Here is a 56,476-nt window from a genome sequence, read left to right as displayed (position 1 = left end):
CGCCCAGGTATATCCGCAACGGTTGGCGGTTATCCATGGTGCGCGTCGATACAACTGGTCCGAGACCTACGACCGGGTCTGCCGCCTGTCATCTGCGCTCAAGGCCGCGGGCATTGGCCGTGGCGATACGGTGGTATTGATCGCCGCCAACACCCCGGAGATGATCGAGGCGCATTTCGGCGTACCGATGTGTGGCGCGGTCTTGTGCACGGTCAACACCCGGCTCGATCCTGCGGCAATCGCCTACATCCTGATGCATTGCGAAGCCCGGCTCGTGATCAGCGACACCGAATACGCGAGCGCCGTCGGCCAGGCGCTGGCACTTTTGGAGCACCGGCCCAGGGTGATCGACATCGATGACACCGAGGGGCCGGGCGGCGAGCGCCTGGGTGAGCTCGACTACGAGGCGTTCATCGGCGCGGCTTCTACAGACAAGCATTGGCAGGAACCTGTGGACGAGTGGCAGCCGATTGCCCTGAACTACACCTCGGGCACCACAGGGCGTCCCAAAGGGGTGGTCTATCACCATCGAGGGGCTTATCTGGCGGCACTTTCAAATATGCTCGACTGGCAAATGCCGCGGCACTCCATCTTCCTGTGGACCCTGCCCATGTTCCATTGCAATGGCTGGGGCTTCGTCTGGACCATCGCGGTCAACGCCGGCACTCACGTGTGTCTTCGCCGCTGTGAACCGCAACGCGTGCTGTCGATGATTCGACAACACGGTGTTACCCATTACTGCGGCGCGCCGGTGGTGCACGCCATGCTGGCCCATGCGCCAAAGGAGTGGAAAGCCGGGATCGGCCACCGTGTTCATGGCCTGATCGGTGGCGCTCCGCCCCAACTGCCGGTGATCGCGGCGTTGCATCGAATGGGCATCGATCTTTTGCAGATATACGGTCTGACAGAGGTCTACGGTCCCGCTGTGGTATGTGCCGAGCACCAGGAATGGAGCGAGCTTTCCACCGACTTGCTGACCGAACGCAAAGGTCGACAAGGCGTGCGTTATACGGCTCAGGAAGATATGGCGGTCCTGGACCCCGAGGACTTCACGCCGGTACCGCGCGATGGCCGCAGCATTGGCGAAGTGATGTTCCGCGGCAACATGACGATGATGGGCTACCTGAAGGATCCGCAGGCCACCGCCGAGGCCTTTATGGGTGGCTGGTTTCATTCCGGCGATCTTGCCGTGGTGCATGAGGACGGCTACATCCAGATCAGAGACAGGGCTAAGGACATCATCATTTCAGGTGGTGAGAACATTAGTTCGGTCGAGGTCGAGGAAGTGCTTTACCGCCATCCAGCTGTCCGTACCGCGGCGGTGGTGGCCATGCCCCATGCCAAGTGGGGCGAGACCCCCTGTGCCTTTGTCGAGACGAGCCCTGACGCGAGCATCGGCGAAGCGGAACTCATCGCCCATTGCCGCTCCTGCCTGGCCCATTACAAGGTGCCGACGCGGGTCATCGTGGGGGATTTGAGCAAGACGGCAACTGGCAAGGTGCGCAAAGTCGAACTGCGTGAACATGCCTTGCGGCTGGCTTCGAAAGATGCGGCCACCCCGATCGATTGAAGGACGTTCGAGATTGAAATTCCGGTTTCCGTAGGCCTGGTCGGGCTTGCGCGATGTTGTGCAAAAAAAATTCAACTGGATGCCTCATCCAGGTCGAGTGACGTTGCAGCCGCGGACAGTGTCGGCGGCGATCACGACGGCCCGGTGTTTTCGGTATCCCTGCCTTTTGAGCGAGGAGACACCCATGAAAATTCTCGGCCATAACTACACTGGCGGTACACGTCGCGGTGAAAGCGGCGTCTATCTGCACAGCTACGATGCGACCTCTGGCGAGCGGTTACCCTATGACTTCGTCCAGGCGAGCCCCGCCGAAGTCGATGCGGCTGCCCTGGCCGCCGCTTCGGCTTATCCCACCTTTCGTGCACTGCCGGCTGTCAAGCGTGCGGCGTTTCTCGACGCTATTGCCGACGAACTGGATGCACTGGGTGATGACTTCGTTTCCCTGGTAACCCGCGAAACCGCGCTGCCTGCCGGCCGTATCCAGGGTGAGCGTGGCCGTACCAGCGGCCAGATGCGGCTGTTTGCAAACGTGTTGCGCCGTGGCGATTTCTACGGTGCCCGTATCGACCTGGCGCAACCCGATCGCAAGCCGCTGCCGCGTGTCGATCTGCGTCAGTGCAAGATGGGCGTTGGCCCGGTGGCTGTATTCGGTGCCAGCAACTTCCCGCTGGCATTCTCCACGGCAGGCGGTGATACCGCCGCCGCCCTGGCTGCCGGTTGTCCGGTGGTACTCAAGGCGCACAGTGGCCACATGGCGACCGCCGAATGCGTGGCCGATGCCATCATCCGTGCCGCGGAACGGACCGGCATGCCCAAAGGCGTGTTCAACATGATCTACGGCGCAGGCGTCGGCGAGGCACTGGTTAAACACCCGGCGATCCAGGCCGTTGGTTTCACCGGCTCGCTCAAAGGCGGTCGCGCGCTGTGCGACATGGCTGCGGCGAGGCCGCAGCCGATTCCGGTGTTCGCCGAGATGTCCAGCATCAACCCGGTTCTGGTGCTGCCCGAAGCGCTCAAACAGCGTGGTGCCAGCGTCGCCAACGAGCTGGCCGCTTCGGTGGTCATGGGCTGTGGCCAGTTCTGCACCAACCCCGGCCTGGTGATCGGCATTCGCTCGCCAGAGTTCTCCCGCTTTATTGAAAAACTCGCCGGCTTGATGGGCGATCAGCCAGGGCAAACCATGCTCAATGCCGACACCCTGCGCAGTTACGAGAAGGGGCTGGCGGCACTGCATGCGCACAAGGCCATCAAGCATCTGGGGGGCCAGGCACAGGAAGGTAAGCAAGCCAGGCCGCAGTTGTTCCAGGCCGATGCCAGCCTGCTGCTGGAAGGCGACGAGTTGCTCCAGGAAGAGGTTTTCGGCCCGACCACCGTCCTGGTCGAAGTGGCTGACAAGGCCGAGTTGATCAAGGCGCTGCATGGCCTGCACGGTCAGCTCACCGCGACCCTGATTGCCGAGCCAGACGACCTGGCTGCATTCGCCGAACTGGTGCCGGTGCTGGAGCAGAAAGCCGGCCGGTTACTGCTCAACGGCTACCCGACCGGCGTCGAGGTGTGCGACGCCATGGTGCACGGCGGGCCTTATCCCGCCACCTCGGATGCGCGCGGCACCTCCGTCGGTACGCTGGCCATCGACCGCTTCCTGCGCCCGGTGTGCTACCAGAACTACCCGGACGCGCTACTGCCGCAGGCGTTGAGGAATGCCAACCCGCTGGGCATTCAACGTCTGCTGAACGGTTGCAGTACCACCCAGGCGATATAAGGCCTCATCCGCAGATGCTGATGCCTGTCGGTTCGCCGGGTATCTCGACGTAGTGCCGTTTGGGATCGCCGATTTACCACCTAACAAGAAGAGAGAGCTATGCACGTACTTCGTCCCACCCAAGTTTTTCTGCTGTCAGGCCTTACTGGGGCTTTCGGCGTTTGTTCATCCGCTTCGGCTGCGTTCCTTGCGGACAACAAGGCCAGTCTGGACATGCGCAATTTCTATATGAACCGAGACTTCCGCCAGCCAGCGGCCCCACAAAACAAGGGCGAGGAGTGGGCGCAAGGCTTCCTGTTGCGCTACGAATCCGGCTACACCGAAGGACCGGTGGGCGTCGGGGTCGATGCGCTTGGCCTGCTCGGCATCAAGCTGGATTCGAGCCCGGATCGCGCGGGCGCCACCGGTCTGCTACCGCGTGGCGCCGAGTCGAGGAGGGCACCCGATGACAATAGCGAGCTTGGCCTGACTGCCAAGCTCCGGGTCTCCAAGTCCACCCTCAAAGTGGGGGACCCTGATTTCCAAGCTGCCGGTATTGCAGCCCAACGATACACGGCTGCTGCCGCAGACCTTCCAGGGGGGCTGGCTGAACTCGACGGACCTCGCGAGTCTGACCTTCGACGCCGGTCGCCTCACCCAGGTGAACCAGCGCGACTCGACCAATCGCGAAGACATGACCGTCATGAAAGGCCCCAGGCGCAACATCGTGACCGGGGCGAGGGCCACCACCGACCAGTTCGACTTTCTCGGTGGCAATTTCATGTGGAGCAAGACGCTCAGTACTGGCTACCACTACGCGCAGTTGGACGACCTGTACAAGCAGCATTATCTGACGGTGATGCATGTGTTGCCTATTGCCGAGGGGCAGGCGCTGAAATCCGATCTGCGTTGGGCCCGTTCGACCGATGACGGCAGCAGCAATGTCGACAACCAAATGCTCGGCGCCATGTTCACCTATTCAATGGGTGCGCACGCCTTCGGTCTCAGCTACCAGAAAATGAGCGGCGATACCGGTTTCGCCAACGTTCAGGGCACCGATCCGTACCTGGTCAACCTGCTGCAAATCAACGACTTCGGCAATCAGGACGAGAGCTCCCTGCAAGCCCGTTACGACTTCAACTTCGCCGGCCTCGGCATTCCTGGCCTGACCTTTATGACCCGCTATGTAAAAGGCGACCAGGTCGACCTGGGAGTCGCTTCGGGAACCGGCAAGGAGTGGGAACGTAATACCGACATCGGCTATGTGATCCAGAGTGGCGCGCTGAAAAATGTCGGCATCAAATGGCGCAACGCGACTTATCGCTCGAGCTTTGCCAGTGAAATCGACGAGAATCGCCTGATCGTCAGCTACAGCCTCCCGCTCTGGTAAGGCTGTTGCGTCGATGTCCATGCCGGGCGCCGTTCTGGCAAAAGGGTAGATTCACGAGTCAGGAACTCCCGAGCAGATCTTCGACCGTCCGAAAAAAAGCTGAACGGCAGACTTTTTACGCTCGGTGCTCTGAAGATCAGGCTCTTGCAATGAGAGCGGCGAATCCGCGGTTATCGGCTGATGCCGTAACCGCGGTCGTGGCGTGCCGGATGTGTTTGATGCCTAAAAGCAAAACGTGGAGCGCAGCACCAGTATTTGCGAGTTGTTGCCGCCGGCGCTTTTGATCGCGGAACCGATGTCTTAGAACAAATAGTCGGAGTCAACGAAAACGTTAGCGGTCGGGGTCCAATTGGCGTTGGCCTGATACAGGGTGACCAAGCGTTTTCCGCTGCTGGTGGTTGTTCCGGGGGCTGCGAAAGTCGAGGTAGACGCTCGGTCATTCGCGCGCGATAGTGGCCAGCCAACATTGAGAGATCGCCGGGGTCTAGAAACAGATAGGCGCCGCGATTATTCTTCATTGTGGCCGATAACAACATCGCTTCAAGCGAGCGGAGGAATCTGATGTCCATAGCCCAACGGGTTTTCCACGGCAGGTTTGGCCGGGTCGCCTTGCTGAATATGGATCGTTCGCTGGTTACCCACACCCATTCCGAATGCCATGTGCTGGTCAAGGTGTCCGGCGAAGACACTTATTTCAACGTCAACGGTCGGCGGGTTCCACTCAGCGATCGCACGACGGTGCTGGTCAACGCCTGGGAGCCGCATTTCTACGATCCGCAGCCAGGCGCCGGTGCCACCGTAATCCTGGCGCTTTACATCGAGCCCGCTTGGCTGGCCACTGCTCAGCAGTCGCTGGCACTCAGCGCCCGACCTGATTTTTTTGCCCAGTCGTGCATCGAATTGAAGAGCCGTAATCGCACCTTGGCCGACATCCTGGTCGCCGAAGCCCATGGCTGCGGGATCGTGCCGAAGGAGCGCATGGAATTCATGCTGTTCGACTTCCTGATTGAACTGATCGAGGACTTTTCCAGCTGGCGGCATTTATCGCTACTCGGTGCGCCGAACTCAGCTGAGTTCCGTGACGCGCGCGTGCGTCGTGGCACCGCATGGTTGCTTGAGCACCTCGATGATCCGAACCCGATCGACAACGCCGCGCGGGCTTGTGGTCTGTCGCGGGCGCACTTCTTTGCGCTGTTCAAAAAAGATACCGGCCTGACGCCGACCCTGCTGCTTAACGATGCGCGCATGCGGCGGGCTTTTGCCTGGCTGGAACGTGAGCGCAGTGGAACGTTGGGCCTGTTGTCGGAGAACCTCGGGTTCTCCGAGCAAGGTCATTTCACACGGTTTTTCCGTCAGCACATCGGAGCTTCACCCAGCCAGTATCGGCGCGTAGTGGATTGTTATACGACGGCTTGAACCGAGAGGAGGGCGGGGGGTATTGGGCAATACTCCCGCCGATGAAGTTAGTCTTTCATCTTGAAATTGCCGGTTTTTATAGACGACCAAACTTGTAGAGTCTATTAATTGTCGAGAGCATCATAGATCTCTTTCATGCGTTCTTCGCGCATCAACTCAAGTTCTTCTTTGGTTTCAGCTACCCACTGCAGGATAAAATCCCAGCAATCGCAGTCGTGAGCATCCGCTTCTGTTTCAAAAGCTTCTTTCAGAAATTTAAGGCGATATTCTTCTGGCGAGAGCCTGCAGTTTTAAGCGAGGCTGTAATTCAGCTCGCTGAGTTCAAGCTGAATCCATAGATTGGCGTCCAGGAATTTCTTCAGGGCAAGTTCGGCTCTAAGTTCTTTTGCGATCATGAATGCTCTCTTGTGGCATGCAATAAGTAGCTGGTTGTTCAAGGTCGGCCCAGCGCTAAATTGGACTATGTCAATTTCCTGCCGTCATCCATCCTCGAACGCCATGACTTTCACTCAGCTCTTTCACGACTCGAGCCGCGTCCTGCTTATGTTTATATGGGCCTATGACGACAAAGTTGTTTTCTTTACGCGCTACCGGCAACTCCAGTTGCTGAATGGCTTTTAGTGCGCGATGGCGGCTGGGCGTATTCAATGCAATTTCGATCACCCAAAGGCCGAATGAAGGCGTGGCTGGAGCTGCGTTTTTAGCGTGGAAAATGTAGCCGCCGCACGTCAAGCACGTGCGTTCCAGCGTGATTAGCGAGCCTGGTACGGTGCCAAAGACATGCCATTGCGGATCATCGGTTCTTTTGCGGGCGAAGATTGCCAAGAGCAGGCCGGTAAAGGCAATCAGCCCGCTGAGGATGATTGTCCATATGCGTGCCTGTGCGGGTAAAGAGGACAGCGTAAGTACTGGTGTTTCGTCTGGCTTTTCGTACAAAAACTGTACGGCGTCAGCCTCCGTTGAGTCGGGTGTGCGGGATTCGTTTTTTGCAAGGGGCGTGAGTTCGTCGGGAAGATTTGTACTGATCTCTGTCGCAACTTTATTAGCAATGTCGTCAAATTCGTGCTCGAAGTCTGTCACTTTTTGCTGGATGTATGAATTGTCGACGTTATTTTCACAAGTTGGTCCTGTGGACGTGTAGATCCATAGTAGAGCTGATAATTGCCATAAAACGTTAGTTACCAGTAAGCCCAAGCTAAGCTTTCGCACGGCGCCCTCTCCAAATCAAGTGAATAGTTATTTGTGCCATTTCTTTTTATAAAGAAAGGTTTTATTTCTGATCCTGAGATGGTCTGAGTTCTCGAGCGCGTCAGTGTGCCCGAGCGCCAAAATTAGTTGGCTGCTTTTTGTTGTTTTAAAGAACATCGGGCGTGCACTTTATAGACTACCGATTCACGAAAAAGGCTCAGATAGTCGAAAAAACCATATCAGAATGGGAGAGGTTAATCCTATGAAATACTTGTATTTAAGATAAATATCGTGGCCAAAGTGCCTTGTGGGAAACCGCGAAGGATCTGCATTCGCCACTTATGTGATGAACACTCAAAATTCAAAAGTTATAGAGCCCGGTCGCTATCCATAAAGTCATCGAAGTCGTCGAACATGACCGGAATTGTGTCGGGTCCCAGCCCCTTAAATCAGACGCAAAGACAAATTTCCAGACTTCGGCGCAAAACTCCATCTCCCCAGGCAAAGCGCTCCCTGCGCCTTTCACACACACTTGGCTCTAGCGCTCTCGCGCTGTAAAACAACAAGAGCCACGAAAAATGACCAGATTCCCACCTGCTATCGAAAGGCAGACCTGCCATATCGGCGCCCTCCGGGTACGCTACATGCGACGATCATCCGTTCACCTCATGCTCATGTGCAGATCACCTCGGTGGTTTTTTCCAACGCGCTGCCATGGAGCAGAATGTTCAGAAGAATAAGATGGCGTGCCAATTATCGGGCTAGTTGAAATTGACTAAGTACCGGTCCTTCGTGTGCGTTGCGTTGACCTCTAAGATTTTGCGTTGCTTCTATTACTTTAAAATAACAAAGGGAGCGCTATACAATTGAATAGGAAAAAAATTGCTGCAAGTTCGGTGTTTCTTGGTATCACCCTGAGTGCACAGGCGCATGCTGACTTTCTAAGTGATAGCAAGGCCACCTTGGGGATGAGGAACTTCTACTTCAATAACGACAACCGCGATGGCACTGCCGCCCCTTCCAAAACCGAAGAATGGGCGCAGGGTTTCATGTTGGACTTCAAATCGGGTTATACCGATGGCATGGTTGGCTTTGGTGTCGATGGCCTGGGATTGCTGGGGGTTACCCTGGACAGCGGCAAAGGACGGCATGTCGGCAGCACCATGATGCCTTCTGACAGTGACAACCGTGCCGTCGACGAGTGGAGCCGGGTGGGGCTGACCGGAAAAGTCAAAATGTCGAAAACTGAACTTCGCTACGGCACCTTGATTCCGAAACTCCCAATTCTGGTTGCCAACGATGGGCGCGTACTTCCACAAACCTTCGAGGGCGGTCAAATCACCTCGAGCGAGTTCAAGGGGCTGACCTTGACTGGAGGTCGGATCGAACATGCGACAGGGCGTGGTTCAAGCGATCAGACGGGGTTGGCCGTTGCTGGTGGTACGCGTGAGAGCAATCAGTTTGACTTCGCCGGGGGCGATTGGAGTGTCACCAAGGATCTGACAGCTCAGTACTACTACGCAAACCTCGATAACTACTATACGCAGCATTTTTTTGGATTGATTCACACCCTTGCGCTCTCGGACAATCAGTCCCTTAAAACCGACCTGCGCTACTTCAAAACTGACTCGTCAGGTGCAAATAGCTCCGGTACGTCAGGCTACAGAATTAATGGCTACACCAAAAACGGTGATGGAGAGATCGACAACCGTACCTGGAGTGCCGCGTTGATTTACACGCTGGGTGGCCACGCGATTACTGCGGGGTACCAAAGTGTGTCGGATGGCAGCAACTTCACTCAACTCAATCAGGGCAGCCTGATAGACAAGGGCGCCGGTGGAGCAAGCCTGTATCTGTATACAGACCGCCTGATCCAAACGTTCACCCGCGCAGGCGAGCGCACAGCTTTCGGTCAGTATGCTTACGACTTTGCCGCTCTGGGAGTTCCTGGCCTGAAAGGCTCGGTCATGTACCTCTCCGGCGATAATATTAAAACTACGTCCGGCGACAACCAAAAGGAATGGGAAAGAGACATTAGCCTGGACTACGTCCTTCAGTCCGGAGCGCTTAAAGGTGTCGGGTTCGGCTGGCGTAACGGCAAGTCCAACAGCGAAGCGGCTCGTAACGTAGATCAGAACCGAGTTTTTGTAAGCTATAGCATTCCGCTTCTCTAACGAGTGTCATGAGGACGAATAGCCGCTTTCAGTCCGGCCACGCTGAGGAAGGCACCCGATAACACGGGTGCTTCTGTGCAGGATTATCCGCCCGACGCTCAGGACATTAGGTAGGTGGTGCAGCCGGTTTGATTTATTTTGTCTACGCCCTCTTAGAAGCCTTCCAGCACGATCTTGCCCTTCGCCTTGCCGCTTTCCAGCAGAGCATGGGCTCGACGAAGATTTTCTGCGCTGATGCGCCCGTAGTTTTCGCCAACGGTGGTGCGCAAGTCACCCGCATCAATGCGCCGCGCAATTTCGTTGAGGATGTTGTGCTGCTCTTGCATGTCCTCTGTCTCGTAAAGCGAGCGGGTGTACATCAGCTCCCAGTGCAACGACAGGCTCTTGCGCTTGAGCGGTACGGCGTCAAGCGTGGCCGGGTCATCGATCAGGCCCAGCTTGCCCTGAGGCTTCAGTGATTCGATGATTTGCTCGTAGTGCCGATCGGTCTGGGTCAGGCTAGCGACATGGCTGACTTGTGCGATACCGATGCGCTTGAGCTCCTCGCTGAGTGGCTTGGTATGGTCGATGACATGATGCGCACCAAGCTCGGTGACCCAGGTCTGGGTTTCAGGGCGCGAAGCCGTACCAATGATCGTCAACCCGGTTAGCTGACGCGCCAGCTGAGTCAGGATTGAACCCACCCCGCCTGCAGCGCCGATGATCAGCAGCGTTTCGCCCCGGTCGGTGGTATCGCGTGCAACACCGAGGCGATCAAACAGCAATTCCCAAGCGGTCAAGGAAGTCAGTGGCAATGCCGCAGCCTCGCTGAAATCCAGCGACTGGGGTATTGAGCCGACGATACGCTCGTCCACCAGTTGCAGCTCACTGTTGCTGCCCGGGCGGATCAGCGATCCGGCGTACCAGACCCTGTCACCGGGCTTGAAGAGCGTTACGTCGCTGCCGACCGACTTGACCACGCCGGCAGCGTCCCAACCGAGGATGCGCGGCTGGCTTTCGTCCTCGTGCGGTACGTAGCCCTGCCGCACCTTGGTATCGACAGGATTGACCGATACGGCCTTTACCTCTACGAGCAAGTCGCGCGGCCCCGGCACTGGCTCGGGTATATCGATCTCCACCAAGGCGTCGGGATGTTCAATAGGCAGGCATTTGAAGTGTGCAATGGCTTTCATTCGAAGATCCTCAGGAGATGCGATACATTTTCGTGATGGTGAGCTTTTCAGCAGCGCGTTCGATGAAAGGGAGCGCTGCCTGAAAATGCGGTGTCGCTTCGTGAGCAGTCAGCGCCGCTTCGTCCCGCCACTGCTCGATCATGTGGAAAGTGCGAGCCTGCTCGGCATCACGGTGGAAATCGTACTGGATGCAGTCCGCTTCGCTTCGGCTTGGGCCTTGCAGGCCCTGCAGCGTCTGCTCGAGCTCGACTTCGAAGCCGGCCTTGGCGACCAAGGTGGCAATCAGTGTCAGAGGGGTGGTCATCAAACCTCCTGTCTGTGTGCGATATGAAGAGGGAGCATTGGCTGGCACGGGTGTATCGAAGATGTCCATGCCGGCCATGCGGCCAAAAACCTGAATCCGGGTGAGAGCGCGACAACAATCTTGCCCACTTGGGCATTCGACCAAGTTGATAGCCCTAAGGCCACGCGAGCGCTCTCGCTCCGGCGGGATCACCTGTAGCGTTCAAGCCAATGGGCATAGGGAGCGGGCAAGGTCCAGGCAGCACGCTCTACACCCAGCGCCTGGGCGGCTGAATAGGACCAGTTAGGATTGCCCAGGTGCGCCCGGCCAATCATCGCCAGGTCCAGTTGACCACTTCTCACCGCTTCTTCGGCGACGCTCGGCGTGCCGAAGCCCCATGCCGAGGCCACCGCAATCCCCGTCTCGCGCCGTACCCGCTGGGTAACTTCGCCCATGAAACCGGGGGCCCAAGGAATGTTGGATTCAGGGATGGTGAACCCGATACTGACGCTGAGCAAGTCCAAACCACCGTCCTTGAAACGACGTGTCAGTTCGATAGCCTCTGACAAGGTCTGTTCATCCCGGCCGTCGTATTCGATAACACCCAGGCGAGCGGTCAGCGGCAAGTGCTCTGGCCATACTTCGCGAACCGCCGCCAGTGTTTCCAGCAGAAAGCGGCTACGGTTATCGAAGTTTCCGCCATAGGCGTCGTCACGAAGGTTGGAGTGTTCAGAGAGGAATGACTGGGCCAGATAGCCATGGGCGAAATGCAGCTCTAACCACTCGAAGCCAGCTTCACGTGCACGGCGAGCGGCTGAGACAAAATCCTCGCGCACCCGGGCGATATCCTCCAGCGTCATGGCTTTCGGCTGCTTGGCGAGCTGAGCGCCAAAGGCAACAGCCGACGGGGCGATGGTCTGCCAGCCACGCGCATCATCCTCGCCGATATGATCGTCACCTTCCCAAGGACGGTTCGCACTGGCCTTGCGCCCCGCGTGGGCAATCTGGATACCTGGCACTGCGCCGGCAGCCTTGATCGATTGCACCACCGGCACGAAGGCACGGGCGAGCTCATCATTCCAGATACCAGCGCAGCCAGGCGTGATCCGTCCTTCGGGTGATACGGCAGTCGCCTCGACGACCACCAGTCCTGCGCCGCCACGCGCGAGGGTGGCATAGTGCACAGTGTGCCAATCGTTGATCAGGCCATCATTGGCCGAGTACATGCACATGGGGGGAATCGCGATCCGGTTGCGAAGGGAGACATCCTTGAGCGTGAAAGGTTGGAACAGCGCAGACATTAGGTTTTTCTCCGAGGGATACTATTTCTCTTGTTCGATAATATTCGAACTATTGACATAGAGCAAACCCGTGTATGATTCGCTCATGCGCCCCTTCAAACACCTTCCTCTCAGTGAATTCGTTCTTGAGCGTCTGTTTTACGCCTTGAGCGACCCTGTACGCCTGGAGATTGTCCGGCGCCTCGCCGAGCTGGGAGAGGCCAGCTGTGGCGAGCTGGACGGTGGCCGTGCGAAGTCCACCATGTCCCACCATTTCCGGGTGCTGCGAGATGCCGGACTGGTTCAAACCCAGACCATCGGCACGACCCACATGAACTCGTTGCGTAGGGAAGACTTGAGTCACCGTTTTCCGGGCCTGCTGGAAACGATCCTGTCCCAGTACGACGAAAAAGGAAGATGAGGCTCACGGGTGTTTTTCCACCCAACTCTTTCAGCGCGCGCTCTGCGCAAAAACACGCGGATCTGAGAAGCAGTTGACCAGGTGGTCGTACACCAGCCTCACTCTCGGTGCCACGGGCCCTGATTGCGGGCGATACATGATCAATTCGGAAGGCGGCGGGGCATCGTGTTGCATGAGCTCGACCAGTCGCCCTTCAGACAGATAGGGTTCTGCCAGATAACCGGGCATTTGCCCAAAGGCGATTCCCGCCAGAACAATCTCTCGCTCGGTTTCTGGATCGTCGCAGGTAAATGCCGGGGAGGCAGGCAGGAACGTTTGCCCCTCGGCAAGCACCCACGGCCAGGGGCGGCCGTTTTTGCGATCGATCAGCATCGACAGGGGCAAGCGTTTCAGATCCTCGATGCTGCCAGGGCATTGCACGGTGTCGAGGAGTGACGGCGCCGCGACGATTTTCAGGTCGACATGGGCCACCGTTCTGGCGATATAGCGCCGATCCCGCACAGTTCCAACACGAATACCGATGTCAATCTTGTTGGCCACCGCGTCGGTGAGCTGGTCATCCAGGCTCAGGTCGATGCTCAGGCCGGGATTCTCCCGCATCAGCGGTTTCAGAAACTCAATCAGATACAGCTTGCCAATGGCGTGGGGGGCCGTGATGCCGACGACGCCTTTTGCCTCCTGTTTACTGTTGGCGATAAACAACTGATCCACCCGTTCCAGGGTTTCCCGGGCTTGCAAGGCGAGTTTGGCACCAAAAGCGGTGACGTGAACCTGCCGCGTGCTACGGTGGAACAACAGCTCCCCAAGCGTGCGCTCCAGTTCTTTGATGGCGCGTGTCACGGTCTGCGGAGAGGTGCCGAGGCGGGTGGCTGCATCGCGAAACGTGGTCGATTGCGCCGCCACCGAAAAGATCCGAATCAGCTCCATGCGATTGAGCATTGGCGTCAACTCCCGTTCCAGAAAATGGAATTCTCAAATCCGAACTCTTCCATTTTCTGACGAATAAAACCAGCGCAGACTGCACTCATCAACCCAAACAGGTCTCAACAGGTGCGCTGAACATGAGTAAAAACATCCAGGGTAAAGTGGTCGTTATCACCGGTGCGAGTAGCGGTCTGGGCGAAGCAACGGCGCGTCATCTGGCAGCGCTCGGCGCCCATGTAGTGCTTGGCGCCCGTCGCCAGGATCGTCTGGACGCGATTGTCCGGGAGATCGCCGCAGCAGGCGGCAAGGCGATTGCCCATCCGATCGATGTCACAAACAAAGAGGACTTGTCTGCGCTGGTCGCCAAGGCTGTCGAGGCATTCGGTCGCATCGATGTGATGATTAACAATGCAGGGCTGATGGCGATCTCTCCGATTTCGCAGCTGCGCGTCGAAGAGTGGGATCGCATGATCGACATCAACATCAAGGGCGTGTTGTATGGCATCGCGGCCGCGTTGCCGCTTTTCGAACAACAGGCCAGCGGTCACTTCATCAACATCTCGTCGGTTGCCGGCATCAAGGTGTTCAGCCCCGGTGGATCGGTGTACAGCGGTACCAAATTTGCGGTGCGCGCTATTTCCGATGGCCTGCGTCATGAAGTCGGCGGGAATATTCGCACGACGACCATCGAGCCGGGCGCGGTGGATTCCGAGCTCAAGTTCGGCAGCGGGCACCAGCCGAGCGCCGAGGTCGTTGGCGAGTTTTACAAGAAGGCCATCCCGGCTGATTCGGTTGCACGGGCCATCGCTTACGCGATCGAGCAACCTGCCGATGTCGATATCAACGAGATTGTTCTGCGTCCGACGGCGCAAGACTTCTGATAGTTAACCTGTGCCGTTTGTGCCCTTGCGCAAAGGCACGGGCGCGAGCGACTAAGCTTTAGCACTATTGAATACTTCGAATGTCTGGCCTGGAGCCAAACTTCCACGCAAGCCAACCAATATCGGTGATATCAACCCGTTTGTTTTTACCGTGAAGGCGGGAAGCTTTACCGCCGCGGCGATTACACTGGGCATGGACCCGCATTGTTCGCTTGGAGGACCGGATGGGCGCACGGTTGCTCAATCGCACGACGCGCAAACTGAGCCTGACAAACGAGGGGCAGATTGCGTATGAGCGCTGGCGGCAGATTATCGAGGATCTTGATGAGGTCGAGGTGACCATGGTCCGGGCCGTGGGCGGCCGACCGGTACCTTTAAACTCACGGTCCCGCTGTCCTTTGGTCAGCGCCATGTCCTGCCGATCCTTGATGCCTATCTGAAGCAGTGGCCTGAGCTGCACGTGGAGTTGTGGTTTACCGATCGCTTTGTCGACGCCCTTTTTACCACAGATGTAGCCGACTCCTCATCCTTCCCAGGAGCGTCATCCCGTTTTTCAACGCCTGTTTCAACCAGAAGCACTCACTATCGGTCCGATTTTGCCGCTGGAAACCCATCCCGGCCGAGCGGCCCCGACCATGCGCGGTCATTTCGAGATGGCGCAACGCGTCGAAGCGCTGGACTTTGGTGCGCTCTGGATGCGTGACATTCTTTTCTACGATCCGGATTATGGCGACGTGGCGCAGATGTTCGAACCGCTGGGCCATCCACAGCCAGCCAAGCGCCTATGCCAACAGCCAGCCGATGATGGTCCTCACCGACACGGCCGTGTTCCCAATAATGTGAATATAAGCAGCTCGCATGTTGTGGTCACGGCTATCCACTTCAAGGTTGTTGTGAGCATGCTCCGTGAATTCGACGGTCCGTTCACTAGATGGCAGAGCAACGGCTACTTTTGAACCCATGCGGCTCCGGAATTTCGCTGGTGGTTTCCAGAAAGCCGGCTGTCTGCATAGTTAAACACTTGCCGCGAACCGTCCTGGCGTATCGTCGTAACAGTGACATAGCCGGCCGAGAGAATACCATTCATCCGGAAGTCACTGTTGATAGGGGGGGCGAGCCTGTGAAAAGCTTACCATTGACTGGTCTAATCCCATTCAGTCTGGAATCTTCAGCATGCGAACTGTCGACATCCAGCAGGCAAGAATAAACCTGTCCCAGCGTTGATGAGGCTGTCAAAGGATGTCATTCCTGATTTCCAAGTCCGGCAGGCGGCTCTCCTCATCTGTTGTACGGAGTTGGTAATATCGGGCCGTGTTGGCAACGGGTGCCACCTTAAGTTGTAGGCTGGTTTCTACGGAGAGCGGCGGTGCAGTGGCGGTGAGTCGGGCGAGAACATTTAGGATGTGATCGGCACTCAGGGCGCCAGACAATCCTCGCAAGCGCCAATCGATTTCGCGCGTGCCGCGCTCAGCGCTTCACACAGGGGGACCGAAGGTCCCGACTCAAGCACCAGTTCTACCGCTACCAGCACCGGGTCGAGACCAGCGATGGGCACAGCAGCCAATACCTACGTCATAATTTGATCACCGTTGCTGTGATGTCTCAGGCCCCGCTTGAGAAGCCGCAACGGAGTGGGCAGATCAGCAAACGGCGTGCCATTGCACAGTGCACTGGGTTTGCGTTCGATGAGTGGGATGTAATGCTGCCAGTCAAAACTGACCTGATCTCGATCAAATAGGCACTCGTGGCTGGCAATCATCGTGTCATCGGCGATGACCCTGATCCGGGAGGGATATAGACGGCTGCTGACCCACTGGCCGACTCGCTCACACGGCACCGAATCGCGATTTCGTGCCACGCAGATCAGGCAGGTGCTGGAGACCCTTACGGTGTGCTCGACGTAGCCATCAAAGGTGGTCGGCATCCATTTCGACCCGCTCCAGCTCCAAAACGTCCGCCACCGTCAGCCCGTTGCACTAGGGGTGTAGCAGCTCGCTCCAGAGCGCACGCACGACAGCGTTGGCCCAGCCAGGCATTTAGTTCCTCGAGGGTGTGGAACATGCAGTTTGAGCGTCAATCCAGATGCGCCGTCGACTGCCTTGAACGTTCTTATCGACAAGAGGGTTGGCCGGGATTCGCACCAAATTCGCCAAAATGCAATTAAGCTTATGATTTAAAAGCTAAAACTGAATCTTGTAGTCAATCGGTTTGATCTTCCGATCGAGGTCCAGGGTGTAGTCGCCGAAACGATTGATATGACTCGTCCGATACGGCGACAGCGCCTTGAGCACCGCCTCATCCACTGGGTGTCCCTGCCGCTGCAGATCCTTGAGCACCCTTGACATTTCCTGCGCGTTGTGCAGGATCACCAGATTCGCCACTAGGTGGTTGTACTTGATGACTTTGCGCTGCTCATGCCGCACGTTCTCGGCAATGATGCCCTCTCCGCCGAAGAACAGCCACTTAGTGAAGTTGTTGAACTCTTCGCTCTTGTTGGTGGCTGCGTGGATGTTCCGGCGGAGTTCGATATCGTTGATGTAATTCAGCAGGAACATCGTACGCACCACGCGGCCGAGCTCGCGGAAGGCGATGTACAGCTTGTTTTTCCGGCTGTAGGTCCCCAGTCGGCGCAGGATCATTGAAGGTGTGATCTTGCCGGCTTTGATCGAGATGGCTACTCGAAGCATGTCTGGAACGTGGCGCTCAATCAGCGCCCAGTCGATGGAGGCTCTGAACAGGCTGTTGATATGGCGATAGTGGCTTCCCTTCTCCGGTTTGAAGAAAACGAGCTCCTTGATATTGCGAATTCTCGGCATCAGCTGGATACCGAGCAGATGCGCTAGACCAAACACAGGGGCATTCTGGGCCTGGGTATCACCATGCACGGTGTCCGGCTGAATATCCGAGTCGTTTTTGACCAGGCCATCCAGGATGTAAACCGCCTCGTAGACCCCGCAGGGAATGAAGCGGCTGAACAGGGCGATATACATGTCGGAAACATGGTAGTAGCCGATACCGCCGTAACCACCGTAGCGGATGTGGTACTCGGAAAGCAGATTCTGTTCGTAGACATTCCACTTGGTGCCGTCCGCGGAGGCGGCCTTTCCGCTCCCCCAATATCGCGGCAAGGCAAAGCGGTTGTAGGCGTTGATAGCCGCCACGATGGCCTTGTCAAGCCGCTCTTCGGTGACGTGTTTGAGATTAAGCCAGGCCACTTGTTTGCGACTGAAACCTTTAACCGAACGCGCGGTTTGGGATGCGCCTAGGTTGCAGCCATAGCAGAACAGTGTGGTGATGAAACGCTTACGTGGCTCATCGAGCTTGGCCTCGAAGCCAGAAAGCGGGCCAAACAGGCGGTGCAGGTCAAGCCAACGCTCTGTTTCAGTCAGTACGTCCAAGATGCTTTTGGGTTCGGCGGTTGCCGTGATGGCTTGATCGATGATGGGCAGCTGGGGCGGCGGCTCCCTTCGTTCGGTTCGCCGAATCAGCAGCCCGGATTCAGTCAAATCCACATGCTCGTTATCCGGAAAGTGGTCGTCGACCGTTTGCGCGAGCGCGCTCAACTGGTTGCGCAGGCCTTGGGTGAACGCGGCCGGATTGACGTCCATGCCCACCAGTTCGCCGTAGCGCAGCACTTCCTCCTGATACTCATCCCAGCTCACCAGGTGTTCGCGGTAATCGTCGTATTGATCACTGTGCTCAACGTAGAGGTCGCCGGATTTCAACTCCTGCATAACCTGAGAGAAGATGCAGAGCTCAAAATACTTACGGTGAATCAAGGTCTCACTGCTGGCGGTGTCGCCCTTGGCGAAGATCAGTTTTCGCCACTTTTCGGGCAGCCCCTCCAGCGCCATTTCGGCAAACTCGTCCGCGCCGAGCGTGAGGTATTCGCGGTGGCTGTTGCGATGCCGCTGCAGCCAGTCAACCGCCTGCAACAGCGCGTCGTCCTGCGAGCTGGACTTGAGTGCGAGCACGTCCAGGCACTGAAACAGTAACGATCGCTTGCTGCGGTATGGCTGCAACATGAACGGATAATAGTTGTTGCCGGCGAAGGCCATGTGCTCATCGCACTGGACGATCCAGGAGGCAGGATCGCCCTCAAGGGTTTCGTCGACCTGTGCGAGTCGCTCATCTGACGGCAAAGGCGCTTGTAGGACGGTGAGCACCTCCCGGAATTGACCGATCAGCCGATCCACCTGCTGGACATGGGTCAGGTGGTACTGCTGCAAGCGTTCTTCGGCAATCCGGTGCAGGCTGCGCAGGGTCTTGATGAAGATTTCGGCCACGTCATCCATGGCCTTCTGCAGTTGCGACTGCACCATGAGCACGGCCAAGGTGTAGCGCTTGTTGGCCTTCATCGCCCGCATTTCGGCGATATCGAGCGCTCGCGCTTCCAGTACCATCTGGGTGCGCTTGCTGATCGCGATATTCGTCAGCAAGGGAAGTCCATCGGCCAGCTCGATCAGTCCGTTGATATGCTTGAGAAAGCTTGCAACCTCACGAGCGCCGGGACGCTTCGGTTCGCGCTTGAGGCCATCCCATGCACTGCGCCCCTGGGGCTCCAATAGCTGATCCAGTCGCGCCGTGGCAGAGGCTGGCAATGCATTGGCGACACTCTGATAAATCGACTCGTTGACGCTGGCACGGGCCTGCTGGGCCAGACGGCTGAGCCGTGTAAAACCCGGGAGTTCATAACGGCGGCGAACCAGCTCTTCAATGAGGATGTTGATGATGTCGGGTAGTTCCTGCTTCGAGGTGGCGGCTTGATGAGCGACCTCGTCCTGCCACTGATCGCCCTCGGCATCCAGCACCTGAATGCCCAGATGCACGCGAAGCCGCTGCTGGTGGCGTGGTTTGCTGCCGGATTGGTCGTAACGCTGCAGGGCGACCTTGGCGGGAACTCGCAATCCTGCAAGGCGGCAGATATGTTCAAGGATTGCCGGTGGCGTGGCTGCGAGTGGAAGGAAATAGCCGAGCCGTTGCAGGAGTTTCAGCTGGATCAGGAGGCAGACGCGCGTAGGGGCTTGCCGATACCAGCCAAAGATCAAGACTTTCTCCTGAGGGCCGGGTGTATAAATCGCGCCGAGTTCCTGTGGGCTGAACTCGGTTTTAAGACGCGGATAGGCAGTTTCTTCCGGTCGACTCATGGATCTTGCTGACGCCGTAAGAGCGAGCCTGCCGCGTTTTCTTCGAAGGCGCCGGCCTCCTCGATATAGCCTTGCACGGTGCCGTCATGCCGCCAGCCACCCTGGCGCTTGATCTCGAGAAAGTCAGCACCGGCGCGATGGGCGCTGGTTGCCAGGCCACGGCGCAGGCTGTGGCTGCTCATCTCTGGGGCATGCGACAGACGCGCTTCCTGGGCGCGAGCCGCCAGGATGGCGTTGACGCTACCCACGTTCAGCGGAGCAGCCCCGACTACACCCCAGCGGCTGATGCGGCGGAACAGCGGGCCTTGCTCAATCTGAGCGGTATCCAACCAGCACCGCAAAGCCTTGGCTGGGCAGCAGATGTTGTCGCCGTAGGGGATCGCCTTGTCCAAGCCCTGACCCTCCTGGTCGGTCTTGGAGCGCGGCAGCGTGATCCGTAGACCTTCCCGCTCCCACTGCAGATAGCGAACCTCAAGAGCCACCAGTTCGTTACGGCGGAACGCGCCGAAATAACCCACCTGAAGCAGTGCGCTGTCACGCAATGCAGCTAGTCCTGCCGTCACGCTCAAGTGCGCCACGATGCGCTCCAAATCCTCCAAGAGCAGCGCTTTTGCTTTCTGTCGCGGGCGCCCGTGCACTCGCTCGATACCGCGCAAGGTCTTGCGTACGGTGGCGCTGGCGGTCGGGTCAGCAAAGCCCTGATAGCGGTGCCATTGCCCCAGTGCGGTCAGGCGCAGGGACAAAGTGCGCGGGTTCAACGCTTCCGCGAAGGTCAGCAGGTAACGAATCACCGTGGCTTCATCGCACGGCAGCACGCCGCCCTAGGCCTGAAAGTGGCGAATGGCCGAGCGGTAGGTGCGGCGGGTGTTGTCGGCGGTGGCGGCCGCGAGAAAGCGCTGGTAGCGCTGGGCCAACTGCTCCGGGGTAGCGAGCGTACCGTTGGTACGCGCAAGGGCTGCTCGCTCGTCGAGCAGTACCGGGGTGGCTATTTCATCGTTATTTCTTGTAGTCATCAAGAAACGCCTGTTTAGGCCGCGTGTACCGCAGATTACAGGAGCGGATGCCGATCGTGAACCAGTAACTCACGATAACCACGCTTATCGTCGGTTCGCCGAGGGTTTCGCCGGGCTGTTCTATTCTGTACTTAAACTGCAGTATTACGTTTTCCATACTACGGTACGAAAAAATCCGAGGTGCTTATGGCCCGCCCAGGGATCATGTATGTCCACGTCGCCGCCGCCCAACTCGTTGCTCAAGGCAAAAATCCAACGATCGACAGCGTCCGCGGAGCCTTGGGCGGAACCGGCAGCAAGAGCACCATCGCGCCGCTGTTAAAACGTTGGAAAGCAGCCCACCAAGACACGGTGGCGCACGCGGAGCTTGGACTGCCTGCCGAGCTGGTCCTGGCGTTGAAAGGGGTCTACGAAACAGTGCAGGCGCAGGCGACCCTCCAAGTCGAGCAGTCGGAGCAGACCCATCGCGAAGCCACCGCCGTGCTGCAGGAGCAGTTGCAGCAGGTTTTCAGCGAGCGGGACGCTTTACTCAACGCACAGGCGCAACAAAGTCAGGCGCTGGCCACCGCCCAAGCACGCAGCCAAGGGCTGGAAGAAACCGTGCAGCGGCAGGAAATCACCTTGGTCAGTCTGGGCAGCGAAAAGCTCGGGCTCGAACAGCGCCTGGTCGACCGCGTCGCGGAAATAGCCACACTGAGCCAACACCTGCAGCAAGCGCAGGGGCAGTTCGAGCATTACCAGGCATCGGTCGCGCAACAGCGCGCCGACGAGCGCCAGGCCGCGGAACAACGCCAGCAGCACCTGGAACAGGAGCTGACAGAGCTCCGCCAGCGCCTGCTCGCACAACAAACCCACCTGGGCGAACTGCACGCACAGGAACAACGCTGGGCGCAGGACCACGATCGACTGCAGAGCACGTCCCAGGAGTCGCTGATCCTCAGCCGCAGCGCACAGGAGCAGTTGGCACGGCAACTCGCCGAGCTGAAACAGATCCATCAGGCACTGGAGCAGCGGCATGTCCAGGACGAACAGTGCTTGGCTGATACGCGGACGAAGTTGGCTGTGGCCGAGCGGGAGCGGCGTCTTCTGACAGACCGTTTCACCCAAGCAGAATCCCAGTTGACCGAACTTGCCAGAGAGCAACAACGTCTGCTCCAAGACAACGCGGTGTTAAACAGCCAACTTGTGGAACTCAGAACGTTGCCACCGAACCCGCCGTTGGCATCTTGAATGGGCGTTATGCAATGAGCTTGGAGAGTGTCTAGAAAATCAGGGGCGATTCACGGGCACCGCTTGCGCAGCACCGTATCCGGCAAGAAACGCGTCATTGTTGACCTAGCCGGAGGGCACCACCTCAGCTTGCAACAGCGGCAGCACGACATGGCCGCCACCGAAGACCAGTAACCCGCTACGGAAGAAGGCATCCACCATTGCTACGGCATGACTCGGCAGCAGTTGGGCCAAGACAGGCAACCCCATCAGCAACGTACAGAACAGTGCTAGCCAGATCACTCCGGCACGCTGGCTTACCGCGATCGGCAGCGGATCGTGTGCGCAGTCCTGAGTAGGCTTGAACAGCAGCAGGCCAGCGATGGCAGCAGCAGCAATCATGCTGACCTGCCCCCACGCAGATGGCATAAGTAGGACGACACAGGCAGCAATCGCCATGCTGGTGACACGCAATACGTCCGGGCACAGGTTGCGTGCCCCATACAGCTTGGGCAACCACAGGTACTGCCACCACTTTCAGGCCGTGGAGCGCTCCCGACGAGACGGCATCGCCTTAGTTAGATATACCCAGCGCGAACAGGACCAGGGCAATGGCTGAGGGCAGTGTGAATCCTGCCCAAGCCGCCATGGCTCCAGCGTAGCCCGAGCGGGACAGACCCAAGGCCATACCAATCTGACTGCTTGCAGGCCCTGGCAGGAATTGGCACAGTGCCAACAAGTCTGCATAACTGCGTTCGGACAACCAGCGCCGTCGTGTGACGAACTCGTCACGGAAATAGCCTAAGTGCACGATGGGGCCGCCGAAGGAGCTCAGTCCAAGGCGCAGAAAGATGAGAAAGACAGACCACGGGCTGTGGTGGTCAGTGTGGGTGTTTGTCATGCGTTTGCCTTCGTGCATGAAAGTAGCCGAAGGTTTGCCAGGTACCCGGCCGTCCGAGTGAGGCAAACCTGCTGGGCTGAATAGCTGGCGCTCTTGCGCCCAGGAGCAGTGCCAACGACACACCGAGCATGACCGTCAAAGAGCCTTCATTGGCCAGATTGACGCCATCAAGGCTTACGCCGGCATTGGCGAGCGCAAATAACGGCATGATTACATAGGCGACCCAGATGACCGGCGAAGAGCGAACCACGCCGTGGCGCACTTAGCGGATGGCAGCATTTTTTTCGACAGGGAGAGTTCATAGGCAGCGTAGATAGGGGGAGCAGGGACGGGCATAAAATTATTAAAATTACATATTTACAAATCTATATATGGCGAATAGCATTTGCATGTCCGTGAAGTAGCCACGCACCGGACACACAGACTGAAGCGACGTTGTAACGCGCGGGGCGGCTAACCTGCGCCAGCCAAGGGCTGGCTCGCTGCTCCCATCCCTCAATAGAAGGAGACCCAAAATGACCCGTGTTGTCCGTTTTCATCAGATCGGCGGCCCCGAAGTCTTGCAGATCGAAGAGCTCGAAGTTGGCGCTCCGGGCTCCGGCGAGCTGCGCATCCGCGTCGAGGCGATCGGCCTGAATCGCGCGGAAGCCATGTTCCGCTCGGGTGTGTACCTGGAGCCGACGCATCTGCCGGCCCGGCTCGGCTACGAAGCTTCCGGCATCGTCGAGGCGCTGGGCAGCGGCGTTCACGGCTTCGAGGTTGGCGAAGCGGTCAGCGTGATTCCGGCTTTTTCCATGAACAAGTTTGGCGTCTATGCCGAGCAGGCGATCGTGCCGGCCACGGGGGTTCTGAAGCGGCCGGCGGGCGTCGGCGCGGTGAAGGGGGCGGCGATCTGGATGCAGTATCTGACCGCCTATGGCGCACTGATCGAGATTGCCCAACTCAAGCGCGGTGATGCGGTGATCATCACGGCGGCTTCGAGCAGCGTCGGCTTGGCCGCGATCCAGATCGCCAACAGCGTCGGCGCCATTCCGATCGCGACGACCCGGACGCGCGCGAAGGAGGCGGCGCTACGCGAGGCGGGGGCGGCGCATGTGATCGCCACCGAGGAGCAGGACCTGGTCGCGGAGGTAATGCGGATCACCGACGGCCGCGGCGCGCGCATCGCCTTCGACCCGGTCGCGGGGCCGCAAGTCGAAACACTGGCGCAAGCGATGAGTCAGCAGGGCCTGCTTTTCATCTATGGCAATCTCAGCGGTCAGGAGACGCCGTTCCCGGCCTTGGTAGCGATGAACAAGGCCCTGAGCGTGCGCGGCTACACGCTGTTCGAACTGACCGGTGATCCGCAACGCTTGGCGCCTGCGCAAGCCTTTATCACGCGCGGCCTCGAGGCCGGACAGCTGAAGCCGATCATTGCCAAGACCTTCCCCTTCGAGCAGATCGTCGAAGCGCACCGTTACATGGAATCGAACCAGCAGTTCGGCAAGATCGTCGTCACGGTATCTCGGTAGAGGCAGTTCGTGAAAGACCAGGAGAGGGCAGAGTCGCCTTTCCCGCGACTGCGGAAATGACTCGACGCTGCCCCTTCATCCCCGCCACGCTGGAGCTGGGCGGCAAATCGGCGAATATCGCGTTGGGCTTACTGGAATACGTCACGCATGGTGATGTCGTCGTAACAACAGGAGGTACGTCATGGTCAAAGTAGCGTTGTTCGTTCGTCTGGAAGCAAAGCCTGGGAAAGAGAAAGAGGTAGAGAACTTTCTCTTGGATGGCCTTCCAATAGTGGAGGAAGAGCCAGCCACTACGGCGTGGTTCGGAATCCGCTTGGGGCCGTCCACCTTTGGCATCTTTGACGCCTTCCCGGATGAAGCAGGTCGGCAGGCTCATCTTTCGGGCAAGGTCGCAGCGGCGCTTATGGCAAAGGCTGCCGAGCTGTTTGCCAAACCGCCGTCAATCGAGAAGGTTGACGTCCTGGCGGCCAAGCTACCCGGCTAAGCAAACCCAACAAGGCGCTCCAGTCGCGTCCCTGCCGCTTTGCGGCGGCAGGGACGCGACTGGGCTTGGACGTCCACCGGCCTGTTCTAAACGGAGCGCTCGAGAGGTGCCTGTCCAGGCACTAGCATCTATTTATCTACAAACGCAAATATATAGGTAGTTACACATGAAAGATTCCATTCTTTTCGAAAGCACCACGCTGGGCCCCTACAGCCTGAAAAACCGCATCGTCCTGCCGCCGCTGACCCGTTCGCGTAGCTCGCAGCCAGGCAACATTCCCAATGACCTGATGGCGACCTACTACCGCCAGCGTACCGGTGCCGGCTTCATGGTCACCGAGGGCACCCAGATCGAGCCGCGCGGCCAGGGCTACGCCTGGACCCCGGGCATCCACAGTGCCGAACAGATCCTCGGCTGGCGCAAAGTGACCGATGCGGTACACGCCGAGGGCGGCACCATCTTCGCTCAGCTCTGGCATGTCGGCCGGGTCTCGCACACCTCGTTGCAACCCAATGGCGAAGCCCCGGTGGCGCCATCGGCGATCCCGGCCGAGGGCGTCAGCGTATTCATCGAGACAGGTCCCGGCACCGGCGCCCTGGCGCCGCCTTCGATGCCACGTGCACTGACCACCGCCGAGGTCAAGGAGCTGGTACAGCTCTATGCACAGGCCGCTCGCAACGCCCTCGACGCCGGTTTCGACGGCGTGGAAATCCACTCCGCCAACGGTTATCTGATCAACCAGTTCATTTCCGCGCACAGCAATCAGCGCGACGACGAGTACGGCAGCTCGTTGCAAAATCGCCTGCGCTTCCTCCGTGAGGTGACCCAGGCGGTGGCCGCGGTGGTCGGTAAAGACCGGCTCGGCGTGCGTTTCGCCCCGTTGTTCGCCAGCACCGACGAGGCCCGCGTATATCTCGGCCTGGTCGAAGAAAACCCACACGAGACCTATGTCGAAGCGGTCAAGGTGCTGGAAGAAGTCGGCATCGCTTACCTGTCGCTGGCCGAGGCGGATTGGGAAAACGCACCGGAGCTGCCGGAAAGCTTCCGCAGCGCGGTGCGCGAGGTCTTCAGCGGGCGCATCCTCTATGCCGGCAAATACACCGCCGAGCGAGGCAAGCGTGTGCTCGAGGCGGGCTGGGGCGATCTGGTCGCCTTCGGCCGTCCGTTCATCGCCAACCCGGACCTGCCCAAGCGGATTGCCAATGGCTGGCCGCTGAACCCGGTCGATCCGGCCAGCATGTACGGCGGAACCGCTGTCGGCTACACCGACTATCCGACCTATGGCGGATAGTCCGCTCGAGGTGCCGGCCCCCGAGCGATACGGTTCGGGGGCCGGCGCATTGTCGGTTGAGCGGGCATATCGTAATATAGCAAAAAATAGTTATCGTGCGTGACCTATGAGTATCGACGTAAGCGAAGCGCTGAAGGCGCTAGACAACCCAACACGCCTGAACATCCTCAGTTGGCTGAAGGATCCGCGTCATCATTTCCCCGAGCAGGAGGTGGATCCTGAGCAGGTCGGTGTCTGCGTGAGCATCATCCAGGATCGGGTAGGCCTGTCGCAGTCGACCGTCTCGCTGTATCTCGCTGCCTTGCAGCGGGCGCAACTGGTGACCTCACAACGCATCGGTCCCTGGACTTATTACAAACGCCATGAGCAGAACATCGCGGCGTTCCAGGTGGCCTTGAAAGCGCTGATTTGATGCCTGCTCGCAGGCGTTTTTTCAGCCCTTCAAAATCTATATTTTGAAATATGTAGGAGAGAAGATGTTAACTCCGAATTCCATTCCCTATCAGCAACAACCTGGCTTTCAGCACACCTACCGCCAAGGCCGCCTGAGCCTAGGTCTTTTCTTCCCCCTCGAAGCCTTTACCGGCGATACGCCGAGTATGCTCGACCAAGTGAACCTGGCCCAACGCGCCGAGAAGCTGGGTTTCTCTGCCCTCTGGTTTCGCGACGTGCCGTTACGCGACCCCAGCTTCGGTGATTCGGGCCAGGTCTTCGATCCCTGGGTCTACCTGGGTTTTATGGCGGCACACACTCGCTCGATTGCGCTGGGCACCGCGTCGGTCATCCTGCCAATCCGCAATCCCCTACACACCGCCAAGGCCGCAACTAGTGTCGATCAGCTCAGCGGTGGCCGCCTGTTACTCGGCGTGGCTTCCGGTGACCGTCCAGTAGAGTTTCCGGCATTCGGTGTCGACCCGGAGCAACGCGACAGCCTGTTCCGCGAATACCTCAAGGTATTTCGCGAGGTTCAGCGCAGCAGTTTCGTGCCTTTGACCTGGTCCGGCGGCACGCTTGAGGGGGCCGATCTGATTCCCAAGCCGACGACGGCGGAAATTCCTTTCTTCGTCACCGGCCATAGCCGCCAGACGCTGGAGTGGATCGCCCGCTGCAGTCATGGCTGGATCAGCTATCCGCGTGCACCGAAGACTCAGCAGCTGATTGTCGAGGACTGGCGCAAGGCGGTTCGTGCCGAATGTGGTGAACTGTTCAAACCCTTCACCCAGTCGCTATACATCGACCTGACAGATAACCCGCAGACACCACCTCGGCCGATCCACCTGGGCTATCAACTGGGGCGACATCACCTGATCCCGCTGCTGCACAGCTTGCAGGAGATCGGCGTTAACCATGTGATCATCAATTTGAAATACGGCCAACGCCCCGCAGGTGAGGTCATTGAGGAACTCGGTCAGTTCGTTCTACCTGACTTCGTCATGTCAGCATAAGCCGGCGTGGTGAGGCATCAAATCATTATCCGTGGGGATTGCTCATGAGTTTCAAGGCAGTATTGCTTAACAAGGACCAGCAGGGGTTCTCTGCTCGTGTGACTGAGCTGGAGGATGAGGACTTACCGGCCGGTAGTGAAGTGCTCATCAGCGTTGAGTACTCGACCCTCAACTACAAGGATGCGCTAGCCCTGACAGATCACTCGCCTGTGGTACGTCAATGGCCCATGGTGCCCGGAATCGATGGCGCCGGCCTGGTGCTGGAAAGCGACGACCCGCGCTTTCTATCCGGTCAGCGCGTCGTACTCAATGGCTGGGGCGCCGGCGAGCGCCACTGGGGCTGTCTGGCCCAGCGTGCACGAGTACCAGCCGACTGGCTGATTCGTCTCCCCGACAGTTTAAGCACTTGGGCAGCCATGGCTATCGGTACGGCAGGATATACAGCCGCGCTATCGGTCGATGCCGTGCAGAAGCATGGCGTACAACCCGAGGACGGTGAAGTATTGGTTACCGGTGCAACAGGCGGTGTCGGCTCGATCGCCATAGCGCTGTTGGCGGCCCAAGGCTACCGTGTGGTTGCAGCCACTGGGAAACCTCAGGAGCGCTACTACCTCGAGCAGTTGGGCGCCACGGACATTATCGAGCGCGAGGAACTGGCTGCTCCCGGCAAGCCACTCCAGAAGGAGCGCTGGACAGCCGTGATCGATGCGGTCGGCTCGCATACCCTGGCCAACGCCTGCGCCCAGACCCGCTACCGGGGGATAGTCACCGCGTGCGGACTCGTTCAAGGAATGGAGTTTCCCGCCAGTGTCGCCCCCTTCATTCTACGAGGCGTCACCCTTGCGGGAATTGATAGCGTCATGGCCCCCCACGAGTTCCGTGACGCGGCCTGGAAACGCCTGGACCGCGATCTCAACCGAGAGACTCTTTCGTCTCTCGCCGCAACCATTCCCTTGGACCAAGTTGTGGGGGCGGCGCAGAAGATCATCGATGGCAAGCTTCGTGGCCGCTTAGTGGTCGACGTAAATGGATAGTCTGGCTACTTCTGTACACAGCTCTTCACCCACTCGATCGCCATGCACTTTCTCGTCGTCGACCACCGCTTGTTGGAGCTGCACAAGAGCTCTTTTCTCAGTACCGGTCGCTGGGTCCTCTCAGCAGCGATTCCTCTTGGCTGGGCCATTGGGCTGATGACGGTGATATCACCACCGATCGTGACATTTCTGCTCTCCTTTGTGACCGGCAGCATGGTGTTGATGGTCATTCAGGAGGAGTTTTCGGAGACAGGCTCAAGCTCTTTTCCGGCTTTTCTAGTCGGCATATGCCTCTATTCGGCGCTCGTTTCATGATTTAACCGCGCTGTGCCAACCTCAGATTTAGCTGCCACACGTCAGCCTGAATGGACAGGAGCCGAGCACGGCTATACTCAGCCAGATCAGCTCTCCGGGCTAAGGAGGTCGGTCTTGATTAAGCGGATCTACATCGGCTTGGCAATTCTGGTCGTCCTGGGTGCGGCGTTGTTTTTCGCCCTGGTCTGGCGGCCGACCATCGCCCCCATCGCTCCGGGCTCGGTTGCGGGCTTCCCCGCCGAGCTGGTTGCCAAGGGTGAAGCCTTGGCCGGCGCAGGCTACTGCGCGACCTGCCACACGGTGAAGGGCGGACAGCCCTATGCCGGCGGCTATGGAATGCCTACCCCCTTCGGTGTCATCTATTCGACCAACATCACACCCGACCCGGATAGCGGAATCGGCCGCTGGTCCGAGGCGGCATTCATGCGTGCGATGCACGAAGGCGTCTCTCGCGATGGTTCGCATCTTTATCCCGCATTCCCCTACGACCACTTCACCAAGGTCGCCGACGAGGATGTAAGGGCACTCTATGCCTTCCTCATGACGCGTGAGCCGGTGAGCGCGCCGGCGCAGCGCAATACCCTGCCGTTCCCCTTCAACATCCGCGTCCTGCAAGCCGGCTGGAAGCTGCTGTTTATGGACCAGGGCCGCTATCGGCCGGTCGCCGGCAAGAGCGAAGCATGGAACCGCGGCGCCTATCTCGCCGAGGGCTTGAGCCATTGCGCCGCCTGCCACACGCCACGCAACGTGCTGGGCGCCGAGAAAGCCGCTGACGACAGCTACGCGGGCGCGATGATCGAAGGCTGGTTCGCGCCGGCACTGACGGCTGCCAATACCACACCGCTACCCTGGACCCAAGACGAGCTGTTCACCTACCTGCGCAGCGGAGCGACTGCCCTGCACGGCGTTGCCGCGGGCAAGATGTCGGACGTCGTGCACGACCTGGGCAGGCTTCCCGACGCCGATATCCAGGCAATAGCCGTCTATTTTGCCGACCTCAACGGCTCCTCCGCACTGAAGACAGGCAGCGATGAAGCGCTGGCCAAAGCGCTGGCGACCTCCGCTCTCGGCAGCCGCCTGGAACCCGACGCCGGAGCCGTCCTGTACTGGGCAGCCTGCGGGTCATGCCACTACAACAGCGCAACGACGCCTCTCAGCGTGCGACCGGAGCTTGCCCTCAACAGTGCGCTCACCGCGGCCACCCCCGACACGTTCATCCATATCGTGATGGCTGGAATAGGTCTGGAAGAAGGCATCCCCAACGTGCTCATGCCGGCTTTCTCGCAGGCGCTGAACGATGGCGAAATCGCGAAGATTGCCGACTATCTGCGCCGAACACGCACCGAGCTGCCCGCCTGGGAGCAGCTGGAAGCGAGGGTGGCGGCAATCCGCAGGGAAAGTGCTGGCTCTGCTGACCTGAGCCCTTGATGGAAACGTTGTTCGGAGTCGCAAGATCATGACCAGATTCGAACTCAATGGTCGGGACGTCTCGGTCGAGGTGGCCGACGATACCCCGCTGCTTTGGGTGATCCGTGACGACCTCGGCCTGACCGGCACCAAATTCGGCTGCGGGATCGGCCTGTGCGGGGCCTGTACCCTGCACATCGATGGCCGCGCCATCCGCTCCTGCATCACCCCGCTGGGCGCCGTGGCTAATGCGCGGGTCACGACTATCGAGGGGCTCGATCCCAAAGGCCAACACCCGCTGCAGAAAGCCTGGATCGCGACGCAGGCGCCCCAATGCGGTTACTGCCAGTCGGGTCAGATCATGCAGGCGGCCACGCTGCTCAAGGACTTCCCTGATCCGAGCGACCAAGACATCGACGCCGTCATGAACGGTAGCCTGTGCCGCTGCATGGCCTATGTACGCATCCGCCAGGCGATCAAGCTCGCCGCGGCAGAGTTGAGAAGCGGCACAGTCCATGAAGGCACAACCCATGAATAAGTTCGTGAATGACCCGCAGGAGGCGGGTGGCCAAGGGGTTGCGATCTCACGCCGTGGCTTCCTGATCGGCGCCACGAGCGCGGGCTTCACCCTGGCGTTTTCCTGTTCCGGCCTTGGGCTTCTCGATCCCGCCGAAGCCATCGCCAGCCAGAACTTCGAGCCGACCCTCTGGTATCGCATCGATCATGACGGCCTCGTCACCGTCAACATGGGGTTTGGGGAGCAACGGAACAGAAAGTGCACTTAAGCTCGGATGTCCTGGAGGCGACCTTTCACCGAAGAGATGTCACTGATCGTCGTCTGGATTGCGCAGCGGTCTCAGCTCACCTCGAGCAACCTCTTCCGGTACCGCGAAGGAGTACCGACCCAGCATGTTGATGTGCTCATAGATCAGCGGCGACAGCCGAGCCAGATCCTCCTCCTGCACCGGGTAGCCGTGCTGCCTTAGCCGTTCCACGGCGGCGGTCATGTAGAGGGTGTTCCACAGCACGATGATATTTACCACCAGGCCCAAGGCGCCGAGTTGGTCCTCCTGACCTTCGCGGTAGCGCTGGCGAAGCTCGCCGCGTTTGCCATGGAACACGGCACGGGCCAGGCTGTGCCGGCCTTCGCCGCGATTCAGCTGGGTCAGGGTGGCACGACGCTTGGATTCGTCATCAATGTAGGTCAGCGTGTGCAGAGTTTTCTCGATCCGTCCGAACTCTGCCAATGCCTGGGCCAGACGGGTCGGACGATCCCCCATTTGCAACGTGCGCATGATGCCGGTCGCCGGTACCCGACCGAGCTTGAGCGACCCGGCGAGACGCAGCAGGTCATCCCAGTGCTCGGCGATCAGGTCGATTTTTACCGACTGGCGTGCCAGTCCGTTGAGCTTGCCATAATCCGCGTCTGGGCTCGTGCGCCAGAAGCGGGTACCGCCGACATCGGCTAGGCGCGGGCAGAAGTGATAACCGAGCAGGCGGAACAACCCGAACACCACATCGCTGTAGGCACCGGTATCGGTCATGATTTGTGTTGGCTGCAATTCGGTCTGTTGTTCCAGCACGACCGCTAGCAATACCAGGCTGTCGCGCAAGGTGCCAGGCACCGTGATGGCGTTCAGGCCGGAGAACTGATCGGAAATCAAGTTGTACCAGGTGACTCCCCGTCCGGTACCGAAATACTTCGGGTTGGGACCGGCATGCACGGTGCGCACCGGTACGACGAAACGCATGCCATCGGCGGAGGCCACCTCGCCGCCGCCCCAGACCTGAGCCAGCTCCAGTTGGCTTTGCGCAGACACCAGAATGGCATTGGCTGCTGACAGGGTGTCGTCGCGGAGATAGTTCTGGCTGACCCAGGACAGTCGGTCACGGCGCAGCGCTTGGTTATCATTGCGTATCAGTGGCTCCAGGCCGGTGTTGCAGGCTCCCCCCAGGAGTACGGCACACAGGCTTGTCACTAGGTTATCGGCCCGCGCATTGCGTTCGGACACATGGGTGAAGGCTTCAGCAAAGCCGGTGCGGGCGGCGATTTCCAACAGGATTTCTGGTAGATCGACACGCGGCATCAAGTCGGCCACGGCCGCACGCAGTTGCAGTAGCGAGTTCGGTTCCTCCAGCTTGTCCAGCGCTCCGAGGGACAGCTCAGTTTTACCATCAGCGCTCTCGCTCAACTGGATGGCAGGGTTTTCGGGCAAGCGGGCAGCGACTGCCTGCCACGTTGCATCCAGCTCGACAGACAAGGCGTCCAAGGTGGTTTTGGCATCGATGGTCAGGCCCAGCGAGCGGCAGATGATCGGTCGTGCCGTCAGCCATTCAGCGCCATCGAGCAGACCGATACGCGGGTCGACATAGCGCCAACTGGGTGAAACAAAGACATCGCGACGACGTAGGGCAGTGCGCAGTGCATCAAGCGTACAGAATACATAGGCACCCATGTCGAGGGAGCCATCTTCGCGGGTGATGTGCTGCTGCCAAGCCTTGGCCACGATCTCCTGTGGAGCATCGTCTTCCGGTTTTCTACGAGGTAGGTTCAGTTGCAACCAGTCCAGACTAGCCGCCACACCCTTGCCAGCTGGACTGAAGCCAAAGCGAATATGCTTCAATAGGTCGGGGAGGAAACGGCGCACGCTGCGGTAGCGCTCCTCCAGGGCGAGGTAATACACATCGTTGGCCGGACGGATCAACGCGGTGACCTCTTCGAGGGCTTTCTCCAGAGTGATACGTGGCAGTTCGTTGAACAGCCGGGCGCGGACGTTGTCATCGCTAATTGAGCTATCCAACACCACCTTGCAGGCGGCGGCGAGCGTTGCTGCCGAGCGATCCAGGTCTTTTAGGCTACGCAACCGAGCTTTCTTGTCGGCCCTCTCTGCGTTGCTGAACAGGTCGCGCAGTAAAGCTTCCAGAACTTCCAGGGCGTCGTCATGCGCAGTCGCCTCCAGACAAAGCGCAAACGCCACCAACGTTGCCATCCGCCGCGATGCCGGCAGCCGGTTGATCGCTGTGACCTTGGCCGTGTTGGCAAAGCGTGCCAGGGCCGCGATTCGGCTGGGCGGGATATGCGCCGCTGCGGGCAAGGTGATGCCGATGCCACGCACGTCATCGAGCCGCCGCAGCGCTCGGATCAGTGCAGGCCCACTGATCATCACCGGGCCGAAGCGCAATTGATCCAGGCGGGAGTAGCGGTTACCTTCGACTACTACCAGTAATTCTTGCAGGTGCTGTCTCTGTTCATCGGTCACGCTGCGGCTCAAGGTGAGCCAGAGGCGTTCTTCGACCCGACTGCGCAGTTGCGCGATAAACCGCTCCAGTACGGTTACGCCAGGCAGTAAAACCTTGTGCGTCAGCAACCAGGTCGTCGCCCGATTGAACAGCTCACCAGGACGATCTGTCCCTGTCCAGCAGAGCGTATATAGCCAGCGAGCAAGTCGAAAGCCGACGCTGGAGTCAGCAAACACTTGATAGCCATAACGCTCCTGAATCTCGCCGGCATGACGTTGACGTTGACGTTGACGTTGACGCTGACGGGTTTCAGCATAGGCCAGGATGCAAGTCGGATCATTGATGCCGAGCTGACGACTGAGCGCTTGCAGCACCTCATCCGGAACGGCTGAAAAGTCTTCAGGGAAGGTGCCCAGGTAGCGGACGCTGGTCAGTTGCGTGGCGTAGCCGAGGCGGTTGTGTTCGCCGCGCAGCGGCAGGAGGGCTTTGTGGTCGTCATCGCTCAGGTGAAAATAGCGTTCCAGCTCTTCGCGGCTAGGAGGATCGACATAGCGACCAAAGCCGTCGCGTTGCTCTTGAGTCAGAAAGTCAACCGGCATCGATCACAGTACCTCGGTGCAGACCGCTCCAGTACCATCGCCCGTTGCAGGTTATTGATCATGGCACCCACGTTGGCAAGCTGCAGGATAGCCTGAAGCTTGGGGTAACGACTGGCGCGACGAATTTCATCGAGCTGTGCCCGTGAGGTCACTACCTCGAAACGTGCCGCCCGCCAAGCCTGGTAGATCGCATCGGACGCGCCATGCGGTGAAATCAGCGCGCTGAACAAGATGTTGGTATCCAACACGACCCGCATCAGCGCCTACGTGCCCAGTGGAGCGCTTGATCAACTGCTTCGGTCAGTTCTGCCTCATTCAGAGGGGCGTTAGCGGCCTTGGCCTGTTCGGCGCTCAGTACAAGGATGTGTGCCCGCACCGTTTCTTCGATGAAGCGCGACAGATCGCCCTTATGTCCACCGCCTTGGCTGGCTAGAAACATGCGAAGCGATTGGTCAGTGTCGGTGGAGACAGCGACGTTCCAGCGAGTGGTTTTCATGATTTTCTCGTCGAAAGGTGTTTATGTGCCTATACACTCACCATACGCCACTCTGCAACAGTTCGAATAAACCTTAGTTTTGTCTAACTTTGACGCGACATGACTCATATCAATTTAAGAGAACAGCACCAATTGATGAGCTCTGACCCACCTTGTGCATGGGATTTCTGACAAGCAAGCATTCAGAAACGCTATGCATCATCTTTGTCTATGCTCAAAACTCCCCTTCAAGAAAGTGAGGCATGGAGCATGGCGCCGGAGACACTGTTCATTACCGAGCGTGGTCTGTTGACGAACAGAAAAGACCCCACGACATGACCCAGACCGAGAAAACCCCTGAGCAACTTCAAGCGCGCATTGCCGAGTTGAAAGCCCAGTATCAGCAGCTGCAGGACAATTACGACGATGAAGTTCTCTTGTGCTCAAGCCTGCTGCGCGCCTTGGTCAACGCTGACGCTGGCTTCTGTGAGACGCTGGTCAAGCATGCCTATTGCTCGGCTGAGCGTAAGGCCGACGCGCTGGATTACCTCGTCGATGCACGCGCGGGGTATGGCTGAGTGGACTGATCATAACGGCGTTTTCGTTCAATCGCCCCCCACAAACAGGCCCACTGCGGTGGGCTTTTTTGCGTCGGCTGGACGCCACAACCCTATAGACTGGTCCATCAGTCATAGTGCGAGTGGTTAATCCACAGGTCGTCCCTTCCCCGATAGGAAACGCTGTAATGCCATTAACCATCACTAATCCTTACCGTCTGCGTTTGGAGTGCCTCCGTAACGTGTCGCCAGGCTGCGCGGACTTGGCCGGACGCATTGTTGTGGCGTTACGTACTGAAGTCATGACCCTATCCACCGCGACTCTAATCGAGGATTTATTCGATCACCTGGACGCAATTGCCGCGCAGCACAGCGGTAGTGTCACGCGTCTGGGTATATGGATGATGGGCTTGATCCACGCCAAAGCGTTGCTAAGCACGGAGGTAGAGACGTTCCTCTCTGACGCCGCCACTTTGGGCGGCCCATCCAGTGTGGGGCCGGCATGAGGGAAGGCATTCACGAAGACGCGCTACGGGCCATGCTCGAGGGCGGCGCGGTGCGTGAGGTGCTGGTCAGCCGGCACGGCGAAAAATGGGGTTTGGGGATTCGCCTGGGCGGCGCCGGATCACGCTGGCTGCCGATCCGCTCGCGGCGCGAAGCGCTGCGCACCTGGGCCAGTTTGACCGCCGTGGGACGCTTTGCCGAAGCCCAGGGCGTGAAGGGGTTTATGGTAAATCAGAGCAGCATCAGTGCAGCAAGGGCGCGGCTCTGATGCTCCGCTTCCGACCAACAAAGGTCGGTGGCGATAGTGAGAAGCGTACTAAAAGTGGACCGTACTAGGAGCGATTCAGTTTGCGTCGATTCTCAGTGCGCGTATATAGCTATTCTGATTTTCAAGGTTGCGAACATAGCGCTCAATATGTAATTTGCTCCCAGGTTTTAGCCAATTGAGTGCGCCTTTCACGACAAACCCCAGCATGAAGTCTGCTCCTGTGAGTCGATCTTCGACTAAGAATCTCCTACCCTTTAGATAGTCGTCTAAATATGAAAAAACTTTATCAAATTCCGCTCCGGCGTAATCTTCGAGAAACTTGAGATCAGTTCCAGATTTAATTTCAAATTCGTTAAATACCTTCAACAAAAATGGCAGCATTGCTGAGCTTTCTGAAAAGTGAATCCATGTTAGGTAATCGATGTACTCAGCTGAATCTTCATCAGGCGCTAAGTGAGGCGCAAATCGCTTTAGGGAAACTCCGAACAAGTCTCCAAGTATGCTGAAATACAGCCTCACCACCTGCCCCGAGTGCGTCATGAGCCAGATGAGCTTTTCCGATTTCGAATACGCGGGCAAGCGCAAGCAAACACGCCGCGAACGGTTCCTCGCCGAGATGGATCAGGTCGTGCCCTGGAGCGGTTTACTGGCGTTGATCGAGCCGTATTATCCGAAGGCTGGTGGTGGCCGAAAACCGTATCCGCTGGAAACCATGCTGCGCATTCACTTGCTGCAAAACTGGTTCTCGCTGAGCGATCCTGCCATGGAAGAAGCGCTGTATGAAATCACGCCCATGCGCCAGTTTGCGCACTTGACCCTGAGCGCGCCGATCCCTGAAGACACCACGATCATGAACTTCCGACACCTGCTGGAGAATCATAAGTTGGCGCCGGCGATCCTGGCGGTCATCAACGGTTATTTGCAGGAGAAAGGCCTCTCGCTGCGCCAGGGCACCATCGTCGATGCGACGATTATCCACGCGCCCAGTTCGACTAAAAACGAGCACGGTAAACGCGATCCAGAGATGCATCAGACGAAGAAAGGCAATCAATATTTCTTCGGAATGAAGGCCCATATTGGTGCCGACGTTGAGTCGGGGCTGGTTCACCACGTTCACGGCACCGCGGCGAATGTAGCCGATGTCACTCAGGTTGCCGAACTGCTGCACGGCGAGGAAAACGCGGTCTACGCTGATGCTGGTTACACCGGTGTCGAGAAGCGCGAAGAGCATGAAAACCGTGAAGTGGTTTGGCAAATCGCCGCGCGACGCAGCACCTATTCCAAGCTGAGCAAGCGCAGCGTGCTGTACAAAGCCAAGCGCAAAATCGAGTACCTCAAGGCCCAGACACGGGCCAAGGTCGAACACCCATTTCGGGTGATCAAACGTCAGTTCGGTTATGTGAAAGTGCGCTTTCGCGGCCTGATGAAAAACACCGCTCAATTGACCACGCTGTTTGCCTTGTCCAATTTATGGATGGCTCGAAAAAAGCTGATGGGTATGGGCTAATTACGCACGTAACACGGAGAAATGGGCTGACAAGCTCGCCAAGGTGGCGCGTACGGGATATTTCGCGGTCAATAGCGCCAAATTCAGCGGGATTTTCAACTTACTGCGCGGTTGCGGCAAGTTGATCGGAGCTTCCTTAGGGATGGTCTGAAGTAGGCCGCTATTTTTCGACTGCTGAGCCATAGGCGCTTTCAAAAAACGGCAGCCGTTCAAAATCGATCAAGTCTGCCGCCTATTCCATCCATTTTTGCCGCTGCACGCGCCTCGCAGCAGCTATTTCACTCATTACGGACGCACCTCTCCTACGCTGGAGAGCAAATATCGACGCGCCATCCACAGGTTTGACAGGGCGAACAGCGTCACCATCTGAGCAGTGTTCTTCACCAAGCCTCGGAAGCGCACTTTCGTATAACCAAACTGGCGCTTGATCACCCGAAATGGATGCTCAACCTTGGCGCGAAACTGGGCCTTGGCTTTCTCGATCTTGCGCATCGCTTTGTACAACGCGCTGCGTTTACCGTGTTTTTTGTAGGTACTGCGCCGGGCTGCAATCTGCCAGATGACGTGGCGTCCCGCATGCTCTTCGCGCTTCTCGACACCGGTATAGCCTGCATCGGCGCAGACCACGTTCTCAGCACCGTGTAGCAATTTGTCGACTTGGGTTATATCCGCGACGTTGGCCGCAGTGACCACCACGCTGTGCACCAGCCCTGACTCATCGTCGACACCAATGTGAGCTTTGGCACCGAAGTAATACTGGTTACCTTTCTTTGTCTGGTGCATTTCCGGGTCGCGTTTGCCGTCCTTGTTCTTGGTCGAACTGGGCGCATGAATCAGCGTGGCATCGACGATGGTGCCTTGTCGCAGTGACAAGCCACGGTCGCCCAGATAGCCATTGATCACGCCGAGAATACCAGCGGCCAACTCGTGCTTTTCCAGCAGGCGACGGAAGTTGAGGATGGTAGTTTCATCTGGGATCCGCTCCAGGCTCAGACCGGAAAACTGGCGCAAGATCGTCGTCTCGTACAGAGCTTCCTCCATCGCAGGATCGCTGTAACCGAACCAGTTCTGCATGAGATGAACCCGCAGCATCGCCATCAAAGGATAGGCAGGACGACCACCTTCGCCCTTCGGGTAATGAGGCTCGATCAGGGCAATCAAACCCTTCCAGGGTACGACACGATCCATCTCGATCAGGAACAATTCCTTGCGGGTCTGCTTGCGCTTACCGGCGTACTCGGCATCGGCGAAGGTCATCTGCTTCATTGAAAAGCTCGGCGATTGGTGTCCGGGGATTTTGCCAAATCAGGAAGTCTTTTTCAGGATTTCCTTAGCAGAATTTCCATCATCGCACCCGACTCAGCAATAACCTTGCCATCTAACTCAATAACCGGCGATTTGCCGAGTGGGTGCATGGCCTTGAGTGAAGCGGGGGCTAAATGGGTTTTTTCATCGCGCTGGTATTTGATCAACTCATAAGGCTGGCCTATTTCCTCCAGTAGCCAGAGGATACGAATCGAGCGTGAAGCATTCAGGTGGTGAAGTTTTATCATCATTTTAACTCCGACGGGGTGTGCGCTGGCCCATTAGGCGCAGTGCTGATGGTGTGGTCATTAGACGGTGGCTCGCATGCTACTCGGTTACTAGTCAACCGGTCTACTACTGCTTAATTAGGCTCAGCGCTGCATATTTTGCCTACGGATTGGACTCCCTATGGTGCGATTTACGTTAAGGCTTGATTGGCTGCTGTAAGCGCCGGAGGGTGGCAGGCGCGTCTAGATTTAGCTGAATCGAGCTTTTCGATGCCGCATGAGGTGGGTGGCGGATTGGCAGTGTTGCTATAGTAGAGCATTGACATTCAAAGTAGACGACTGGTCTAATTTTTTGGTAATCTTCCGCAATGAAGCAGACTTACGATGATACGCGCCAACATTTACTCGACACCGGCCATCGCATGATGGTGGTTAAGGGCTTTACGGGTGTGGGACTTAACGAGATTTTGCAGGCGGCCAGCGTGCCGAAAGGCTCGTTCTACCATTACTTCAAGTCCAAGGAGCAATACGGCCAGTCCTTGCTGGAGGATTACTTCCGCACTTATTTGGCGAACATGGACGAGCGTTTCGCGGTAAGGGGCAATACTGCCCGCGAGCGGCTCATGGGCTATTGGCAGAAGTGGCTTGATAGCTATTGCGAGCCCTGCGATGAGCAGAAGTGTCTGGTCGTGAAGCTGAGCGCCGAGGTGGCGGACTTGTCCGAGTCAATGCGCATTACGCTGCGTGATGGATCAGATCAAATAATTGAACGTATCGCTGGCTGTATCGAGCAGGGGCAGCGCGACGGCTCGTTACCGCAAGGTGATGCTTACCGAACAGCGACAGCCCTTTACCAGCTTTGGCTCGGAGCCAGCCTGCTGAGCAAACTCCACCGTAATAGTCGGTCGCTGGAAAACGCCAAAGCTACGACCTTGGCCATGCTGGCGTTTAATCAAGCCTGATGATGAGATTTCCCACCCGTAGGTGGGTGTTCTCTATCATATTTGTAGCAGACTGGTCTAATTAATTTGTGGCACCCCTAACCATTTCTCCAACACCAGCCCTGGAATTTGAACATGCCCCAGTCAAAGCAAGTGAATCGTCGCGTTGTTCTGGCGTCGCGTCCGCACGGTGCGCCTGTCGAAGCGAATTTTCGCATTGAACAAAGCCCCATTCCTCAACCTGCAGAAGGCCAGGTGCTGTTGCGTACCGTTTATCTGTCGCTCGACCCTTACATGCGCGGCCGCATGAGTGATGCACCGTCCTATGCTCCTCCGGTGGAAATCGGTGGGGTCATGGTGGGTGGTACTGTCTGCCGTGTGCTAGCTTCGAAAAATCCGGCCTACAAAGTCGGTGACTGGGTGCTGTCCTTCAGTGGCTGGCAAGACTATGCCCTGTCCGATGGCAGCGACCTGACTCCTTTGGGTAATTCGCCGACTCATCCGTCTTATGCCTTAGGCATATTAGGTATGCCTGGCTTTACCGCTTACATGGGCTTGCTTGACATTGGCCGTCCCCAGACTGGTGAAACGCTAGTGGTTGCGGCGGCTACCGGTCCGGTGGGAGCGACTGTGGGGCAGATCGGCAAGATCAAAGGCTGTCATGTGGTCGGAGTAGCAGGCGGGGCGGACAAATGCCGGCATGCCGTCGAGGTGCTGGGTTTTGATACCTGCATAGATCACCGTGCGCCGGACTTCCCCGAGCAACTGGCCAAGGCCTGCCCTGCGGGTATCGATGTCTATTTCGAAAACGTCGGTGGCAAGGTTTTCGCTGCGGTTCTACCGCTGTTAAACGCCAAAGCCCGTGTGCCGGTCTGCGGCATTATTGCGCATTACAACGATACCGATTTACCCATGGGGCCAGATCGTTTGCCATCTTTGATGGGTGCCATTCTGCGCAAACGCATCAATGTCCAAGGCTTTATTATTTTTGATGATTATGCGCACCGTTACGACGAGTTCTTTAACGAAATGTCGAGCTGGTTGGCGCAGGGGCGGATCAAGTATCGCGAGGAATTGGTGAGTGGTTTGGAAGAGGCGCCCAATGCCTTTATTGGGCTACTAGAAGGTAGAAATTTTGGCAAATTAGTAGTTCGCGTCAGTGACCACTGAATGCCTATTGTTGTGCTGACATAATTTTTGCTCTGCCACTTCACGTTCCTGAGTGGTAGGGCTTTTTTATTTATATATTCCAGTCCAATGGACGCAGCACTGGCTGCAGAGAGCTTTATGACTACACGCAGTAAAGATTTAGGTTGGCGAATTTTGGTGGGCTGTCTGGGGCTATACCCAACGCTATTATTGGTACTGAGTTTATTGGGGCCGCTGACCCATGATCTGAGCTTTCCGCTGATGGTCTTGGTGGAGGTGGTGGTTTTGGTGCCTTTCACTCAGATCATCTCCTTTCCGCTGGCAGGGTGGCTGGTTTCTCGTTTGAGGCGAATTAATCAGTGAGTACGTGGACTGTTTCAGTCAGCGTCACGTGCCATTAACACATTAAAAAGCGATGACTACAGTTGTCGGCATTAACCCAATTAGGCAGAGGAAAGACCATGCAAACGTTAATCATCAACGGACAGTCGCAGCAGGTTGACGTTGCAGCGGATATGCCTCTGCTGTGGGTCTTGCGCGATGTGCTCGGCCTGACAGGGACAAAATACGGCTGTGGCATTGCTCAGTGTGGGGTGTGCACCGTGCATCTCGACGGCCAGCCGATCCGTTCGTGTGTGACTCCTATTTCGGCTGTGGCAGGTCGCTCAATCACCACCATTGAGGCCATCGGTGAGACGGCCGTGGGCAAAGCCGTGCAGCAGGCCTGGCTAGCGCATGAGGTGGTGCAGTGCGGTTACTGCCAGTCAGGACAGATCATGGCAGCAACTGCTCTTCTGAATAGCCAGCCGACGCCCGATGACCAGGCGATTGATGCGGCCATGGCGGGTAATCTTTGTCGCTGCGCCACTTACACCCGCATTCGCACGGCCATTCACAGTGTTGGCCGTGTAGAGGAGGCGTGAGATGAAAAAGCCTAACGAAATGAATGTTCATATGTCTCGTCGTCGCCTCCTGCAGGGCAGCGGCATCGCCCTCGGCGGCTTGGTGTTGAGTACCTGGCTACCGCCCTTAGTGTCCAAGAGTGCAGCCGCCGAGGCGGCTGCCGCAGGCCGGCTGGGTGATCGCTCCGCTGAGGGTTACGGAGCCTTTGTTCGGATTGGCCACGATGGCGTGGTCACGGTGATCTCGCCAAAAATTGAAATGGGCCAAGGCGCACAGACCGGTATTGCCATGATGGTGGCGGAGGAGCTTGAAGTAGGCCTCGATCAGGTCGTTATTCAAGAGGCGCCACCAAACTCGGCGCTGTATACCGACACCTTGCTGCAGTTTCAGGCCACCGGTGGCTCGACTTCTACCCGCTACACCTGGGAGCCGCTGCGTCGGGCGGGCGCCACGGCGCGTGTCCTGTTGATCCAGGCTGCAGCGCTGCAATGGCATGTAGCGCCGAGCCTGTGCCATGCGCAGAACGGCCAAGTGTTTGGCCCTGGTGGCTTTCAGGCTAAATACGGCGAACTGGTCGAGGCCGCGGATACGCTGCCATTACCCACTGACGTACCCTTGAAAACCCCCGAGCAATTCAAGCTGTTGGGCACCCCCGCGCAGCGCCTGGACACGCCCGCGAAGGTCAATGGTAAGGCGCGTTTTACCATCGACCTACAAATCCCCGGCATGCTGGTTGCCTCCACCATCACCTGTCCTGTGTATGGCGGGCGATTGCGTACGGTTGATGATGCTGCGGCACGGCGAGTGCCAGGGGTTCGCGACATCGTGCGATTGGACAATGCCGTGGCTGTTACCGGGAGTCACTTCTGGGCCTGTCAGCAAGCCATCAAAGCGCTGAAAATCGAGTGGGACTTTGGGCCGAATGCCTCTATTGGTTCTACGCATCTGGACCAAGAACTACTCGCGGCCAGTAGCCGTGATGGCGTGGTCGCTAAACGCACCGGCGACATTGAACAAGCCAAGCTACAAGCGGCCAGCCAGTTCGAAGCTGTTTACGAGCAAGCGCTGTTGTCGCATTCGCCGCTTGAGCCCATGAGCTGCGTGGCCCATGTGCGCAAAGATGGCTGCGAGCTGTGGGTCGGCACCCAAGTGCCAGTTTTCGCTCAACAGACAGCAGCCAAAGTCACCGGGTTGCCAGTTGAAAAAATCCAGGTGCATAACCAACTGATCGGAGGGGCATTTGGCCGGCGTTTGGAGTTTGACTTCATCACTCAAGCGGTGGCCATCGCGCGGCTGGTTGATTACCCGATCAAGCTGATCTGGAGCCGTGAGGAGGACATGACCCACGACCTCTATCGGCCGCTGTATGCCGATCGTATGAAAGCCGCCCTCGACGACAAGGGGCGTCCGCTAGGATGGGAACATCGCATTGCCGGCGCCTCAATTCTCGCCCGCTATGCCGGCAGCTTGCCACCCAACGGCGTGGATGCCGATGCCGTTGAAGTTGCGGTGGACCCTATCTATAGCTTGCCGCATTTGCAGGTTCGTTATATCCGCCAGGAGCCTAGCGTCGTGCCTGTGTCGTGGTGGCGAGGCGTGGGCCCGCTTCGCGGCACCTATGCCCATGAGTGCTTCATTGATGAACTGGCGCACAACGCAAAAGCCGACCCAGTGGCCTACCGCTTGGAGCTGATGGCTGAACAACCACGCGCCCAGGCAGTGCTGCGTTTGTTGGCTGAGAAGACTGACTGGAATAAGCCTTTGCCACCCGGACAGGGTCGAGGTGTGGCGGTCAGTGCGGTGTTCGGTAGCTATGTGGCCACTTTGGTTGAACTGGAGATGCAGGGCGACTTTGGCGTGCGCATCAAGCGCCTGGTCAGCGTGGTCGATTGCGGTTTTGCAACTAACCCGACGTCGGTTAAGGCACAGATCGAGGGCGGCACCTTGTTCGGCCTTTCCGCTTCGCTGTTCAACGAAATCCTGATCGAAAACGGTCAGGTGCAACAGACCAACTTCCACAACTACCGACAGCTACGTATCAACGAAGCGCCTGCGGTGGAGGTGCATTTGCTTGCGAGTCTGGAAACGCCGGGTGGCGTTGGCGAGGCCGGTACTGCGTTGATCGGCCCAGCCTTGGTCAACGCCCTTTACGCAGCATCGGGCCAGCGTATACGTCGTTTGCCGCTTAGCCGTTTCGGCTATTACCCGGTTTAAGGAGCTACTGATGAAATTAATAAGAAGCCTACTGATGTTCGCCAGCGGGGCTTTACTGGCGCAAGCGGCCAATGCACAAGAGGATTCCCTCGCTAAAGGCGAATACTTGACGCGCGCCGCCAACTGCGTGGCTTGCCATACCGTGTCAGGTGGTAAACCGTTCGCAGGTGGCGTCGAGTTTAAGCTACCGTTCGGCTCGCTGTTTTCGCCCAACATCACCCCGGACACGCAAACAGGCATCGGCGCATGGACGAATGAAGAGTTTGTAAGCGCGTTGCAGACCGGCGTGGGCCGTGATGGAAAACACTACTACCCGGCGTTTCCCTATACTTCCTACAGCAAAATGTCTCGAGATGACATCCTCGCCATCAAGACCTATCTCGACAGCCTAGAACCTGTCGAGCAGGCACCGCGCGAAAACCAAATTGGCTTCCCGTTCAACCAGCGTCGGGGCATGGTTCTTTGGAATTCCCTCTTCCTTAACGATGAACCATTCCAAGCGGACAGCCAGTACTCTGCCGAGCGCAATCGCGGCCAGTATCTAGTAGAAGGGCCCGGGCACTGCGGTGAATGTCATTCGCCGCGTAACTTGTTCCAGGCGGTCAGTAACGATCGTTCGCTGGCCGGCAACCTTATCCAGGGTTGGAATGCTTACAACATCAGCGCTGACCCGGTGCATGGCATCGGTGCCTGGCCCACAGACGTACTGGCCAACTACTTGAAAGACGGGGCAGCGCCAGGCTTGGGTTTGTCCGCTGGGCCTATGACCGAAGTAGTCGAGCACAGTTTGCGCTATCTGACCGACGCCGACCGTCACGCGATCGCCGTGTTCCTCAAAGACTCACCCGCGCGCAGCGAAGGTGTGGCTCGTCCGCAGCAGGCAGCGCTTGCGGAGCAGGGCAGTGGCAATCCACTCGGCAATAAGTTGTTCGCTGGAGCTTGCGCCAGTTGCCACCTCTGGAACGGCACTGGCAGTCAGAGCCAAACGGCTATGCTGCTAGGTTTGAAGACAGTCAACGACCCTACCGCAAGCAACTTGCTCGGCGTCCTGTTGAGCGGGCATGGCTCGGCCGACGCCCAAGTAAACCGGCGCATGCCGTCGTTCGGGCGCATTTACACCGACCAAGAATTGGCTGCGCTGAGCAGCTTCATCCTGCAGCGCTTTGGGGATAGTGGTGCGCAGGTATCGGCACCGGCTGTGGCCAAGCGACGGACTGAGTCCCTGCATTGAGTGGAGGTATGTAATGTCGGGCCTGAATGCACTGTTGGACGCACTCTTGGCGGAGCGCGAGGCTGGCCGCGAGGCGGTGCTTGCGACTGTGGTAAGGGTCGAAGGCTCTGCGTATCGGCGGCCGGGGGCGCGCATGCTGGTTTCGCGTTTCGGCAGGCCTGAGGGCACCATCAGTGGTGGCTGCCTGGAGGCGGAAGTGGCTAAAAAAGCTTGGTGGCTGACCGAAACCGGGCCGACGTTGCGTAGTTACAGCACCGCTGAAGCGGATGAAGCCAGCGAGGAAGCGCTGAGCTTCGGCCTGGGCTGCAACGGTAAGGTTCACGTGCTGTTCGAGCGTCTACCGGCCAGCGGCCCGTGCGCGTTGGTCGATGCCTTGCTCAGCGTGCGCGATACCCATCAACCGGCGGCCATTGCCACAGTGATTGCCAGTCCAGCGGGTGTTTCGCCACGGTTAGGCGAGCGCTTGTTCTTAGTGCCCGGGCAGCGCGCCGCGGGTGAGCTGCGGCACTCGGTGTTGGCTGAGCAGATCAGCTCGGATTTGCAACAAACCCTGGTACGCGGCAAGTCATCCCGCTGTCTCTACCCGAATGGTTCTGACGAGATGGACGTGCTCCTGGAGTACATACCGCCTGTGCTGCGTCTGGTGATATTCGGTGCGGGCCACGATGCCCAGCCGCTGGTGCGCATGGCCAAACTGTTAGGCTGGCATGTCACGGTGATCGACGGGCGGGCGCACTTCGCCCGAGTCGAGCGCTTTGCCGACGCTGATCAGGTGCTGGTTGGCGATGTCGAACAGCCTTTCGCCTACCGCGAATATGTGCGTGGGGCCGCGGTGGCGGTGATGACCCATAGCCTGGTGCAAGACGCGCATTGGTTGCAGGGTGTGCTGCACAGTGAACCCTGCTATGTCGGCCAGTTAGGCCCGCGCGAGCGCACCGAGCGCCTGTTAGCCGGCATCCACGAGCATTTGGCTAAACCACAGGACGAGCTGCCGGGGCTTGATTATTTGCATTACCCGATTGGCTTGGACCTGGGCGGTGACACTCCGGAAAGCGTAGCCATGGCCATGCTCGCGGAAATTCAGGCGGTGCTCAATGGCCGCAGTGGCGGCAGCCTGCGCTTCAGGTCTGCGAGCATCCATGACAGCGATCCTGTGGTGGTTGGCCGGGATGAAACGGATGTTGTTGCAGAGGGTTGTCGGCATTTCGCCGTGCAGCGTTGACGATTTATAAAGCGAGGAACCTATCAGCATGAGTGAAACCATAAGTGTTGTAGCGATATTGACAGCCAAGGAAGGTAAAACCTCGGAGGTTGAGCGGGTCTTGCGCGCCGAAGACGGTTGCCTGTCTTACGTCCTGAGTCGTTGCATTGAGCAGGCCGGGCGTTTTGTCTTCGTCGAGCGCTGGGCCAGCCACGAGGCGATAGCGCGCCATCGGCAGATGTCGCATTACACGGTCATGGCCAAAGCGCTTGACGAGCTGCTGAGCGATCGTCAGGTTTATGTGCTTGAAACGCTGGCGGAGAACATCGAACCCTCCACTGATTCCCACGCGGGCGTTGTCGGGTGATTGTTGATCGACATGGCCGGCGTTTCCGCAAACTGCGCCTGAGCCTGACCGCTGCCTGCAATTACGCCTGCACCTACTGTGTGGCCGATGGCCGTCGGTTAGTGGCGGCGCGGGATGAATTGACGGCCGCGTCGATGCTGCGGGCCGTTGAGTTGCTCAGGGATGTTGCCGGTGTTGAGGAGCTGCGCATTACCGGCGGCGAGCCGCTGCTGAGCGACAGGCTGGAGCCCTTTCTCCGGGGGATAGGCGTATTGGGGTTGCAGGACATTAGCCTGACCACCAATGGCCAGTTATTGGCGGGCAAGCTGCAGTTATTGCGCAGCGCGGGTATCCGGAGGCTCAATGTTTCCCTTGATACGCTTGACCCGAGCGCCTTCCGCAAGATCGCCAAGGGCGGCGACCTGCAAACTGTGCTGAGCGGGATCGAGCAGGCGCGCCGAGCCGGCATGATCATCAAGATCAACATGGTCCCGATGCGAGGCAGCAACCTAGACCAAGTTATGCCCATGCTGGGGTTCTGTTTGGAGCAGGGATACGAATTGCGCTTTATCGAACTTATGCGGATGGGCCATTTGGCCCAGCATGCAGAGGCTTTCTGCACACAGTTCGTCGGCCAGCGCGAGCTGCTGGAGCTTATCGGTGAGCGTTATGAATTCACCCAGGCTGAGGCACCAGTAGACTCCACCGCGCTGCGTTATAGCGTTGGCGAGAGTGGGGCATTTGGCATTATTGCCAACGAAAGCGTGCCATTTTGCCGTAGCTGTAGCCGCCTGCGTTTGTCGTCTACAGGCTGGTTATACGGATGCCTGTCCTCGAATCGCGGACATTATATGGGTGAACTGTTGGAGCTGCCGAGTGAACAGGCGCACCCGCAGCTGGCCGGTTTGCTCAGCCAAGCGCTGGGGGACAAACAGGACGCAGCGTTTACCGGCAGCGCGCTGATTATGAAGTCGCTGGGTGGCTGAGGTCAGCGGGCTTGTCGACGTCTTGCAGAATGCCGCTGTCATTGAACGTCACTTCAATCACATGCTGCGCATGGGTGGCTATTAAACCCTTGGCCCCATTCTCCCCTTGCAGTTGCATCAGCTCCGGCCAAAAGCGCCGGCCGAACAACACCGGGTGTCCGCGCTGGCCATCGCAGTAAGCGACAACAATATGTTCAGCGTGCGCATGCGCGCGCAGCTGCAGCAGCGTTGCGAGAGAAACCCACGGCATATCCCCGAGCAGCACCGCCACCGCGTCGGCCTGAGAGTGTGCAAGACTCTTAATACCTGCCGCTAGGCTTGAGCCCATCCCCTGTTTGGCCTGTGCCGCACGAACCACCTGAATGTACGGCGGAATAGCCAGGGCCTGCGCATCGTCTTCAGCCTTCAATACGATCCGAACATCACTGAAGGCTTCTTGCGCCCGCAGCAATGTTGCCACCAGTAGGTTGTTACCGTCGGCCAGCTTGGCCAGGCGTTTGTCGCTGCCAAAGCGTTGTCCGTAACCGGCGGCGAGTACTAAACCGACACACTCCGGGTAGCTGTGCAGTTCTGTCATGTTGAGATGTCCCTCATGGTTTGCCAGGTTATTTATCTCCGCAGCGCTGAGTGTGGACGGGTAGGCAAGGTGTTGAGTGGCAATCAGGTGTGTCTCGCGAGTAAGGCTCCATTATCCAGACGCGGCATGACGGCGTAAGTAATTCTGCGCTACAGCGAAGTCGCTAGCGAGGTGGCGACCGCTTTTATTGTGCCTGAAGAATACGGCCGTCAGGGTTAAGCCGTGACGGCCGGTGGAGCGGATTTACTCGGCGTAGGTCGGGTAATCGCTGTACCCCTTTTCCGTGCCGCCGTACATGCTGCTTGGGTCGACCGGGTTGAGCGGCCAGCCATTGGCAATGCGCTGCGGCAAATCGGGGTTGGCAATGAACGGGCGACCAAAGGCAATCAAGTCGCCCAGGCCAGCCTCCAAGGTTTCCGCGCCGCGTTGTGCGGTGTAGCGGCCGGCGTAGATGATGCGCCCGCTAAATACCTGCCTGATTTCGCGGCGGAAGCCTTCGGGAAGCACCGGGGCATTGTCCCAGTCGGCCTCGGCAATCGACAGGTAGGCGATGCCGGCCTCTTCGAGCACCTTGATGGCCTCGATGTAGGTGCTGTGTGGGTCTTCTTCGACAAGGCCCAAATAGACCCTGTCCTCTGCTGTACTTTCAAACAACGGCGCGAAACGCACGCCTAGGCGGTCAGCACCGACAACTTCGGATACGGCCTGGATAATCTCGCGCAGGAAGCGCAAACGGTTGTGCAGCGAACCGCCATATTCATCGTCGCGCTGGTTGCTGTGGGCGGAGATGAACTGGTTGACCAGATAACCGTTGGCGCAGTGAATTTCCACACCATCAAAGCCTGCACTCAATGCATTGCGCGCGGCCTGCGCGTACAGCTGCACCAGTTCTTTTACCTCGGCATTGGCCAATGCGCGAGGTACCGAAGGCTCGGCTAAAGTACCTGCACCTGGACCGGTTTCAATAAATACTTTGACGTTGTTCGCAGCAATACCCGAAGGCGCTACTGGCGCGGCACCATTAGGCTGCAGCGAGATGTGCGATACCCGGCCAACGTGCCAGAGCTGGGCGAAAATGATGCTGCCAGCGGCATGCACAGCATCGGTGACGTTGCGCCAACCTTCGATTTGTTCTTGGCTATGAATGCCTGGCGTCCAGGCATAACCTTGGCCACGGGGTTCGATCTGGGTGCCTTCTGTCACCATAAAGCCCGCCCCAGCGCGTTGCTGGTAATAGGTGGCCATCAATGGGTTCGCAATATTCCCTGGCTGTGTGCTGCGCGAGCGGGTCAAGGGTGGCAGAACTATACGGTTGTTGAGCACATAAGGGCCCAGCTGCACTGACTGAAAGAAACGACTTGTATCCATTTTGTGAATTCCTGGTTAGGCCCGCGGCAACCTAAATGGCGCGGGCGAAAGTTGGTATATGCCAGTACTGGTAGAGGCATTAGCCTTACGCGGCCTTAGGCCAGTAGTTTCAGCAAGGCGTGCGCAGTGGCTGCGGAGGAAGCCGGGTTCTGGCCTGTGACAAGCAGCCCGTCGGTTACAACATGGACCTGCCAGTCGGTGTTTTTGCTGTAAATACCGCCCTGCGCCTTGAGCATGTCCTCGACCAGAAACGGCACCACCTGAGTCAGGCCCGCGGCGTCTTCCTCGCTATTGCTGAAACCGGTGACCGCTTTGCCTGCGATCAGTGGCTTACCGTCGCTGCCCTTGACGTGGAGCAATACCGCCGGCGCGTGACAAACAGTTGCGATCGGCTTGCCGGATGCGTTGGCGTGCTCGATCAGGGCGATGGACGTGACATCTTCGGCAAGATCCCACAGCGGGCCATGGCCGCCGGGGTAGAACACTGCATCAAACTCGGCGCTGGAGAGGTCACTGAGCGTTCGCGTATTTGCCAACGCTTTCATGGCGGCGGTATCGGCCTCAAAGCGACGAGTGGCGTCGGTCTGGAAGTCGGGCTCGTTACTCTTCGGATCCAGCGGTGGCAGGCCGCCTTTTGGCGATGCCAGAGTCAACTGCGCACCGGCATCGAGGAAGGCGTAGTAAGGCGCGGCAAGCTCTTCAAGCCAGAAGCCGGTCTTTTCGCCCGTGTCGCCCAGTTGGTCGTGGGAGGTTAAAACGACGAGGATTTTCATGCGGTTTACCTTTTGCTTCAATACGCGGGTTGGCGTTTTTCAGTTAATTGCTGCGCCGCTAATTAATGGGCGCATCGAAGAGGGCTTAGAGACTCGCCTCTAAAATCTGGCGGCTGACGTCTAGGGTGACGTTGCTGTGTTCACCCAGTGCCGTCAGGCGGTGAGCATCTAGCTGCTTGAGCAATCCGTCGATGTCGTCCGCGTCGAGTTGGTAAGCTGCTAGGCGCGTGGGTAAGCCCAGGCTCTCGAAGAACGTCCGGGTCTTCTGGATGGCGGCATCAATGCGCTGCTCGTCATTACCTTGACTGATGTGCCATACCCGCTCGGCGTATTGCAGCAACTTGGCGCGCTTGGCCTCACGGCGAACCTCTAGGTTGGCGGGCAATACGATTGCGAGCGTGCGTGCGTGATCGATGCCGTGCAGTGCGGTCAGCTCATGGCCGATCATGTGGGTGGACCAGTCCTGCGGCACGCCCGCGCCGATCAGGCCATTGAGCGCTAAGGTAGGCGATGATACCTGCATCGTGACAAGCGAGAATTTGTTCGCTTTTGAAGTAACCTCGGTCAGCCACTACCGACAACGTTTCTGACGCCATCGCCTCGCGGGCTTGCTTAGCCATCGAGCTGAGTTGATCGCGGTCGGAACCGACGTTGGTCACCTCATGCGCAACGATCAAATGGTGCTGCGTATCGACCGCTGTCTGCACGTTGTAGCCGACGATTCCCGTGCCGCGTGTCATCATGGAGCGGCTGTCTGGATCGGTCAGTGAGACCTGTTTATCCGGCGATTCATTGAGCTGGATTTCGATCACCTGAAGCTCTTTCATTTGAGTTTTGAGTTTTGAGCTTGGCGACTCTCTCTTCCAGCCGCACGGCACTGGGCTCGGAAGCTGTTGGTTCTTGCCGATCGGCAGCATCGAGTGCCGTCAGGTAACGGTTGATGCTCGATTCAATTTCTTCCATTCGCCGCTTTAGTTTGGCGCAGGTGAAATTGCGGTCGCGGTTGTTGACGGCTTTGAATTTACTGCCGTCGATGGCGACCAGATGTTCTCCGAACAGTCCCAACTGCTGACACAGCACAACGAACTGGCGACAGATGCCTCGGATGGTCTTGCTGTTGTCTTTTCGGAAGTTGGCGATGGTCTTGAAATCCGGCATCAAACGCCCGGTCAACCACATCAGTTCGACGTTGCGCTGGGCTTCTCGCTCCAAACGTCGACTCGACTGGATGCGGTTGAGATAGCCGTAGATGTAGATCTTCAGCAAGATCGCGGGGTGGTAAGCAGGCCGGCCAGTATCGGCTGGAATGGCATCTTCAAAACCCAGATTGACCAGGTCGAGTTCGTCGACGAAGACGTCGACTACGCGGACCGGATTGGTATCGCTGACGTAGTCGTCGAGGCTCTCGGGAAGTAAGGTGCCTTGGCCTCGATGTTCACCTTGGATAAAGCGCTTCATGGGCGATCCCTGCGATGAAATCCTCAGAAATCATAGCAAGTGTTCGCGAAGGCGTTTTACACACTCTGGGCCGATTTCATTAGACCACTACAGATAGCAGCCTGTCACGAGGGGACGTAGACGTCTAAAACCAGTCGTTCGTTCGGATGCGTCAAGGGAATCAGTGTCGATTCATACTACCGCCTGTATGCACTCAGAATCAGTTTCGTCTACTTTGCGGTAGCGTTCGTTATCCTTAAGCCTCTGAAAGCGGTACAGGTGGTTCGCGACATTAACCTTGGTTTGAGCACATTTCCACCAGACGTTTTTGCAGCTCTGTTTGTGTCTGGGCGGAGCTGAGTCCAAGGTCTGGTGCGCATGCAATTAGATGTTGCGCCGAGCTCTTTGCCCAGCCTTGTACATCGTCATCAAGGGCAATCCAGTGCCGTAGTTGTGATCGGGCAGCGTAGTGGCAGATCTGATCGTATCTTGTCTTTCCGTCCCATTGATTTTCATCCGCCCAGCCTTTAGCCATCGAGCTGTGCCACGTGGCACCGATAACTCGTTCTTGCAGCTCGCGAGGCAGATAGCAAAGTGCTCGCTTATAGCCGAGATGCCGGACCCAGCTGGTGCTTAATACCAGCGATGTCGTTGGAAAATCATCGAGAAGATTGACAAGAATCGGCGCCCACATGAAAAGCGTACCTTCGGCCTTCAGTGTCGGCCCTTGGCGGCTCAAGTAGACGGCGTCAGGGTGTAAGACGCCATCAAAATCAAGGAAAAGGATATGCGTATTCTTCTGCACTGGGGTTTCTCCCGTGAATGGCCCTCACCAAACAGCTTGGGCCCGATGGGTCATTGCGTGTTCTCCGGTCTTTTCTTCGGGAGCGGAGTTATTGCCCTAAACACATGAGATAGGGTATCAACGAAAAGCTTAAGAGCCGTGCCATAAGCTCAATAATTCTCAACTACAGCTCCTTGAAACGCAAAGCGGGAAGGTAGGAGATTGGTACCATGACTGTCATAGAGCAAGCTGTAGACGTACTGCAAAAGGCCAAGAAGGTGGTCTTTTTCACTGGCGCTGGTATCTCCGCCGATAGCGGTATCCCCACGTATCGCGAAAAAATTTCTGGAATCTGGGCAGGATACGATCCGAGGGATCTAGAGACGGCCAAGGCCTTTCGGGAAAACCCAGCACTGGTATGGGGATGGTATCTATGGCGGCGGTTCCGAGTCGCTCAAGCAGAGCCAAATGCAGCACATCTTGCGGTAGCTCGCATGGCTGACTCGCAACGCCAGGTTTCTGTTATCACCCAGAATATTGACGACCTTCATGAGCGAGCCGGGTCGTTGGATGTTGTGCATTTACACGGCAGTTTGGCAATGCCTAAGTGCTTCGCCTGCCATCGGCCCGCAGTTGTACCACCAGATCAATCAGCTGTGCCGGATAATGGCGCTTTGATCGAGCCTCCTAGGTGCCCGCGCTGTAACGGCAAAATGCGTCCTGCGGTGGTCTGGTACGGAGAGGATTTGCCGCCCCAGGCTTAGAAGGCCGCAGTGCTCCTGGTGAAGGATTGCGATCTTCTGATCTCAGTGGGCACCTCTGGCATAGTCAGGCCTGCCGCAGGTCTCCCCAACCTTGCATTGGAATCTGGAGCTTCAGTCATTCATGTGAACAAGGCTGACGTCGCAATGGGGGAGGAGAAGGAGCTCATGCTGTTGGGGTCTGCTGCCGAAGTACTGCCGATGCTGCTCGAGAGGATAGAGACTAGTACATGCTGCAGGGCAGCCAATATGAGGCACTGACGCCTTATGTCGATCCGCTGATCCTGGCGTTGCTGACCCTGGGACTGATTCCGGCGCCGTGCCGTACGGTGTGGAAAGCCGCCAAGCAAATTCTGCGCATCACCCCGACCGAACTGGATGGCGAGATCACCGAATTGATGGCGGGGATGAGCCAGCGCTATGGCTTCGAAAGCTTTTCCCACTGTGCCAGTCAGATCGGCCGGGGCCTGTTCGTCGAGATCCATATCCTCCTGCCGGCGGCGATGAACCACTGGCCGGTCAGCGAACTGGACAGCGTGCGCGCCGAAATTGCGGCTGCCATCGGCAGCGAAGGCCCCAACCGTTGGTTGGCGATAGGCTTCACCCGGGACAAGCACTGGCTCTGAAAGGTATCTGCGCTATTAGCAAGTTCTTCCAAGTATAGGGGGGAGTGCCATGCGGTGTTCCAATGCAGACCCGAAACGGGCGACGGCACTGTCCGTGTTGGTTGGCGAGCTGCTGGGCGGGCAGCCAGTGGATCTGGGTGTTGTCACTGTACTGTCCAAACAGCCTGAATTACGTCAGGCATTTGAGCAACTGAGGCAGCATTTAACTCGATGCGAGTTCGAGCAAGCAGCGCAGAACGAACCCTGCAACACCGAGCATGTGACTGCGTCGGGACGTCAGTTGGCCGAAAGCAATCAAGAACAGTTATGCCTACAGCTATTGCTGGAGGAGGCTCGACAGCGATTGGCACGAGGGGGAAAGCCGCAAAGGCCAGAGCTCGCAGGTGTCGCAGAAAATGCCTAGTGACATGGGTAAAGGATTTGAACGACCGGGTCATACTCAAAAAAGCAGCGAGGTTGGAACCGTCCATGATGGGCATGCCAAGGAAAGAGGTCTATCTCACACCGTTCACACAGGCAAAGCCGATACCCAGCCCGCTGTACATAGGCTGCAGACCAGGACGTCAGTGTTAGAAAGAGGCCGCAATCGCCTCTGCGAGTTGCTGATCCGACATCAGTGGCTGACGGTAGCTGGCTCTGTAATACCGGGACGCCTGCTCAAACTCAGCGCCCCGAATCTCGCCATCCGAACCAATGAATGCCAGTGCGTCGCTCTTGGCGGATTTGAAGAAGTCTGGAATGCTCGCAGTTGCGGCCGTGGCTCCGGAGATAATCACGCACGGCACAACGGTGGTGATCATGAGTGCTGCCTGGAATGGGTTGTTGTTTTCGGCCGCCACTGCCTGATTGCCTGTCGACGCCACAAGGGCCAGCACCAGTATTTTCCATGACTTCATTCTTGTCTCTTCCTTGCTCACTTACGGGCACCATCACGGGTTGCCGGAATCTTCCACAATGTCTGCACTGCATTTTTGGGCCACCACCATAGCAGAGTGGTGACTCCCGGAAGCGGTCTGGCGTTTCACTTTACGCCACAGCCCTGACGAGCCGGCAGAGCCCGTCAGGCTTGGGGAGCGTTACTTGGACGCGAAGGGCACTGTCGTCTTTGGTGTTGACGAAAGCGCAGAGACAATTTCATCTGAGTTGAGCACGGCACTCAATACTTCAGTGCCGGCGGTAATGACGTTCGTCACCTCACCGCTGTTTTTCGCGCTCTTCGTCGCCAGTTGATTCCCGTGTTCATCAAACACAGAAGCCGTAATGTCGTAGTCGAACCGGGTGCGCATGTAGGCATCAATCTTCCATTCGCGCAGGGTGAGCTTCAAAAGCTTCTGCCCGGGTTTCGCGCTGGCGGTTGCGTAAGCGGGCTGCGCCTTGATGGAGGATTTCTCCAGTGCGCCACGCACCGCCTCTCTGATATCGGCCGATAAAGGGTCGCCCGTCAGCGTATTGACATTGAAGGGGTTGTAATAAAGCCCCCTGATGCGCCCAACAAAGTCAGGATCTTTTTCATCTTTGAGCACGTAAGGCCTCTCATCAATGACGTTTAATTCCACGGGCGTGTCAGAGCGTGCGTGAAGCGCGGGGCTGGATTGTCGGTAGTCGATTTTTTGGCCGAAGGCGCAGCCACCCAGAGCCGCGAAGGCGCACAGGATTGCAAGGGCGCGGAGATACAGCATGAGTAAATTCCATTTTAGGGTTAAGAAAGTGATTCTACATTGCCATCATTCGGGCTCCCACCAAAAATGCTCGCGCAGGGCTGGCGCGGGTCAGGAAAACGATTCAGGAAGGGGATAAGTCATCAAGGGTAGTTACAGGCTCTGATGTCGATGGCCACATTGCGCGGCGCTTGAATGTTCTGCATTGGAGTGGGGTCTGTCAGATGCTACTCAGATCACACTCCGATGCGACCTCCCGTGAGGGATCGGGCAGTTACCGACAGGCTGTCGTTGGCGCTGGTTGTTCATTGCAAACCTTTATATTCAAGTGAAGCTTGATTGCGTCAATCTGCACTGTTTTCAGCATATTTATTTGCAGGGGGGCACCATTGGGCGAGGAGGGGAACATTACGGATAGGCGCCAGGTCGCTTATTTCGGTGTCCATAATGATCCGGGACTATAGTAAAAGCCCACTGCCTCAATAAGAGAGAGCGTTATGAAACGATCAGTGTTGTTTGTTTTAGCAGGACTGGCAGCTACTCCGGTTTTTGCTGCCGATGATTTGTGCATCATCAATCTGCAGAAGCTTTCTGACTACAAGGCCACCGCCAGCACCCTTGGACAACCGCTGCTTGGGCAGA

At 57.9% G+C, this 56,476-nt stretch carries 51 protein-coding genes and 10 pseudogenes (2 of these 61 only partly in view); 35 read left to right on the top strand and 26 right to left on the bottom strand.

Going from position 1 to position 56,476, the window contains the following annotated elements:
* The 4 genes and pseudogenes from V6P94_RS18495 to V6P94_RS18480 all read left to right on the top strand — a co-directional run.
* Window positions 1–1,570, top strand: the 3' portion of a protein-coding gene (locus V6P94_RS18495; RefSeq protein WP_338648121.1) for an acyl-CoA synthetase. Its footprint begins 89 nt before the window's first position; 1,570 of the gene's 1,659 nt are visible here — the last part of the coding sequence; the start codon falls outside the window, past its left edge; the stop codon is at window positions 1,568–1,570.
* A gap of 184 nt (window positions 1,571–1,754) precedes the next feature.
* Window positions 1,755–3,332: an aldehyde dehydrogenase (NADP(+)) gene (locus V6P94_RS18490; protein WP_338648119.1), complete on the top strand. Its 1,578-nt coding sequence runs from the start codon at window positions 1,755–1,757 to the stop codon at window positions 3,330–3,332.
* 99 nt (window positions 3,333–3,431) lie between these two features.
* Window positions 3,432–4,701, top strand: a pseudogene (locus V6P94_RS18485) (OprD family porin).
* Between the two features lie 561 nt (window positions 4,702–5,262).
* Window positions 5,263–6,117 (top strand): AraC family transcriptional regulator, encoded by an 855-nt coding sequence (locus V6P94_RS18480; protein WP_338648116.1) that lies wholly within the window; start codon window positions 5,263–5,265, stop codon window positions 6,115–6,117.
* A 465-nt stretch (window positions 6,118–6,582) separates the two neighbouring features.
* Here the strand turns inward: V6P94_RS18480 and V6P94_RS18470 are convergent, their stop codons facing one another.
* On the bottom strand, window positions 6,583–7,326 hold the full coding sequence (locus tag V6P94_RS18470) for an SPOR domain-containing protein (protein WP_338648114.1): 744 nt from the start codon (window positions 7,324–7,326) through the stop codon (window positions 6,583–6,585).
* An 845-nt stretch (window positions 7,327–8,171) separates the two neighbouring features.
* Between V6P94_RS18470 and V6P94_RS18465 the strand changes: the two genes are divergently transcribed.
* Window positions 8,172–9,479 carry an OprD family porin gene (locus V6P94_RS18465; protein ID WP_069556833.1) on the top strand — a complete coding sequence of 436 codons (1,308 nt, stop codon included), beginning with the start codon at window positions 8,172–8,174 and terminating at the stop codon, window positions 9,477–9,479.
* A gap of 152 nt (window positions 9,480–9,631) precedes the next feature.
* Here V6P94_RS18465 and V6P94_RS18460 read toward each other — a convergent pair whose 3' ends face one another.
* From V6P94_RS18460 to V6P94_RS18450, 3 genes are all read right to left on the bottom strand, one after another.
* Window positions 9,632–10,651, bottom strand: coding sequence for a zinc-binding alcohol dehydrogenase family protein (locus tag V6P94_RS18460; RefSeq protein WP_017737781.1), 1,020 nt, complete (start codon window positions 10,649–10,651; stop codon window positions 9,632–9,634).
* A 10-nt stretch (window positions 10,652–10,661) separates the two neighbouring features.
* Window positions 10,662–10,955, bottom strand: coding sequence for a putative quinol monooxygenase (locus V6P94_RS18455; protein WP_017737780.1), 294 nt, complete (start codon window positions 10,953–10,955; stop codon window positions 10,662–10,664).
* A gap of 188 nt (window positions 10,956–11,143) precedes the next feature.
* Window positions 11,144–12,235: an NADH:flavin oxidoreductase/NADH oxidase gene (locus V6P94_RS18450; protein ID WP_338648106.1), complete on the bottom strand. Its 1,092-nt coding sequence runs from the start codon at window positions 12,233–12,235 to the stop codon at window positions 11,144–11,146.
* An 85-nt stretch (window positions 12,236–12,320) separates the two neighbouring features.
* On the opposite strand from V6P94_RS18450, the gene V6P94_RS18445 reads away from it, so the two are divergent.
* Entirely contained in the window at window positions 12,321–12,635 is a 315-nt protein-coding gene (locus V6P94_RS18445) for a helix-turn-helix transcriptional regulator (RefSeq protein WP_017737778.1), read from the top strand.
* A 30-nt stretch (window positions 12,636–12,665) separates the two neighbouring features.
* On the opposite strand, the gene V6P94_RS18440 is transcribed toward V6P94_RS18445, so the two are convergent.
* Entirely contained in the window at window positions 12,666–13,574 is a 909-nt protein-coding gene (locus tag V6P94_RS18440) for a LysR family transcriptional regulator (RefSeq protein WP_338648102.1), read from the bottom strand.
* A gap of 122 nt (window positions 13,575–13,696) precedes the next feature.
* On the opposite strand from V6P94_RS18440, the gene V6P94_RS18435 reads away from it, so the two are divergent.
* The 3 genes and pseudogenes from V6P94_RS18435 to V6P94_RS18425 all read left to right on the top strand — a co-directional run bounded on the left by V6P94_RS18435 (window position 13,697) and on the right by V6P94_RS18425 (window position 15,396).
* Window positions 13,697–14,440 (top strand): SDR family oxidoreductase, encoded by a 744-nt coding sequence (locus tag V6P94_RS18435; protein ID WP_017737776.1) that lies wholly within the window; start codon window positions 13,697–13,699, stop codon window positions 14,438–14,440.
* A 67-nt stretch (window positions 14,441–14,507) separates the two neighbouring features.
* Window positions 14,508–14,999: pseudogene (locus tag V6P94_RS18430) on the top strand (LysR family transcriptional regulator); the annotation flags it as partial.
* Window positions 15,000–15,075: 76 nt separating this feature from the next.
* A complete protein-coding gene (locus V6P94_RS18425) occupies window positions 15,076–15,396 on the top strand; it encodes a hypothetical protein (RefSeq protein WP_017737775.1) in 321 nt (106 codons plus the stop codon).
* 276 nt (window positions 15,397–15,672) lie between these two features.
* On the opposite strand, the pseudogene V6P94_RS18420 reads toward V6P94_RS18425, so the two are convergent.
* The 4 genes and pseudogenes from V6P94_RS18420 to V6P94_RS18405 all read right to left on the bottom strand — a co-directional run.
* Window positions 15,673–16,560: pseudogene (locus tag V6P94_RS18420) on the bottom strand (Mu transposase domain-containing protein); the annotation flags it as partial.
* Window positions 16,561–16,620: 60 nt separating this feature from the next.
* Window positions 16,621–19,587: a Tn3 family transposase gene (locus tag V6P94_RS18415; RefSeq protein WP_338648098.1), complete on the bottom strand. Its 2,967-nt coding sequence runs from the start codon at window positions 19,585–19,587 to the stop codon at window positions 16,621–16,623.
* On the bottom strand, window positions 19,584–20,402 hold the full coding sequence (locus V6P94_RS18410; RefSeq protein ID WP_338648096.1) for a tyrosine-type recombinase/integrase: 819 nt from the start codon (window positions 20,400–20,402) through the stop codon (window positions 19,584–19,586). Before V6P94_RS18410 ends, V6P94_RS18415 begins: the two co-directional genes overlap by 4 nt.
* A gap of 6 nt (window positions 20,403–20,408) precedes the next feature.
* Entirely contained in the window at window positions 20,409–20,600 is a 192-nt protein-coding gene (locus V6P94_RS18405; RefSeq protein WP_338648094.1) for a hypothetical protein, read from the bottom strand.
* Between the two features lie 186 nt (window positions 20,601–20,786).
* On the opposite strand from V6P94_RS18405, the gene V6P94_RS18400 reads away from it, so the two are divergent.
* Complete coding sequence (locus V6P94_RS18400) at window positions 20,787–21,830, top strand: DNA-binding protein (protein ID WP_338648092.1); 1,044 nt, start codon at window positions 20,787–20,789, stop codon at window positions 21,828–21,830.
* Window positions 21,831–21,938: 108 nt separating this feature from the next.
* Here V6P94_RS18400 and chrA read toward each other — a convergent pair.
* Together chrA and V6P94_RS18390 are read right to left on the bottom strand one after the other, a co-directional pair.
* Window positions 21,939–22,710, bottom strand: a pseudogene (chrA, locus tag V6P94_RS18395) (chromate efflux transporter); the annotation flags it as partial.
* A gap of 97 nt (window positions 22,711–22,807) precedes the next feature.
* Window positions 22,808–22,936, bottom strand: a pseudogene (locus tag V6P94_RS18390) (Na+/H+ antiporter NhaA); the annotation flags it as partial.
* Window positions 22,937–23,225: 289 nt separating this feature from the next.
* Between V6P94_RS18390 and V6P94_RS18385 the strand changes: the two are divergent.
* The 10 genes from V6P94_RS18385 (at window position 23,226) to V6P94_RS18340 (ending at window position 30,982) form a co-directional block, all read left to right on the top strand.
* Window positions 23,226–24,221 (top strand): zinc-dependent alcohol dehydrogenase family protein, encoded by a 996-nt coding sequence (locus V6P94_RS18385; protein WP_032902064.1) that lies wholly within the window; start codon window positions 23,226–23,228, stop codon window positions 24,219–24,221.
* Between the two features lie 181 nt (window positions 24,222–24,402).
* Window positions 24,403–24,705 (top strand): putative quinol monooxygenase, encoded by a 303-nt coding sequence (locus tag V6P94_RS18380; protein ID WP_032902063.1) that lies wholly within the window; start codon window positions 24,403–24,405, stop codon window positions 24,703–24,705.
* A 166-nt stretch (window positions 24,706–24,871) separates the two neighbouring features.
* A complete protein-coding gene (locus V6P94_RS18375) occupies window positions 24,872–25,996 on the top strand; it encodes an alkene reductase (protein ID WP_032902060.1) in 1,125 nt (374 codons plus the stop codon).
* 106 nt (window positions 25,997–26,102) lie between these two features.
* Complete coding sequence (locus V6P94_RS18370; protein ID WP_017735055.1) at window positions 26,103–26,408, top strand: helix-turn-helix transcriptional regulator; 306 nt, start codon at window positions 26,103–26,105, stop codon at window positions 26,406–26,408.
* A 64-nt stretch (window positions 26,409–26,472) separates the two neighbouring features.
* On the top strand, window positions 26,473–27,441 hold the full coding sequence (locus tag V6P94_RS18365; RefSeq protein ID WP_044275553.1) for an LLM class oxidoreductase: 969 nt from the start codon (window positions 26,473–26,475) through the stop codon (window positions 27,439–27,441).
* A 44-nt stretch (window positions 27,442–27,485) separates the two neighbouring features.
* A complete protein-coding gene (locus tag V6P94_RS18360) occupies window positions 27,486–28,475 on the top strand; it encodes an MDR family oxidoreductase (RefSeq protein WP_044275555.1) in 990 nt (329 codons plus the stop codon).
* A gap of 42 nt (window positions 28,476–28,517) precedes the next feature.
* Window positions 28,518–28,790, top strand: coding sequence for a hypothetical protein (locus V6P94_RS18355; protein WP_338648083.1), 273 nt, complete (start codon window positions 28,518–28,520; stop codon window positions 28,788–28,790).
* 114 nt (window positions 28,791–28,904) lie between these two features.
* Window positions 28,905–30,218: a cytochrome c gene (locus V6P94_RS18350; RefSeq protein ID WP_200656946.1), complete on the top strand. Its 1,314-nt coding sequence runs from the start codon at window positions 28,905–28,907 to the stop codon at window positions 30,216–30,218.
* Window positions 30,219–30,246: 28 nt separating this feature from the next.
* A complete protein-coding gene (locus V6P94_RS18345) occupies window positions 30,247–30,735 on the top strand; it encodes a (2Fe-2S)-binding protein (protein WP_338648076.1) in 489 nt (162 codons plus the stop codon).
* Window positions 30,728–30,982 (top strand): hypothetical protein, encoded by a 255-nt coding sequence (locus tag V6P94_RS18340; RefSeq protein WP_338648074.1) that lies wholly within the window; start codon window positions 30,728–30,730, stop codon window positions 30,980–30,982. Before V6P94_RS18345 ends, V6P94_RS18340 begins: the two co-directional genes overlap by 8 nt.
* Window positions 30,983–31,021: 39 nt before the next feature.
* Here V6P94_RS18340 and V6P94_RS18335 read toward each other — a convergent pair whose 3' ends face one another.
* The 3 genes and pseudogenes from V6P94_RS18335 to V6P94_RS18325 form a co-directional block, all read right to left on the bottom strand.
* Window positions 31,022–34,036 (bottom strand): Tn3 family transposase, encoded by a 3,015-nt coding sequence (locus tag V6P94_RS18335; protein ID WP_338648072.1) that lies wholly within the window; start codon window positions 34,034–34,036, stop codon window positions 31,022–31,024.
* A 23-nt stretch (window positions 34,037–34,059) separates the two neighbouring features.
* Window positions 34,060–34,293: pseudogene (locus tag V6P94_RS18330) on the bottom strand (putative toxin-antitoxin system toxin component, PIN family); the annotation flags it as partial.
* Window positions 34,293–34,532, bottom strand: coding sequence for a ribbon-helix-helix domain-containing protein (locus tag V6P94_RS18325; protein WP_102605451.1), 240 nt, complete (start codon window positions 34,530–34,532; stop codon window positions 34,293–34,295). The gene V6P94_RS18325 and the pseudogene V6P94_RS18330, both read right to left, overlap by 1 nt.
* A 314-nt stretch (window positions 34,533–34,846) precedes the next feature.
* Between V6P94_RS18325 and V6P94_RS18320 the strand changes: the two genes are divergently transcribed.
* Window positions 34,847–35,089 (top strand): hypothetical protein, encoded by a 243-nt coding sequence (locus V6P94_RS18320; RefSeq protein WP_322144348.1) that lies wholly within the window; start codon window positions 34,847–34,849, stop codon window positions 35,087–35,089.
* Window positions 35,090–35,570: 481 nt separating this feature from the next.
* A complete protein-coding gene (locus tag V6P94_RS18315; protein ID WP_322144349.1) occupies window positions 35,571–35,840 on the top strand; it encodes a hypothetical protein in 270 nt (89 codons plus the stop codon).
* Between the two features lie 75 nt (window positions 35,841–35,915).
* Here the strand turns inward: V6P94_RS18315 and V6P94_RS18310 are convergent, their stop codons facing one another.
* On the bottom strand, window positions 35,916–36,329 hold the full coding sequence (locus V6P94_RS18310; protein ID WP_338648067.1) for a glutathione binding-like protein: 414 nt from the start codon (window positions 36,327–36,329) through the stop codon (window positions 35,916–35,918).
* A 49-nt stretch (window positions 36,330–36,378) separates the two neighbouring features.
* Here V6P94_RS18310 and V6P94_RS18305 point away from each other — a divergent pair, with 49 nt between their 5' ends.
* On the top strand, window positions 36,379–37,347 hold the full coding sequence (locus V6P94_RS18305; protein WP_095025422.1) for an IS5 family transposase: 969 nt from the start codon (window positions 36,379–36,381) through the stop codon (window positions 37,345–37,347).
* 285 nt (window positions 37,348–37,632) lie between these two features.
* Here the strand turns inward: V6P94_RS18305 and V6P94_RS18300 are convergent, their stop codons facing one another.
* Together V6P94_RS18300 and V6P94_RS18295 are read right to left on the bottom strand one after the other, a co-directional pair.
* The gene (locus V6P94_RS18300; protein WP_083333486.1) at window positions 37,633–38,613 is read right to left on the bottom strand and encodes an IS5 family transposase; all 981 of its coding nucleotides are present in this window, start codon (window positions 38,611–38,613) and stop codon (window positions 37,633–37,635) included.
* A gap of 59 nt (window positions 38,614–38,672) precedes the next feature.
* Window positions 38,673–38,900: pseudogene (locus tag V6P94_RS18295) on the bottom strand (glutathione S-transferase N-terminal domain-containing protein); the annotation flags it as partial.
* Window positions 38,901–39,247: 347 nt separating this feature from the next.
* Between V6P94_RS18295 and V6P94_RS18290 the strand changes: the two are divergent.
* The 9 genes from V6P94_RS18290 to V6P94_RS18250 all read left to right on the top strand — a co-directional run bounded on the left by V6P94_RS18290 (window position 39,248) and on the right by V6P94_RS18250 (window position 47,850).
* Complete coding sequence (locus V6P94_RS18290) at window positions 39,248–39,841, top strand: TetR/AcrR family transcriptional regulator (protein WP_095030926.1); 594 nt, start codon at window positions 39,248–39,250, stop codon at window positions 39,839–39,841.
* A 114-nt stretch (window positions 39,842–39,955) separates the two neighbouring features.
* Window positions 39,956–40,990 (top strand): NADP-dependent oxidoreductase, encoded by a 1,035-nt coding sequence (locus tag V6P94_RS18285; RefSeq protein ID WP_095030927.1) that lies wholly within the window; start codon window positions 39,956–39,958, stop codon window positions 40,988–40,990.
* 117 nt (window positions 40,991–41,107) lie between these two features.
* Entirely contained in the window at window positions 41,108–41,332 is a 225-nt protein-coding gene (locus V6P94_RS18280; RefSeq protein WP_095030952.1) for a hypothetical protein, read from the top strand.
* Window positions 41,333–41,430: 98 nt separating this feature from the next.
* On the top strand, window positions 41,431–41,892 hold the full coding sequence (locus V6P94_RS18275) for a (2Fe-2S)-binding protein (RefSeq protein WP_095030928.1): 462 nt from the start codon (window positions 41,431–41,433) through the stop codon (window positions 41,890–41,892).
* Between the two features lies 1 nt (window position 41,893).
* Window positions 41,894–44,086, top strand: coding sequence for a molybdopterin cofactor-binding domain-containing protein (locus V6P94_RS18270; protein ID WP_338648046.1), 2,193 nt, complete (start codon window positions 41,894–41,896; stop codon window positions 44,084–44,086).
* Window positions 44,087–44,096: 10 nt separating this feature from the next.
* Entirely contained in the window at window positions 44,097–45,317 is a 1,221-nt protein-coding gene (locus V6P94_RS18265; RefSeq protein ID WP_338648043.1) for a cytochrome c, read from the top strand.
* Window positions 45,318–45,330: 13 nt separating this feature from the next.
* Window positions 45,331–46,539, top strand: coding sequence for an XdhC family protein (locus V6P94_RS18260; RefSeq protein WP_095030931.1), 1,209 nt, complete (start codon window positions 45,331–45,333; stop codon window positions 46,537–46,539).
* Between the two features lie 28 nt (window positions 46,540–46,567).
* Window positions 46,568–46,885, top strand: coding sequence for a putative quinol monooxygenase (locus tag V6P94_RS18255; RefSeq protein WP_338648038.1), 318 nt, complete (start codon window positions 46,568–46,570; stop codon window positions 46,883–46,885).
* Entirely contained in the window at window positions 46,882–47,850 is a 969-nt protein-coding gene (locus V6P94_RS18250) for a GTP 3',8-cyclase MoaA (protein WP_095030933.1), read from the top strand. Before V6P94_RS18255 ends, V6P94_RS18250 begins: the two co-directional genes overlap by 4 nt.
* Here the strand turns inward: V6P94_RS18250 and V6P94_RS18245 are convergent.
* The 6 genes and pseudogenes from V6P94_RS18245 to V6P94_RS18220 form a co-directional block, all read right to left on the bottom strand.
* Entirely contained in the window at window positions 47,828–48,427 is a 600-nt protein-coding gene (locus V6P94_RS18245; protein WP_102605456.1) for an NTP transferase domain-containing protein, read from the bottom strand. The genes V6P94_RS18250 and V6P94_RS18245 overlap by 23 nt on opposite strands.
* A 243-nt stretch (window positions 48,428–48,670) precedes the next feature.
* On the bottom strand, window positions 48,671–49,795 hold the full coding sequence (locus V6P94_RS18240; RefSeq protein ID WP_338648030.1) for an alkene reductase: 1,125 nt from the start codon (window positions 49,793–49,795) through the stop codon (window positions 48,671–48,673).
* A 95-nt stretch (window positions 49,796–49,890) separates the two neighbouring features.
* Window positions 49,891–50,568: a type 1 glutamine amidotransferase domain-containing protein gene (locus tag V6P94_RS18235; RefSeq protein WP_102605457.1), complete on the bottom strand. Its 678-nt coding sequence runs from the start codon at window positions 50,566–50,568 to the stop codon at window positions 49,891–49,893.
* An 85-nt stretch (window positions 50,569–50,653) separates the two neighbouring features.
* Window positions 50,654–51,016, bottom strand: a complete 363-nt coding sequence (locus V6P94_RS18230) for an iron-containing alcohol dehydrogenase (RefSeq protein ID WP_338648025.1) — start codon at window positions 51,014–51,016, stop codon at window positions 50,654–50,656.
* A 52-nt stretch (window positions 51,017–51,068) separates the two neighbouring features.
* Window positions 51,069–52,026 (bottom strand): annotated as a pseudogene (locus V6P94_RS18225) (IS1182 family transposase); the annotation flags it as partial.
* A 271-nt stretch (window positions 52,027–52,297) separates the two neighbouring features.
* Complete coding sequence (locus V6P94_RS18220; protein WP_326397722.1) at window positions 52,298–52,810, bottom strand: HAD domain-containing protein; 513 nt, start codon at window positions 52,808–52,810, stop codon at window positions 52,298–52,300.
* A gap of 209 nt (window positions 52,811–53,019) precedes the next feature.
* On the opposite strand from V6P94_RS18220, the pseudogene V6P94_RS18215 reads away from it, so the two are divergent.
* Together V6P94_RS18215 and V6P94_RS18210 are read left to right on the top strand one after the other, a co-directional pair.
* Window positions 53,020–53,811: pseudogene (locus V6P94_RS18215) on the top strand (SIR2 family NAD-dependent protein deacylase).
* The gene (locus V6P94_RS18210; protein WP_326397723.1) at window positions 53,781–54,176 is read left to right on the top strand and encodes a hypothetical protein; all 396 of its coding nucleotides are present in this window, start codon (window positions 53,781–53,783) and stop codon (window positions 54,174–54,176) included. Before V6P94_RS18215 ends, V6P94_RS18210 begins: the two are co-directional and overlap by 31 nt.
* 368 nt (window positions 54,177–54,544) lie before the next feature.
* Here the strand turns inward: V6P94_RS18210 and V6P94_RS25095 are convergent.
* The 3 genes and pseudogenes from V6P94_RS25095 to V6P94_RS18200 all read right to left on the bottom strand — a co-directional run.
* Window positions 54,545–54,670: pseudogene (locus tag V6P94_RS25095) on the bottom strand (hypothetical protein); the annotation flags it as partial.
* Window positions 54,671–54,745: 75 nt separating this feature from the next.
* Complete coding sequence (locus V6P94_RS18205; RefSeq protein WP_326397724.1) at window positions 54,746–55,072, bottom strand: DUF2388 domain-containing protein; 327 nt, start codon at window positions 55,070–55,072, stop codon at window positions 54,746–54,748.
* Window positions 55,073–55,252: 180 nt separating this feature from the next.
* Window positions 55,253–55,855: a hypothetical protein gene (locus tag V6P94_RS18200; protein WP_326397725.1), complete on the bottom strand. Its 603-nt coding sequence runs from the start codon at window positions 55,853–55,855 to the stop codon at window positions 55,253–55,255.
* Window positions 55,856–56,331: 476 nt separating this feature from the next.
* Between V6P94_RS18200 and V6P94_RS18195 the strand changes: the two genes are divergently transcribed.
* On the top strand, window positions 56,332–56,476 hold the 5' portion of the coding sequence (locus tag V6P94_RS18195) for a hypothetical protein (protein ID WP_326397726.1). The gene runs 116 nt beyond the window's last position; the window shows 145 of its 261 coding nt (coding positions 1–145); the start codon lies at window positions 56,332–56,334; its stop codon lies off the right edge, out of view.

This window comes from Pseudomonas sp. ML2-2023-3 (genome assembly GCF_037055275.1).
Lineage (GTDB): Bacteria > Pseudomonadota > Gammaproteobacteria > Pseudomonadales > Pseudomonadaceae > Aquipseudomonas.
The sequence above is the reverse complement of the archived record's forward strand: the minus strand, read 5'-3'. Positions and strand labels throughout refer to the sequence as shown.

Coding starts and splice junctions, on each gene's coding strand:
- V6P94_RS18400 (WP_338648092.1), top strand. CDS start 20,787: ATGGCCCGCCCAGGGATCATGTATGTCCACGTCGCCGCCGCCCAACTC.
- V6P94_RS18415 (WP_338648098.1), bottom strand. CDS start 19,587: ATGAGTCGACCGGAAGAAACTGCCTATCCGCGTCTTAAAACCGAGTTC.
- V6P94_RS18380 (WP_032902063.1), top strand. CDS start 24,403: ATGGTCAAAGTAGCGTTGTTCGTTCGTCTGGAAGCAAAGCCTGGGAAA.
- V6P94_RS18210 (WP_326397723.1), top strand. CDS start 53,781: ATGCTGCAGGGCAGCCAATATGAGGCACTGACGCCTTATGTCGATCCG.
- V6P94_RS18280 (WP_095030952.1), top strand. CDS start 41,108: ATGACTACACGCAGTAAAGATTTAGGTTGGCGAATTTTGGTGGGCTGT.
- V6P94_RS18200 (WP_326397725.1), bottom strand. CDS start 55,855: ATGCTGTATCTCCGCGCCCTTGCAATCCTGTGCGCCTTCGCGGCTCTG.
- V6P94_RS18315 (WP_322144349.1), top strand. CDS start 35,571: ATGAGGGAAGGCATTCACGAAGACGCGCTACGGGCCATGCTCGAGGGC.
- V6P94_RS18455 (WP_017737780.1), bottom strand. CDS start 10,955: ATGACCACCCCTCTGACACTGATTGCCACCTTGGTCGCCAAGGCCGGC.
- V6P94_RS18340 (WP_338648074.1), top strand. CDS start 30,728: ATGAATAAGTTCGTGAATGACCCGCAGGAGGCGGGTGGCCAAGGGGTT.
- V6P94_RS18425 (WP_017737775.1), top strand. CDS start 15,076: ATGCGCGGTCATTTCGAGATGGCGCAACGCGTCGAAGCGCTGGACTTT.
- V6P94_RS18450 (WP_338648106.1), bottom strand. CDS start 12,235: ATGTCTGCGCTGTTCCAACCTTTCACGCTCAAGGATGTCTCCCTTCGC.
- V6P94_RS18245 (WP_102605456.1), bottom strand. CDS start 48,427: ATGACAGAACTGCACAGCTACCCGGAGTGTGTCGGTTTAGTACTCGCC.
- V6P94_RS18385 (WP_032902064.1), top strand. CDS start 23,226: ATGACCCGTGTTGTCCGTTTTCATCAGATCGGCGGCCCCGAAGTCTTG.
- V6P94_RS18440 (WP_338648102.1), bottom strand. CDS start 13,574: ATGCTCAATCGCATGGAGCTGATTCGGATCTTTTCGGTGGCGGCGCAA.
- V6P94_RS18270 (WP_338648046.1), top strand. CDS start 41,894: ATGAAAAAGCCTAACGAAATGAATGTTCATATGTCTCGTCGTCGCCTC.
- V6P94_RS18480 (WP_338648116.1), top strand. CDS start 5,263: ATGTCCATAGCCCAACGGGTTTTCCACGGCAGGTTTGGCCGGGTCGCC.
- V6P94_RS18305 (WP_095025422.1), top strand. CDS start 36,379: ATGAGCCAGATGAGCTTTTCCGATTTCGAATACGCGGGCAAGCGCAAG.
- V6P94_RS18230 (WP_338648025.1), bottom strand. CDS start 51,016: ATGATCGGCCATGAGCTGACCGCACTGCACGGCATCGATCACGCACGC.
- V6P94_RS18355 (WP_338648083.1), top strand. CDS start 28,518: ATGCACTTTCTCGTCGTCGACCACCGCTTGTTGGAGCTGCACAAGAGC.
- V6P94_RS18285 (WP_095030927.1), top strand. CDS start 39,956: ATGCCCCAGTCAAAGCAAGTGAATCGTCGCGTTGTTCTGGCGTCGCGT.
- V6P94_RS18235 (WP_102605457.1), bottom strand. CDS start 50,568: ATGAAAATCCTCGTCGTTTTAACCTCCCACGACCAACTGGGCGACACG.
- V6P94_RS18275 (WP_095030928.1), top strand. CDS start 41,431: ATGCAAACGTTAATCATCAACGGACAGTCGCAGCAGGTTGACGTTGCA.
- V6P94_RS18445 (WP_017737778.1), top strand. CDS start 12,321: ATGCGCCCCTTCAAACACCTTCCTCTCAGTGAATTCGTTCTTGAGCGT.
- V6P94_RS18435 (WP_017737776.1), top strand. CDS start 13,697: ATGAGTAAAAACATCCAGGGTAAAGTGGTCGTTATCACCGGTGCGAGT.
- V6P94_RS18490 (WP_338648119.1), top strand. CDS start 1,755: ATGAAAATTCTCGGCCATAACTACACTGGCGGTACACGTCGCGGTGAA.
- V6P94_RS18205 (WP_326397724.1), bottom strand. CDS start 55,072: ATGAAGTCATGGAAAATACTGGTGCTGGCCCTTGTGGCGTCGACAGGC.
- V6P94_RS18300 (WP_083333486.1), bottom strand. CDS start 38,613: ATGAAGCAGATGACCTTCGCCGATGCCGAGTACGCCGGTAAGCGCAAG.
- V6P94_RS18365 (WP_044275553.1), top strand. CDS start 26,473: ATGTTAACTCCGAATTCCATTCCCTATCAGCAACAACCTGGCTTTCAG.
- V6P94_RS18320 (WP_322144348.1), top strand. CDS start 34,847: ATGACCCAGACCGAGAAAACCCCTGAGCAACTTCAAGCGCGCATTGCC.
- V6P94_RS18375 (WP_032902060.1), top strand. CDS start 24,872: ATGAAAGATTCCATTCTTTTCGAAAGCACCACGCTGGGCCCCTACAGC.
- V6P94_RS18460 (WP_017737781.1), bottom strand. CDS start 10,651: ATGAAAGCCATTGCACACTTCAAATGCCTGCCTATTGAACATCCCGAC.
- V6P94_RS18290 (WP_095030926.1), top strand. CDS start 39,248: ATGAAGCAGACTTACGATGATACGCGCCAACATTTACTCGACACCGGC.
- V6P94_RS18360 (WP_044275555.1), top strand. CDS start 27,486: ATGAGTTTCAAGGCAGTATTGCTTAACAAGGACCAGCAGGGGTTCTCT.
- V6P94_RS18405 (WP_338648094.1), bottom strand. CDS start 20,600: ATGACTACAAGAAATAACGATGAAATAGCCACCCCGGTACTGCTCGAC.
- V6P94_RS18260 (WP_095030931.1), top strand. CDS start 45,331: ATGTCGGGCCTGAATGCACTGTTGGACGCACTCTTGGCGGAGCGCGAG.
- V6P94_RS18265 (WP_338648043.1), top strand. CDS start 44,097: ATGAAATTAATAAGAAGCCTACTGATGTTCGCCAGCGGGGCTTTACTG.
- V6P94_RS18255 (WP_338648038.1), top strand. CDS start 46,568: ATGAGTGAAACCATAAGTGTTGTAGCGATATTGACAGCCAAGGAAGGT.
- V6P94_RS18325 (WP_102605451.1), bottom strand. CDS start 34,532: ATGAAAACCACTCGCTGGAACGTCGCTGTCTCCACCGACACTGACCAA.
- V6P94_RS18240 (WP_338648030.1), bottom strand. CDS start 49,795: ATGGATACAAGTCGTTTCTTTCAGTCAGTGCAGCTGGGCCCTTATGTG.
- V6P94_RS18335 (WP_338648072.1), bottom strand. CDS start 34,036: ATGCCGGTTGACTTTCTGACTCAAGAGCAACGCGACGGCTTTGGTCGC.
- V6P94_RS18370 (WP_017735055.1), top strand. CDS start 26,103: ATGAGTATCGACGTAAGCGAAGCGCTGAAGGCGCTAGACAACCCAACA.
- V6P94_RS18345 (WP_338648076.1), top strand. CDS start 30,247: ATGACCAGATTCGAACTCAATGGTCGGGACGTCTCGGTCGAGGTGGCC.